43 protein-coding genes and 3 tRNA genes (1 of these 46 running past the window's edge) are annotated in these 51,472 nt (G+C 71.7%); 23 read left to right on the forward strand and 23 right to left on the reverse strand.

What is annotated here, in order from left to right:
* Positions 1-90: the 5' portion of a molybdopterin oxidoreductase family protein gene (locus ACFUPX_RS19015; RefSeq protein WP_383323328.1), read on the reverse strand. It extends 2,106 nt beyond the left edge of the window; the window shows 90 of its 2,196 coding nt (coding positions 1-90); it begins with the start codon at positions 88-90; the stop codon falls past the left edge of the window.
* 121 nt (positions 91-211) lie between these two features.
* Positions 212-823 carry a vancomycin high temperature exclusion protein gene (locus tag ACFUPX_RS19020; protein ID WP_383323440.1) on the reverse strand — a complete coding sequence of 204 codons (612 nt, stop codon included), beginning with the start codon at positions 821-823 and terminating at the stop codon, positions 212-214.
* A gap of 324 nt (positions 824-1,147) precedes the next feature.
* Between ACFUPX_RS19020 and ACFUPX_RS19025 the strand changes: the two genes are divergently transcribed.
* From ACFUPX_RS19025 to ACFUPX_RS19045, 5 genes are all read left to right on the forward strand, one after another.
* Positions 1,148-2,044, forward strand: a complete 897-nt coding sequence (locus ACFUPX_RS19025) for a sirohydrochlorin chelatase (protein ID WP_383323331.1) — start codon at positions 1,148-1,150, stop codon at positions 2,042-2,044.
* Between the two features lie 57 nt (positions 2,045-2,101).
* A complete protein-coding gene (locus ACFUPX_RS19030) occupies positions 2,102-3,442 on the forward strand; it encodes a deoxyguanosinetriphosphate triphosphohydrolase (protein ID WP_383323334.1) in 1,341 nt (446 codons plus the stop codon).
* 129 nt (positions 3,443-3,571) lie between these two features.
* Entirely contained in the window at positions 3,572-4,834 is a 1,263-nt protein-coding gene (locus ACFUPX_RS19035) for an NAD(P)/FAD-dependent oxidoreductase (protein ID WP_383323337.1), read from the forward strand.
* A 44-nt stretch (positions 4,835-4,878) separates the two neighbouring features.
* Complete coding sequence (dnaG, locus tag ACFUPX_RS19040; RefSeq protein WP_383323340.1) at positions 4,879-6,786, forward strand: DNA primase; 1,908 nt, start codon at positions 4,879-4,881, stop codon at positions 6,784-6,786.
* A gap of 118 nt (positions 6,787-6,904) precedes the next feature.
* On the forward strand, positions 6,905-8,230 hold the full coding sequence (locus ACFUPX_RS19045) for an RNA polymerase sigma factor (protein ID WP_383323343.1): 1,326 nt from the start codon (positions 6,905-6,907) through the stop codon (positions 8,228-8,230).
* A gap of 28 nt (positions 8,231-8,258) precedes the next feature.
* On the opposite strand, the gene ACFUPX_RS19050 is transcribed toward ACFUPX_RS19045, so the two are convergent.
* From ACFUPX_RS19050 to ACFUPX_RS19065, 4 genes are all read right to left on the reverse strand, one after another.
* Entirely contained in the window at positions 8,259-10,169 is a 1,911-nt protein-coding gene (locus ACFUPX_RS19050) for an ABC transporter ATP-binding protein (protein WP_383323346.1), read from the reverse strand.
* Positions 10,170-10,183: 14 nt separating this feature from the next.
* Complete coding sequence (locus ACFUPX_RS19055; protein ID WP_383323349.1) at positions 10,184-11,917, reverse strand: ABC transporter ATP-binding protein; 1,734 nt, start codon at positions 11,915-11,917, stop codon at positions 10,184-10,186.
* Between the two features lie 140 nt (positions 11,918-12,057).
* On the reverse strand, positions 12,058-13,497 hold the full coding sequence (locus ACFUPX_RS19060) for an FGGY-family carbohydrate kinase (RefSeq protein ID WP_383323352.1): 1,440 nt from the start codon (positions 13,495-13,497) through the stop codon (positions 12,058-12,060).
* A 62-nt stretch (positions 13,498-13,559) separates the two neighbouring features.
* Positions 13,560-13,862, reverse strand: a complete 303-nt coding sequence (locus ACFUPX_RS19065) for a YtxH domain-containing protein (protein WP_383323355.1) — start codon at positions 13,860-13,862, stop codon at positions 13,560-13,562.
* A 179-nt stretch (positions 13,863-14,041) separates the two neighbouring features.
* On the opposite strand from ACFUPX_RS19065, the gene ACFUPX_RS19070 reads away from it, so the two are divergent.
* The 4 genes from ACFUPX_RS19070 to ACFUPX_RS19085 all read left to right on the forward strand — a co-directional run bounded on the left by ACFUPX_RS19070 (position 14,042) and on the right by ACFUPX_RS19085 (position 14,862).
* A tRNA-Asn gene (locus ACFUPX_RS19070) sits at positions 14,042-14,114 on the forward strand.
* A gap of 5 nt (positions 14,115-14,119) precedes the next feature.
* Positions 14,120-14,192, forward strand: a tRNA-Asn gene (locus tag ACFUPX_RS19075).
* A 175-nt stretch (positions 14,193-14,367) separates the two neighbouring features.
* Positions 14,368-14,441, forward strand: a tRNA-Ile gene (locus ACFUPX_RS19080).
* A 187-nt stretch (positions 14,442-14,628) separates the two neighbouring features.
* The gene (locus ACFUPX_RS19085) at positions 14,629-14,862 is read left to right on the forward strand and encodes a hypothetical protein (protein WP_383323358.1); all 234 of its coding nucleotides are present in this window, start codon (positions 14,629-14,631) and stop codon (positions 14,860-14,862) included.
* A 7-nt stretch (positions 14,863-14,869) separates the two neighbouring features.
* On the opposite strand, the gene ACFUPX_RS19090 is transcribed toward ACFUPX_RS19085, so the two are convergent.
* The 3 genes from ACFUPX_RS19090 to ACFUPX_RS19100 form a co-directional block, all read right to left on the reverse strand.
* Entirely contained in the window at positions 14,870-16,468 is a 1,599-nt protein-coding gene (locus ACFUPX_RS19090) for a GAF domain-containing protein (protein ID WP_383323360.1), read from the reverse strand.
* A complete protein-coding gene (locus ACFUPX_RS19095) occupies positions 16,465-16,731 on the reverse strand; it encodes a hypothetical protein (RefSeq protein ID WP_383323363.1) in 267 nt (88 codons plus the stop codon). Before ACFUPX_RS19095 ends, ACFUPX_RS19090 begins: the two co-directional genes overlap by 4 nt.
* A 73-nt stretch (positions 16,732-16,804) precedes the next feature.
* Complete coding sequence (locus tag ACFUPX_RS19100) at positions 16,805-17,842, reverse strand: rod shape-determining protein (protein WP_383323366.1); 1,038 nt, start codon at positions 17,840-17,842, stop codon at positions 16,805-16,807.
* Between the two features lie 250 nt (positions 17,843-18,092).
* On the opposite strand from ACFUPX_RS19100, the gene ACFUPX_RS19105 reads away from it, so the two are divergent.
* Together ACFUPX_RS19105 and ACFUPX_RS19110 are read left to right on the forward strand one after the other, a co-directional pair.
* Positions 18,093-19,379, forward strand: coding sequence for an MFS transporter (locus ACFUPX_RS19105; RefSeq protein WP_383323442.1), 1,287 nt, complete (start codon positions 18,093-18,095; stop codon positions 19,377-19,379).
* 516 nt (positions 19,380-19,895) lie between these two features.
* Entirely contained in the window at positions 19,896-23,597 is a 3,702-nt protein-coding gene (locus ACFUPX_RS19110) for a S8 family serine peptidase (protein ID WP_383323368.1), read from the forward strand.
* Between the two features lie 326 nt (positions 23,598-23,923).
* Here the strand turns inward: ACFUPX_RS19110 and ACFUPX_RS19115 are convergent, their stop codons facing one another.
* Positions 23,924-25,636 carry a protein kinase gene (locus ACFUPX_RS19115; RefSeq protein ID WP_383323370.1) on the reverse strand — a complete coding sequence of 571 codons (1,713 nt, stop codon included), beginning with the start codon at positions 25,634-25,636 and terminating at the stop codon, positions 23,924-23,926.
* A 219-nt stretch (positions 25,637-25,855) separates the two neighbouring features.
* On the opposite strand from ACFUPX_RS19115, the gene ACFUPX_RS19120 reads away from it, so the two are divergent.
* Positions 25,856-26,176 carry a hypothetical protein gene (locus tag ACFUPX_RS19120; protein ID WP_383323373.1) on the forward strand — a complete coding sequence of 107 codons (321 nt, stop codon included), beginning with the start codon at positions 25,856-25,858 and terminating at the stop codon, positions 26,174-26,176.
* Positions 26,177-26,262: 86 nt separating this feature from the next.
* Entirely contained in the window at positions 26,263-26,997 is a 735-nt protein-coding gene (locus tag ACFUPX_RS19125) for an HAD family hydrolase (protein ID WP_383323375.1), read from the forward strand.
* On the opposite strand, the gene ACFUPX_RS19130 is transcribed toward ACFUPX_RS19125, so the two are convergent.
* Positions 26,991-27,833: an ABC transporter permease gene (locus ACFUPX_RS19130; protein ID WP_383323377.1), complete on the reverse strand. Its 843-nt coding sequence runs from the start codon at positions 27,831-27,833 to the stop codon at positions 26,991-26,993. The two genes, ACFUPX_RS19125 and ACFUPX_RS19130, sit on opposite strands and share 7 nt — an antisense overlap.
* The gene (locus ACFUPX_RS19135; RefSeq protein WP_383323380.1) at positions 27,830-28,738 is read right to left on the reverse strand and encodes an ATP-binding cassette domain-containing protein; all 909 of its coding nucleotides are present in this window, start codon (positions 28,736-28,738) and stop codon (positions 27,830-27,832) included. The genes ACFUPX_RS19130 and ACFUPX_RS19135 overlap by 4 nt, the downstream gene beginning before the upstream one ends.
* A gap of 132 nt (positions 28,739-28,870) precedes the next feature.
* Here ACFUPX_RS19135 and ACFUPX_RS19140 point away from each other — a divergent pair, with 132 nt between their 5' ends.
* From ACFUPX_RS19140 to ACFUPX_RS19155, 4 genes are all read left to right on the forward strand, one after another.
* A complete protein-coding gene (locus tag ACFUPX_RS19140; RefSeq protein WP_383323383.1) occupies positions 28,871-30,091 on the forward strand; it encodes a sensor histidine kinase in 1,221 nt (406 codons plus the stop codon).
* Complete coding sequence (locus tag ACFUPX_RS19145) at positions 30,088-30,783, forward strand: response regulator (RefSeq protein WP_383323386.1); 696 nt, start codon at positions 30,088-30,090, stop codon at positions 30,781-30,783. The genes ACFUPX_RS19140 and ACFUPX_RS19145 overlap by 4 nt, the downstream gene beginning before the upstream one ends.
* Positions 30,784-30,891: 108 nt before the next feature.
* The gene (locus tag ACFUPX_RS19150; protein ID WP_383323389.1) at positions 30,892-31,776 is read left to right on the forward strand and encodes a RimK family alpha-L-glutamate ligase; all 885 of its coding nucleotides are present in this window, start codon (positions 30,892-30,894) and stop codon (positions 31,774-31,776) included.
* A 274-nt stretch (positions 31,777-32,050) separates the two neighbouring features.
* Positions 32,051-33,259 (forward strand): Cmx/CmrA family chloramphenicol efflux MFS transporter, encoded by a 1,209-nt coding sequence (locus tag ACFUPX_RS19155; protein WP_383323444.1) that lies wholly within the window; start codon positions 32,051-32,053, stop codon positions 33,257-33,259.
* Here ACFUPX_RS19155 and ACFUPX_RS19160 read toward each other — a convergent pair.
* From ACFUPX_RS19160 to ACFUPX_RS19205, 10 genes are all read right to left on the reverse strand, one after another.
* Complete coding sequence (locus tag ACFUPX_RS19160) at positions 33,187-33,792, reverse strand: hypothetical protein (protein ID WP_383323392.1); 606 nt, start codon at positions 33,790-33,792, stop codon at positions 33,187-33,189. The genes ACFUPX_RS19155 and ACFUPX_RS19160 overlap by 73 nt on opposite strands.
* Positions 33,782-34,636, reverse strand: a complete 855-nt coding sequence (locus ACFUPX_RS19165; protein ID WP_383323395.1) for an FkbM family methyltransferase — start codon at positions 34,634-34,636, stop codon at positions 33,782-33,784. The genes ACFUPX_RS19160 and ACFUPX_RS19165 overlap by 11 nt, the downstream gene beginning before the upstream one ends.
* Positions 34,633-34,860 carry a Trm112 family protein gene (locus ACFUPX_RS19170; protein WP_383323398.1) on the reverse strand — a complete coding sequence of 76 codons (228 nt, stop codon included), beginning with the start codon at positions 34,858-34,860 and terminating at the stop codon, positions 34,633-34,635. Before ACFUPX_RS19170 ends, ACFUPX_RS19165 begins: the two co-directional genes overlap by 4 nt.
* A complete protein-coding gene (locus tag ACFUPX_RS19175; protein WP_383323447.1) occupies positions 34,860-35,765 on the reverse strand; it encodes a hypothetical protein in 906 nt (301 codons plus the stop codon). The genes ACFUPX_RS19170 and ACFUPX_RS19175 overlap by 1 nt, the downstream gene beginning before the upstream one ends.
* A 15-nt stretch (positions 35,766-35,780) precedes the next feature.
* Positions 35,781-36,515, reverse strand: a complete 735-nt coding sequence (locus tag ACFUPX_RS19180) for a class I SAM-dependent methyltransferase (protein WP_383323401.1) — start codon at positions 36,513-36,515, stop codon at positions 35,781-35,783.
* Positions 36,512-38,074 carry a condensation protein gene (locus ACFUPX_RS19185; protein WP_383323404.1) on the reverse strand — a complete coding sequence of 521 codons (1,563 nt, stop codon included), beginning with the start codon at positions 38,072-38,074 and terminating at the stop codon, positions 36,512-36,514. Before ACFUPX_RS19185 ends, ACFUPX_RS19180 begins: the two co-directional genes overlap by 4 nt.
* Positions 38,071-42,660 carry an alpha-(1->3)-arabinofuranosyltransferase family protein gene (locus tag ACFUPX_RS19190; RefSeq protein ID WP_383323407.1) on the reverse strand — a complete coding sequence of 1,530 codons (4,590 nt, stop codon included), beginning with the start codon at positions 42,658-42,660 and terminating at the stop codon, positions 38,071-38,073. The genes ACFUPX_RS19185 and ACFUPX_RS19190 overlap by 4 nt, the downstream gene beginning before the upstream one ends.
* Complete coding sequence (locus tag ACFUPX_RS19195; RefSeq protein WP_383323410.1) at positions 42,657-43,376, reverse strand: class I SAM-dependent methyltransferase; 720 nt, start codon at positions 43,374-43,376, stop codon at positions 42,657-42,659. The genes ACFUPX_RS19190 and ACFUPX_RS19195 overlap by 4 nt, the downstream gene beginning before the upstream one ends.
* A complete protein-coding gene (locus tag ACFUPX_RS19200; protein WP_383323413.1) occupies positions 43,373-44,539 on the reverse strand; it encodes a glycosyltransferase family 4 protein in 1,167 nt (388 codons plus the stop codon). Before ACFUPX_RS19200 ends, ACFUPX_RS19195 begins: the two co-directional genes overlap by 4 nt.
* 218 nt (positions 44,540-44,757) lie before the next feature.
* On the reverse strand, positions 44,758-45,792 hold the full coding sequence (locus ACFUPX_RS19205) for a DUF3068 domain-containing protein (protein ID WP_383323416.1): 1,035 nt from the start codon (positions 45,790-45,792) through the stop codon (positions 44,758-44,760).
* Between the two features lie 191 nt (positions 45,793-45,983).
* Here ACFUPX_RS19205 and ACFUPX_RS19210 point away from each other — a divergent pair, with 191 nt between their 5' ends.
* The 4 genes from ACFUPX_RS19210 (at position 45,984) to ACFUPX_RS19225 (ending at position 49,210) form a co-directional block, all read left to right on the forward strand.
* Positions 45,984-46,136, forward strand: coding sequence for a hypothetical protein (locus ACFUPX_RS19210; RefSeq protein ID WP_344521185.1), 153 nt, complete (start codon positions 45,984-45,986; stop codon positions 46,134-46,136).
* A 12-nt stretch (positions 46,137-46,148) separates the two neighbouring features.
* Positions 46,149-47,465, forward strand: coding sequence for a helix-turn-helix domain-containing protein (locus tag ACFUPX_RS19215; RefSeq protein ID WP_383323450.1), 1,317 nt, complete (start codon positions 46,149-46,151; stop codon positions 47,463-47,465).
* Between the two features lie 27 nt (positions 47,466-47,492).
* Positions 47,493-48,341, forward strand: coding sequence for an SMP-30/gluconolactonase/LRE family protein (locus ACFUPX_RS19220; RefSeq protein WP_383323419.1), 849 nt, complete (start codon positions 47,493-47,495; stop codon positions 48,339-48,341).
* Between the two features lie 155 nt (positions 48,342-48,496).
* Complete coding sequence (locus tag ACFUPX_RS19225; RefSeq protein WP_383323422.1) at positions 48,497-49,210, forward strand: hypothetical protein; 714 nt, start codon at positions 48,497-48,499, stop codon at positions 49,208-49,210.
* A gap of 30 nt (positions 49,211-49,240) precedes the next feature.
* On the opposite strand, the gene ACFUPX_RS19230 is transcribed toward ACFUPX_RS19225, so the two are convergent.
* Positions 49,241-49,690 carry a MarR family winged helix-turn-helix transcriptional regulator gene (locus ACFUPX_RS19230; RefSeq protein WP_383323424.1) on the reverse strand — a complete coding sequence of 150 codons (450 nt, stop codon included), beginning with the start codon at positions 49,688-49,690 and terminating at the stop codon, positions 49,241-49,243.
* Positions 49,691-49,817: 127 nt separating this feature from the next.
* On the opposite strand from ACFUPX_RS19230, the gene ACFUPX_RS19235 reads away from it, so the two are divergent.
* Together ACFUPX_RS19235 and ACFUPX_RS19240 are read left to right on the forward strand one after the other, a co-directional pair.
* Positions 49,818-50,864: an NADP-dependent oxidoreductase gene (locus ACFUPX_RS19235; protein WP_383323427.1), complete on the forward strand. Its 1,047-nt coding sequence runs from the start codon at positions 49,818-49,820 to the stop codon at positions 50,862-50,864.
* Positions 50,865-50,981: 117 nt separating this feature from the next.
* Entirely contained in the window at positions 50,982-51,410 is a 429-nt protein-coding gene (locus ACFUPX_RS19240; RefSeq protein WP_190081097.1) for an organic hydroperoxide resistance protein, read from the forward strand.
* Positions 51,411-51,472: the final 62 nt, after the last annotated feature.

Here is a 51,472-nt window from a genome sequence, read left to right on the forward strand (position 1 = left end):
GACCTCCACCCCGCCGGGGCCCGAGGTCAGGCCCATCCCGCATTGCAGCGCGCAGTACGGACAGTGGGTGGGTGTCGCCTCGGTGTGCATACGGTCCAGCGTCCGCCGCGCTTGTTACGCGCCCCGACACGATGGCGTTACACGCGCGGTAAGCCGACCTCAGCGAGGACCGCGCCCCGTTGTGAGCCGCTCGCGCCCGGGGCCAGGCCCGTCAGCGAGGTGCGGCCAGCGCCCGTTCTACGCCGGGCTCCCGGGACCCGAGGAAGTGCGGATCCGGCTGAAACGCCGCGTCCAGCGCCGCCTTCCCCGCGGCGAACACCTCCCGCGCGCCGCCGTAGTACCAGGTCGCGTCGTGCTTGGCGTCGACCCCGATGCCGTACGACGAGACGCCCGCCGCGCGGCAGAGCGCGACGGCCCTGCGTATGTGGAAGCCCTGGCTGATCAGCACCGCCCGGTCGACGCCGAACACCTTCTTGGCGCGCACGCAGGAGTCCCAGGTGTCGAAGCCCGCGTAATCACTGACGATCCGCCGCCCCGGCACTCCGCGCTCGGTCAGGTAGGCGCGCATGGCGTCCGGTTCGTCGTAGTCCTCGCGGCTGTTGTCCCCGGTGACGAGCACGACCTCTATCCGCCCCGCCTCGTACAACTCGGCCGCCGCGTCCAGGCGGTGCGCGAGATACGGCGAGGGCTCGCCCTCCCAGAGCCCGGCGCCGAACACGACCGCGACCCGCGTGCGCGGCACGTCGGCCGTCGTGTGCAACCGCCCCTCCGCCGTCACGAAGAGCCACGTCGCGGGCAGCAGTGCCACCACGCAGAGGGCCATGAAGGCCTGCACGGCCCGCCGCTGGCCCTGCCGCGTGCGCGGCAGCCGCAGGCCGCGCAGCCGGTCCACGCCCGCGCGAGCCAGGGTCCGGACCCTGCCCCTGACCCGCAACAGGGAAGGTCCCGCCGCCCCCGGCCCCCGCATCCACCCCGGCCGCTTCATCCCGATCCCCCGTGCCCCGATGCCGGATCCCCCCGATCCGATCACTGCGACAACGGTAAGCGACCGCACTGACAACGCCGCGGCTCCGGCCGTGAGCCAGGCCGAAAGGGCCCGTCACCGGCGCGCAACGCGACCGCAATACGGCGCGGCCATCCTCGGTCCATGACGCCGTCGAACCCACTTCGCGACGAGTCCGGCAGCACCCCTCTCGAAAGTACGGCGCAACTCATGGACCGGATCACCAGCCAGCTCGGCAGCCAGCTCACCCTCGTGTCGCTCGACGGCAGGCGCCGCGCAGCGCCGGCGCCCGCCCTCGTCGTGGTCGGCCACGGCAGCCGTGACCCCCGCGCCCTCGCCACCGTCACGGCGCTCGTCGAACGGGTCCGTGAGCTGCGCCCCGGGCTCACCGTGCGCCTGGGCCACATCGAGCTGAACGAGCCGCTGCTCACCGACACCCTCGCCGCGGCGAGCGGCTCCGCCGTCCTCGTACCGCTGCTGCTGGGCCGCGGCTACCACGTCAAGCACGACATCCCCGACGCCGCGGCCCGAGCACCGCACCTCGGCACACGGGTCGCCGCCCCGCTCGGCCCGCACCCCCTGCTCGTCGACGCGCTGCACGACCGGCTCATCGAAGCGGGCTGGCCGACCGGGCTCGGTAGGGCCGGGCGCCGCACCGCCGCAGTGGTCCTCGCCGCGGCGGGCTCCCGCGACCCGGACTCCGCCACGGACACCCGCCGCACGGCGGACCTGCTCGCCCAGCGGCTCGGCGTACCGGTGGTTCCCGCGTACGCCTCGACGACCGCCGCCTCCGCGCTCGACGTGCCCGCGGCGGTGCGTGCCCTCAGTGCCCGCGGCCGCCACCGCACCGCCGTGGCCTCGTACTTCACGGCGCCGGGCCGCTTCGCCACGCAGTGCGCCGATGCCGCCCCCTGGCTCGCCTCGGCCCCGCTCGGCGCCCACCCGGCGATGGCCCGCCTCCTCCTGCACCGCTACGACCAGGCCCGCGCGAGCGCGATGGCCGCCCCGCGGGTCACGTCGGACCGGCTCGCCTCGGTCTGACGGCGGCCCAGGGGCCCTGAAGCCTGCTTTGTCACCGCTTGCGTCTACTGTCGGTGCATGGAAGGCACAGCACCGAGCGGATACGACGACGAGGCGGCCCAGGCTGCCCAGGCGGCCGAGGCTGCCTATGACAAGGCCGCCGTCGAGCGATGGGCCACCGAGCCGGACAAACGGCCGGGGCGCACCTCCTTCCAGCGCGACCGCGCACGCGTCCTGCACTCCTCCGCGCTGCGCCGCCTCGCAGGGAAGACCCAGGTCGTCACCCCGGGCACGCGCAGCAACGAGGCCTGGGACGCCAGCGCGCGCACCCGCCTGACGCACTCCCTGGAGTGCGCCCAGGTCGGCCGCGAGCTCGGCGCCGCCCTCGGCTGCGACCCGGACCTGGTGGAGACCGCCTGCCTCTCCCACGACATGGGCCACCCGCCCTTCGGGCACAACGGCGAGCAGGCGCTGAACGAAGTCGCCGAGAGCTGCGGCGGTTTCGAGGGCAACGCGCAGTCGCTGCGCCTGCTCACCCGCATCGAGCCCAAGCGCTTCGTACGCAGCGAGGAGACGGGCGACATGGTCAGCGTGGGGCTGAACCTGACCCGCGCCGCCCTGGACGCCGCCACCAAGTACCCCTGGCCGCGCGGCTCCCACCCCACCGACCCGCAGTCCCCCAAGTTCGGGGTCTACGAGGACGACCGGCCGGTCTTCGACTGGGTCCGCAAGGAGGCCCCGGGCCGCAGCACCTGCTTCGAGGCCCAGGTCATGGACTGGTCGGACGACGTCGCGTACTCGGTGCACGACATCGAGGACGGCCTGCACGCCGGGCACCTCGACCCGAACCTGCTGCACGCCGAGCCCGAGCGCCAGGACATCTTCGCCGTCGCCATCGGCCGGTACGTCCCCGCGGACACCGACCCCGAAGAGCTCTCCGAAGCCCTCGACCGCCTCCTGGAGCAGGAGTGGTGGCCGCACGGGTACGACGGTTCGGCGATCGCCCAGGGCCGCCTGAAGGACGCCACGAGCCAGCTCATCGGCCACTTCTGCCTCGCCGCGGAGAGCGCCACCCGCGCGCGGTACGGCAGGGGCCCGCTCACGCGGTACGCCGCCGAGCTCGTCGTCCCGCGCGAGGCCCGCCACGAGTGCGCGGTCCTCAAGGCCGTCGCCGACCGCTACGTGATGCAGCGCCCCGCCCAGGAGCGGCTCCGCGCCGACCAGCGGATCGTCGTCGCCGAGCTGGCCCAGGCCCTCACGGCACGCGCTCCCGAAGGGCTCGACCCGCAGTTCCGCGCGCTCTACGACACGGCGTCCGACGACCGGGCCGCGCTGCGCGTGGTCGTCGACCAGATCGCGTCGCTGACGGACGCCGCCGCCCGCTCCCTGCACGCGCGGCTGACGGCAAGACACCTCTGACATATGCGGAATGAGCCGATCGACCACGGGGCGTGACGAAAACTGGCCGGATCGGGCCGCAACCCCTTCCCCCATCACGCTCCGTGCGGGACGCTCCCCCCTGACGGCAAGGCTTTGAGGAGGCATCAAGTGGTCGACGCGGATCAGACGTTCGTCATTGTCGGAGGAGGTCTCGCGGGCGCGAAAGCGGCCGAGACACTCCGGGCCGAGGGTTTCACCGGCCGGGTGATCCTCATCGGTGACGAACGCGATCACCCGTACGAGCGCCCACCCCTGTCGAAGGGATATCTCCTGGGCAAGGAGGAGCGCGACAGCGTCTTCGTGCACGAACCCGCCTGGTACGCGCAGTCGGACGTGGAACTGCACCTCGGCCAGACCGTCGTCTCCATCGACCGCGCCACCAAGACCGTCCACCTGGGCGACCGCGCCGTCATCCACTACGACAAGCTCCTCCTGGCCACCGGCGCCGAGCCGCGCCGCCTCGACGTCCCCGGCACCGGCCTGGTCGGCGTGCACCACCTGCGCCGCCTCGCGCACGCCGACCGGCTGCGCCAGGTCCTCGCCGGTCTCGGCCGCGACAACGGCCACCTGGTGATCGCCGGAGCGGGCTGGATCGGCCTGGAGGTCGCCGCCGCCGCGCGGACGTACGGCGCCGAGGTCACCGTCGTCGAGCCCCAGGCCACCCCGCTGCACGCGGTCCTCGGCCCCGAGATCGGCCAGATGTTCACCGACCTGCACGCCGAGCACGGCGTGCGCTTCCACTTCGGCGCCACGCTCACCGAGATCACCGGCCAGGACGGCCTCGTCCTCGCCGCCCGCACGGACGACGGCGAGGAGCACCCGGCGCACGACGTGCTCGCCGCGATCGGCGCCGCCCCGCGCATCGCGCTCGCCGAGGCGGCGGGGCTGGAAATCGCCGACCGCGCGCACGGCGGCGGTGTCGTGGTCGACGCCTCCCTGCGGACCTCGGACCCGGACATCTTCGCCGCGGGCGACGTGGCCGCTGTCGAGCACCCGCTCTTCGACACGAGGCTGCGCGTGGAGCACTGGGCGAACGCCCTGAACGGCGGCCCGGCCGCGGCCCGCGCGATGCTCGGCAAGGACGTCACCTACGACCGGGTGCCCTACTTCTTCTCGGATCAGTACGACGTGGGCCTGGAGTACTCGGGATGGGCGCCCCCGGGGTCGTACGACCAGGTGGTGGTCCGAGGTGACGCGGGCAAGCGGGAGTTCGTCGCCTTCTGGCTCAGCGAGGGACGCGTACTCGCCGGGATGAACGTGAATGTGTGGGACGTCACGGACACCATCCAGAAGCTGATCCGCACGGGCGCACGACCGCCCGCCGAGTCCCTCTCGGACCCGTCCGTCCCCCTGGAGTCGCTGCTCGGGTGACGGGGCCCGACGGGAGTGTCGGAGCAGGGCCGTAGTATTCCAACGTGGCTGGCAGGATCAATGACGAGGACGTGAAGGCGGTTCGGGACGCGGTCCCGATCGACGCCGTGGTCTCCGACTACCTCCAGCTGCGGAACGCGGGCGGTGGCAACCTCAAGGGCCTGTGCCCCTTCCACGACGAGAAGTCACCGTCCTTCCAGGTCAGCCCGAGCAAGGGTCTCTTCCACTGCTTCGGCTGCCAGGAAGGCGGCGACACGATCGCCTTCGTGATGAAGATCGACCACCTCACCTTCTCGGAAGTGGTCGAGCGCCTCGCCGCCCAGGCGGGCATCACGCTGCGGTACGAGGAGGGCGGATACAACCCCTCGAACCAGCGCGGGGAGCGCATCCGCCTCGTCGAGGCCCACAAGATCGCCACGCAGTTCTACATCGACCAGCTGGAGAGCCCCGAAGCCGAGATCGGCCGGAAGTTCCTGGCCGAGCGCGGCTTCGACCAGGCGGCCGCCGCGCACTTCGGCGTCGGCTACAGCCCGGCGGGCTGGGACCACCTCACCCGGTATCTGCGCGGCAAGGGCTTCAGCGACAAGGAGCTCACCCTCTCCGGCATCTCCCAGGAGGGCCGCCGCGGCCCCATCGACCGCTTCCGCGGCCGGCTGATGTGGCCGATCCGCGACATCAGCGGCGAGGTCGTCGGCTTCGGCGCGCGCAAGCTGCGCGACGACGACAACGGCCCGAAGTACCTGAACACCCCCGAGACGCCGATCTACAAGAAGGGCCAGGTGCTCTACGGAGTCGACCTGGCCAAGAAGGAGATCGCCAAGACCTCCCGCGCGGTCGTCGTCGAGGGGTACACGGACGTCATGGCCTGCCACCTCGCCGGTGTCACCACGGCCATCGCGACCTGCGGCACCGCCTTCGGCGGCGACCACATCAAGATCCTGCGCCGCCTCCTGATGGACAACGGCTCGGCGCGGGTGATCTTCACCTTCGACGGTGACGCGGCAGGCCAGAAGGCCGCCCTGCGCGCCTTCGAGGACGACCAGAAGTTCGCCGCCGAGACGTACATCGCCATCGCGCCCGACGGCATGGACCCCTGCGAGCTGCGCCTGGCCAAGGGGGACACGGCGGTCGCCGACCTCGTCCAACCCCGCACGCCGCTCTTCGAGTTCGCGCTGCGCCAGATCGTCGGACGGTACGACCTGGAGACCCCCGCGGGCCGCGCCGCCGCCCTGGACGAGGCGGCGCCGGTCGTGGCCCGCATCAAGAACAGCGGCGCGCAGCACGAGGTGGCCGTCCAGCTCGCCGGGATGCTCGGCATCATGGACACCCAGTTCGTCGTCAAGCGCGTCGCCCAGCTGGCGCGCTGGGCCCGCGACCGGGGCGGCAGGGGCCCGGCCCCGCAGCAGCAGCGCACCCACCAGGGCCAGCAGTACGCGGCCACGGCCCCGTCCGGTCCCTCGGGCCCCGCGCTCACCCTGCGCAGCCCCGCCCACCGCACCGAGCGCGAGCTCCTCAAGCTGGCCCTCCAGCGCCCGGAGCTGGTCTCCCCGGCCTTCGACGCGTACGGAGTGGACGAGTTCACCGCCCCGCCGTACGCGGCGGTGCGCCGGTGCGTCGAGGAGGCCGGCGGCGCCGAGGCGGGCATCTCCGACTCGCAGACCTACCTGGCCCGCGTCCTGGACGCGGCGCCGGACGACACGGTCCGCGCCATGGTCACCGAGCTGGCCGTCGAGGCGATCCTGCGCAGAACGGTCGACGAGATCTATGCGGGCGACCAGCTCGTCCAGGTCCGGCTGCGCGCCGTGGACCGCCGCATCCGCGACGTCCAGGGCAGCCTTGCCCGCCTGAGCGCCCAGGGCGACGCCGCGCAACTGGCGGTCGTGCAGAACGAGTTGTGGGTCCTCCAGCAGTACGGCAGGGCGCTGCGCGAGCGCGGCGCCGCCGCCCTCTGAGGTTCACGTAGCGCCCCGCTGGTTACCCGTCGGGTAACCGAGCGGTTACGCACCGGTCTCAGAAAGTCACCGCACGCCCCTCGTGGCGGCCGTGTGTCGTACCCCACACTGGGTTGCGGTGCCTGAGTCCTCGGAGCGCGGCCGGTCCGCAGACAGCGGATGCGGATCCGGTACACCCGCGATTCCACACATCGTGTTCGGGACGGACAGCGGCGAGGCCGTCGAAGCCGATCCCGCTGTACCGCTGCCGCACGCCTCAGCAGCGATCATCATGGAGGTCGCCCCCGTGCAGACCCAGACCCTCACCCAGACCGAGACCGGCGTCGCCGCGGAAGTGGAAGTGGAGGCGGCACAAGCGGACGTCATCGCCGCCGTCCCGCCCCAGAACCGCGCCGCACGGCACCCGGAGGCGGGTCCCGAAAGCCCTGAAGCACCAGCGGCACCCGAGCCTCCGGACGCACCGGAGGCGCTCGAACCGGACAGCGGAGAGCTGCCCGCGCCGCCCGCCCCCCGAGGCCGCGCCGACACCGGCGGCCCCTCGTCCGACCTGTTCCGTCAGTATCTGCGCGAGATAGGCCGGATCCCCCTGCTCACGGCGGCCGAGGAAGTGGAGCTCGCGCGCGGCGTCGAGGCCGGTCTCTTCGCCGAGGAGAAGCTGCGCCTCGCCGTCGACCTGGACTCGCAACTCGCCCTGGACCTGGACAAGTTGGTCGTCACCGGCCGGATGGCCAAGCGCCGCCTGATCGAGGCCAACCTCCGCCTGGTCGTCTCCGTGGCCAAGCGCTACGTGGGGCGCGGACTGACCATGCTCGACCTCGTCCAGGAGGGGAATTTGGGCCTGATCAGGGCGGTCGAGAAGTTCGACTACGCGCGGGGCTACAAGTTCTCCACGTACGCGACCTGGTGGATCCGCCAGGCGATGTCGCGGGCCCTTGCCGACCAGGCCCGCACCATCCGTGTCCCGGTGCACGTCGTGGAGCTGATCAACCGCGTCGTCCGCGTCCAGCGCCGCATGCTCCAGGAGCGGGGCTACGAACCGACGCCCGAAGAGGTCGGCGCCCATCTGGACCTGCCGCACGAGCGCGTCAGCGAAGTCCTGCGCCTGGCCCAGGAACCGGTGTCGCTGCACGCGCCCGTGGGCGAGGAGGACGACGTCGCGCTCGGCGACCTCATCGAGGACGGCGACGCGACGAGCCCCGTGGAATCGGCGGCCTTCCTGCTCCTGCGCGAGCACCTGGAAGCGGTGCTCTCCACGCTCGGCGAGCGCGAACGCAAGGTGGTCCAGCTGCGCTACGGCCTCGCGGACGGCAGGCCCCGCACCCTGGAGGAGATCGGCCGGATCTTCGGCGTGACACGCGAACGCATCCGCCAGATCGAGTCCAAGACCCTCAACAAGCTGCGGGACCACGCCTTCGCGGACCAACTGCGCGGCTATCTGGACTAGTCGGCCAGTCGGCCAGTCGGCCAGTCGGCTAGTCGACCTCGGCCACGGCCTGGGCGAACTGGGCCTTGTACAGCCGCTCGTACGCCCCTCCGGCGGCCAACAGCGCGTCGTGCGTGCCCTGTTCGACGATCGACCCATCCTCCATCACCAAAATCGTGTCCGCGTCCCGGATCGTGGAGAGCCGGTGGGCGATGACGAACGAGGTCCGCCCGTGGGCGAGCCGCGCCATCGCCTTCTGGATCAGCACCTCCGTACGGGTGTCGACCGAACTCGTCGCCTCGTCGAGGACCAGGATCACCGGGTCGGACAGGAACGCCCGCGCGATCGTGATCAGCTGCTTCTCGCCCGCGCTCACCCCCGTGCCCTCGTCGTCGATCACCGTGTCGTAGCCGTCGGGCAGCGTGCGGCAGAAGCGGTCGGCGTGGGCCGCCCGCGCCGCCTCCTCGATCTCCTCGCGGGTGACGTCCTTGGCCGCTCCGTACGCGATGTTCTGCGCGATGGTGCCGCCGAACAGCCAGGTGTCCTGGAGGACCATGCCGATGCCGGCCCGCAGTTCGTCGCGCGACATCTTCGCGATGTCGACCCCGTCGAGCGTGATCCGCCCGCCGGTGACCTCGTAGAACCGCATCAGAAGGTTGACCAGCGTGGTCTTGCCCGCGCCGGTCGGACCGACGATCGCCACCGTGTGGCCGGGATCCACCTTCAGGGACAGGTTCTCGATGAGCGGCTTGTCCTTCTCGTAGCGGAAGGACACCTCCTGCATCTCGACCCGGCCGCGCAGCTGGTCGGGGCGCTCGCCCGGGACCGGGTCGGCCTCCTGCTCGTCCGCGTCGAGCAGCTCGAAGACCCGCTCGGCCGACGCGACACCGGACTGCACCAGGTTCGCCATCGAGGCGACCTGCGTGAGCGGCATCGAGAACTGCCGCGAGTACTGGATGAAGGCCTGCACGTCACCGATCGAAAGCGCGCCGGAGGCCACCCGCAGGCCACCCACCACGGCCACGAGCACGTAGTTGAGGTTCGACATGAAGTACATCAGCGGCTGCATGGCCCCGCTGTTGAACTGTGCCTTGAACCCGGCCTCGTACAGCGCGTCGTTCTGCTCGGCGAAGGCCTTCGCCGACTCCTCCTGGCGGCCGAAGACCTTCACCAGGTTGTGCCCGGTGTACATCTCCTCGATGTGCGCGTTCAGCTTGCCGGTGGTCTTCCACTGCTGCACGAACTGCGGCTGCGACCGCTTGCCGACCTTCGTCGCGACGAAGAACGACAGCGGCACGGTGACCAGGGCCACCAGGGCGAGCAGCGGCGAGACGTAGAACATCATCACGAGTACGCCGACGATGGTGAGAGCTGAGTTCACCAGCTGACCCATGGTCTGCTGGAGGGTCTGGCCGATGTTGTCGAGGTCGTTCGTCGCCCGGCTGAGGACCTCGCCGCGCTGCCGCTTGTCGAAGTACGACAGCGGGAGCCGCGACAGCTTCTCCTGCACGTCGCCGCGCATCTTGAAGACGGTCCTGTTGATGGCGCGGTTCGAGAGCCGCGTCGAGATCATCATCAGCAGGCCCGCGATCAGGAACGTGACCAGGGCCAGCAGCAGCACCTCTCCCACGGCCCCGAAGTCGATGCCCTCGCCCGGCGTGAAGTCCACCCCGGAGAGCATGTCGGCCATGCCGCCGTCGCCCTTGTCGCGCAGGGCTTCGATGGCCTGGTCCTTGGTGGCGCCGGCCGGCATGTCACGCCCGACTATGCCCGCGAAGAGCAGGTCGGTGGCCTTGCCGAGGATCTTGGGGCCGAGCACGGTGAGCGCCACGCTGAGCACTCCGGCGCCGAGCATCCCGTACATCGTGGAGCGTTCCGGCTTGAACTGTGCGAGGAGCCGTCTGCCGGAACCCTTGAAATCCATGGACTTGGAGTCCGGACCCATCATCGGTCCACCCATGCCACCAGGGGGCATTACGCGGCCTCCGCTTCCGTCAGCTGGGAGAGCACGATCTCCCGGTAGGTCTCATTGCCGGCCATGAGCTCACGGTGGCTGCCCGTCCCCACGACCCGTCCCTCGTCGAGGACGATGATCCGGTCGGCGTCCCTGATCGTCGACACGCGCTGGGCGACGATCACGACGGTCGCCCCCGCGGTCTCACGGCCGAGCGCGGCCCGCAGGGCGGCGTCGGTCGCGTAGTCCAGGGCCGAGAAGGAGTCGTCGAAGAGATAGATCTCGGGGCGCTGCACCAGCGTCCGCGCGATCGCGAGCCGCTGGCGCTGACCGCCGGAGACATTCGTGCCGCCCTGCGAGATGGGCGCGTCAAGGCCCTCCTCCAGGCTCTCGACGAAGCCCTTGGCCTGGGCGACCTCCAGGGCCTGCCAGAGGTCCGCGTCCGTCGCGTCGGGGTTTCCGTAGCGGAGGTTGGTGGCGACCGTACCGGCGAAGAGGTACGGCTTCTGCGGCACCAGGCCCACGGTCCTGGCGAGCAGCGCCGGCTCGATCGTGTGCACGGGCACGCCGTCCACCAGGACCTCGCCCTCGGTGCTGTCGATGAGCCGCGGCACCAGGCTGAGCAGCGTCGACTTGCCGCTGCCGGTCGACCCGATCACGGCGGTCGTCTCGCCGGGCCGCGCGATGAGGTCGACCGCCTTGATGACGGGCTCCTCGGCGCCGGGGTAGCGGAAGCCCGCGTCGCGGATCTCCAGGTGGCCGTGGCGGCGCAGCTCGGTCACGGGGGAGGCCGGGGGCACCACGCTGCTCTCGGTGTCCAGGACCTCCTCGATGCGCTCGGCGCAGACCTCGGCGCGCGGCACCATCATGAACATGAAGGTGGCCATCATCACGGACATCACGATCTGCATCAGATACGCGAGGAACGCGGTGAGCGCCCCGATCTGCATGCCGCCGCTGTCGATGCGGTGCGCGCCGAACCACACCACGGCGATCGACGAGATGTTCACGACGGTCATGACGATCGGGAACATCAGCGCGAGCAGCTTGCCGGTGCCCAGCGACACCTCGGTCAGCTCGGCGTTGGCCCGCCGGAAGCGGTCCTTCTCGTACTCGTCGCGGACGAAGGCGCGGATGACGCGGTTGCCGGTGATCTGCTCGCGCAGCACGCGGTTCACGGTGTCCAGGCGCACCTGCATGGTGCGAAAGAGCGGCCGAAGACGCCGCACGATCAGGCTCACGCAGATCGCCAGGACGGGCACGACCGCGATCAGGACGCTCGAGAGCGGTACGTCGAGGCCGAGGGCCATGATGATGCCGCCGACGCACATGATCGGCGCCGACACCATCAGCGTGAACGTCATCAGGACCAGCATCTGCACCTGCTGGACGTCGTTCGTGGTCCGGGTGATCAGGGACGGCGCGCCGAACTGCCCCAGCTCACGGGCGGAGAACGACTGCACGCGGTCGAAGACGGCGGCCCGGATGTCGCGGCCGAGCGCGGACGCGGTGCGGGCGCCGTAGTAGACGGCCCCCACGTTGCAGACCATCTGGGCGACGGTGACGGCGATCATGACGCCGCCGAACGAGAGGATGTAGCCCGTGTCGCCCTTCACGACACCCTCGTCGATGATGTCGGCGTTGAGCGTGGGCAGGTAGAGCGAGGCGCAGGTCTGCAGGAACTGCAGCAGCACCAGCAAGGCGATGGGTTTCTTGTACGGAGCCAGATGGGCCCGCAGGAGTCGTATGAGCACGGGGTCTCTCGTGAGGCGTGGGCGGGGTGGTGGCCGGGTCGAACCCATACTCCGATACCGCACCCGGGCGTGTGCAACCAATTAAGCCATGACTCGATAAAAGAATTGCCCGAGTCAATAACTGGGTGCGCGCCCCGGCTCTAGAAGCCGCTCACCTCGAACGCCCCGGGATGCGCCTGCTCCCGCACGGTCCGGTACTGCTGCCGCACCGCCTGCCCCACGGCCTGCTCCTCACCCGGCTCGAAGACCTGCGCGGACGCCCCCTGCCAGTACGGCAGTTGACCGTTCAGCGCCCAGGCCGCCTGCCGCGCCGCACCGATCGCCGCGTAGTCCGCGGGCTGCGGCACCACGACCTGCGTACCGAACAGCATCGGCGCCGCCGCCTGCACGGCGGGCAGCTCCGCCGCCGCCCCGAGCAGGAAGACCCTGCGTACCTCCACACCACGGCCCCGCAGCACGTCGAGCGCGTCGCCGAGCCCGCAGAGCATGCCCTCGAAGGCCGCCCGCGCCAGATGCTCGGGCCGCATCGACTCGCGCCGAAGCCCGGTCAGGGTGCCCGCCGCGTGCGGCAGATTGGGCGTCTTCTCGCCCTCCAGATACGGCAGGAGTACGAGCCCGTGCGCACCCGGCGTCGACTTCATGGCCAGATCGGAGAGCGCGTCGAGGTCGGACACCCCGAGCATCTCGGCGGCGCCGCGCAACACGCGCACCGCGTTGAGCGTGTGCACCACCGGCAGATGCATCCCGGTGGCGTCCGCGAGCGAGGTGATCGTCCCGCTCGGGTCGACGAGCGCCTCGTGGTGCACGGCCATCACGGAGCCCGAAGCCCCCAACGAGACGACCGCGTCGCCCTGCTGGACCCCGAGCCCGAACGCCGCCGCCATCGTCTCGCCGGTCCCCGCGGAGATCAGCAGCCCCTCGGGCGTCGTCCCCGCGGCCTCGGCGGGGCCGATGACCTCGGGCAGCATCGCCTGGTGCCCGAGCGCGAGATCGACGAGATCGGGGCGGTACGAACCCGTCGCCGCCGACCAGTAACCGGTGCCGGAGGCGCCGCCGCGGTCCGTCGTGCGCCGCGCGGGACGGCCCAGGAGCTGCCACACCAGCCAGTCGTGGGCCTGCATGAGGGAGGCGACGCGCTGCGCCGCATCCGGCTCGCTCTTCGCCAGCCAGCGCAGCTTCGTCACGGGGTGCGCGGCCTGCGGGACGCAGCCCACGGCCTGCGCCCAGGCCTCGCGGCTGCCGAGCCCGTCGATCAGGTCGGCGGCGGCGACCTGCGCCCGCCGGTCGTTGCCGACGAGCGCGGGCCGCACGGTGTTGCCGTGCTGGTCCAGGGCGACGAGCGCGTTCTGCTGCGCGGAGACGCCGATGGCCTGCACGCCTTCGAGCAGCCCGCCGCCTGCCGCCTCGCCGAGCGAGAGCAGCCAGGCCTGCGGATCCACGTCCGACGGACGGCCGCCTCCATCGGGGCCCTCCGTCGGATGCGGGGCATAGCCCTGCTTCAGTACGGCGCCCGTGTCCGCGTCACAGACCACGATGCGCGTGAAATCGGGCGAACTGTCCAACCCTGCGACTATCCCCATGCCGGGAATTCTGCCGCACCGCGCGACGTATCCCGTACCTCAGCTCCCAGGAGCGTCCCGGGCTACGTATTACTGGTGCCCCAGTCGTCCTCTCCGCTGCCCTGCCCGCGCACGCGCAGCGACCGCACCCGGTCGGTCACCGACTCGGGGACCCGGTCCCCGACCTTCTCGGACACCGAGTGGAAGGCTTTGCCCGCCACGTCGCGTCCCTGCTGTGTCGCGGACTCCACGGTGTTGCGCACGGCCGGGTTCTGCGCGAACTCACGGGCGGACTTCTTGAGCTTCTCGTAGCGCTCGCGTCCGGCCCGGGTACCGAGCACGTACCCCAGGGCCAGTCCCGCCACGAATGTGAGCCGGTAGCGCATGTCTGCCACCCTTCCCTTGCGTCGGCGTCGAGCGTCTGTCGCTCGTCTGCTGCTCTGCGTCGGCGGTGAGGGGATACCGATTGGCGGAGCACCCCCCTGCTTGCGCTAATGTATGTGTCGCAGCGACCGCCCGCCGCCTGGAGAGTTCCCAGCTAGGTGCGTTCGATGCAACGAGACGATCCCCTGTAGCTCAATTGGCAGAGCAGCCGGCTGTTAACCGGCAGGTTACTGGTTCGAGTCCAGTCGGGGGAGCTCGGTCTCCTGTAGCTCAATTGGCAGAGCAGCCGGCTGTTAACCGGCAGGTTACTGGTTCGAGTCCAGTCGGGAGAGCTGTGAGAAGGACCCTTGAGATTGCCCTCAAGGGTCCTTTTTCGTGCCCGGTGGAACCATGCGGGCAGCACTGCGGTCCTCATGGTCGAGCGATGCCGACCATCCGAAGCAGGAGATCGTATGAGCGGCTATGCTGCGGCAGACGGCGCGCACAAATGTGCGCGACGCGCCGTTAGGGGCGGTAGCTCAGCCGGTTAGAGCAGCGGACTCATAATCCGTCGGCCGTGGGTTCGAGTCCCACCCGCCCCACCGAAGCGCTGGGGCGCAGGAACGATTCCACCTGCGTCAACAGCGCAAACCTCGTCGCCCTCCTCTTTGTGGCGACATGCGAGCTTCAGCCCCGCGATCCGGGGCAGCAGGGCCTCATGAAGATATTGATCGTCCTCGTGGTCGTCGGCCTAGCCGCAGCTTGGTACATGCAGTCACGGAAGCGCCGTTGAACGCGCGCGCCGGAGGCACGGAAGCGGCGCCCGTCGTCGTGCATCCGCCGTCCGGCACCGGTGGCCGCAGAGTGACGGTCCGCGGGCAGATCCTCGGTCTCGCGCACGCCGACGCCGACGTGGTCGAGTTCCTGCGCCAGGCCGGGCTTCCGGACGCCGACGGGCTCCTGGACGATCCGGAGTGGGTCAAGTGGCGCGGCGGGCAGGCCCACGAGTACGAGGCGGCCTGAGGCCTCTCTAGAGAGGGGCCTGCCACGTGGTGGTCGTGCCCGCCCCGACGCCATCCGTCGTGCCGTCGTCGTACACCGTCAGCCGCACGCCCTTCCGGCCGTCCGGCAGCGTCGCCCGCGCGTCCACCGCCACCTCGATGCGGGTGACGTCGGGACGCCGTGACGCGGTGGCCAGGGCGCGGCGCAGGGCGGCCAGGAGGTGGCCCGCCGCCGGGTCCGTGATGCGGGTGTCGACGGCGCCGGTGAAGTGCACGGAGGGCTGCACGCCGACCACGGCGGCCGCGCCCGCCGTCTCGCGGAGCACCTTGCCCCGGAACGTGGTCGGGGCGTCCGCGGGCGGCTGCTGGAGCGCGAAGATCGCCGTACGGACTTCCTGGATGGTCGACTCCAGCTCGTCCACGGCCTGGTCCAGGGTGGATTCGACCTGCGGCGAGCGGTCCCTGCGCCGGGTCGACTCCAGCATCATGCCGGTGGCGAAGAGCCGCTGGACGACGAGGTCGTGCAGATCGCGGGCGATGCGGTCGCGGTCCTCGAACACCGCGAGGCGCTGCCGGCTCTGCTGGGCGTCCGCGAGGACCAGGGCGAGCGCGGCCTGCGAGGCGAACTGGGTGGCGAGCAGCCGCTCCACGGACGTGTAGGCGCGCTCACCTCTGCGGCGGGGCAGCGCGAGCGTCCCGATGAGCCGCCCGCCCGCCTGGAGCGGCAGCATCAGGCTCGGCCCGAAGTTGGACCGCACGTGGGTGGTCATCCGGGGATCGCTCGCCGAGTCCTCGATGAACACCGGCTCACCCCCGAGCAGTTGCGTGAGCACCGCGCTGCCGGGCTCGATGGTGGTGCCGATGAGTTCGTTCTGGAGGCCGTGGGGGTGGGCCGGGTCCTGGCTGGGCGGCTCGGCGGCGTCCTGTGCCGTCGCCGCCGCGACGATCCGCATGCCGCCCTGGCCGGTGGGCTGCAGGATCACTCCCGCCGAGGCGTTGGCGAGGATGCGGGCCTGCTCGGCGACCGTCATCAGCGCGTCCGCAGCCGGTTCGCCGGTGAGCAGGGCCGTGGTGACCGCTGCCGCCCCGTCGATCCACCGCTCGCGCTGCCTGGCCGCCTCGTACAGACGGGCGTTGCCGATCGCGATGCCCGCCTGGCTCGCGAGCACCCGGAGCAGTTGCAGGTCCTCGTCGGTGAAGCGGCCCTCGCGCTTCTCGGTGAGGTAGAGATTGCCGAACGCCTCGTCGTGCACGTGCACCGGAACGCCCAGGAAGCTGTGCATCTCCGGGTGCCCCGGCGGGACGCCGCACGAGCGCGGGTCCGCCGTCAGGTCGTCCAGGAGGAGGGGCTTCGGCTCGCGGATCAGGGTGCCCAGGAGCCCCGAGTGGCCGTCGGGCAGTGCGCCGATGCGATCCCGCTCGGCCTGCGTCAGGCCCACCGTGAACAGGTCGGTCAGCTTGCCGTGCCCGGGGTCGATGACACCGAGCGCGCCATAGCGGGCGCCGGTCAGCTCGGCCGCGCTCTCCACGATGTGCTGGAGCGTGGCGTGCAGTTCGAGGTCCGTGCCGACGCCGAGCACCGCGTCCAGGAGGGGGACGAGGGGCAGGGGCAGGTCGTCGCCGTTCACCGCGCGGCGCCCGCCTCGGTCCCGGCGGCGCCGCCGCCCCGCGCCTTCTTGACCAGGCTCAGCAACGAGACCACCATCCACGCACCCTCCAGAAGCAGAAAACCCCACTGCCGTTCGTAGAGAGCATCGCCCGCCGTGAGCCCCGAACCGACGAAGTTCAGCCAGAGATAGGCCCAGGTTCCCGTGCCGAGCCTGCCCGCCTGGGCGAGGATGAAGGCGAGCAGGATCAGCGCGGAGCCGATCAGCTGCACGGTCATCGACATACGGGCACACTTCCGCGGGGTGGGGCCGGGATCAGTGGGGGAGGGCCGGGGGCAGCGGGGGAGCGTGCCGGGATCAGCCGGACAGCGGGTCGAGCACCAGGGGCTGGATCTTGCCCTCCAGCATCGCCCCGAGCCCGAGGATGGCGCACACGTCGGGCCGCTCGGCGATCGCCACCGGCATCCCCGTCGCGTCCCGCAGCATCTGGTCGAGCCCCGGAAGCAGCGCGCTGCCGCCGACCATCATGATCCCGCGATCGGCCAGGTCGGCCACCAGGTCCGGCGGGCAGTCCCGCAGGACCTTGCCGATGCCGTCGAGCACGGCGGTGAGTGGAGTGTGGATCGCGTCGCGGACGGCGGCGGTGTCGACGTGCACCGAGCGGGCGAGCCCGGTGGCGACGTCGCGGCCGTGGATCTCGGTCGACTCGGGGCCGTGCGGCGTCAGGCCGTTGCCGCGCAGGGCCAGCTGAAGGGGGCGTACCGACTGACTGGGCAGCATCAGCTCGTGGTGGTGGCGCAGGTGCTGGACGATCGCGTGGTCGATGGCCTCGCCGCCGACCGGGATCCGCTGGGCGGTGACGATCGACCCGAGGGACAACACCGCGACCTGTGTGGTCGCCGCCCCGCACACCAGGATCATGGTCGCTTCCGGCCGCTCCACGGGAAGCCCGCAGCCGACCGCGGCCGCGATCAGCGTGTCCACCAGCTCGACCCTGCGCGCCCCGAGGCCGACCATCGTCTCGACGGCGGCGCGCTGGGCGAGCGGATCCGCGTCGTGCGGCGTGCAGGCGGCGGCGCGCAGGCGCGGCTTGCGGCGCAGGGTGCGGCGGAGCTTCTCGCCCAGGAGGTGGCGCAGCATGCGCTGGGCCATCTCGATGTCGACGACGGTGCCGCCGGAGACCGGCCGTACGACCCGGATGTATCCCGGCGTACGTCCCGTCATCTGCTCGGCGAACTGGCCGACCGCGATGAGCGCGCCCGTCCGTGTGTTCACGGCGGCGGCGCTGGGTTCGTCGACGACGAGGCCCGCACCTTTCACGAACACCCGGGTCCTCGCGGCCCCCAGGTCGACGGCGATGTGGCAGCGGCGCAACTGCTCCAGACTGACGGTCATGGCAGATCCTCCCGAGAGCGCAGACCGTACGGACCGTCGGACGACGGTCCTGTCTCGCATCGTGCGGTGGCCGCGGACGGCGCGCGCGCTGGGCTGAGCCGGGCGGGGTGCCGCCGCACGGGTGGTCTTGATCGCGTCGCGGACGGCGCAGTTAGCATCCCGTGTGACGCATACGCCCCCGGAAGAAGACGAAGCCGACGGCCCCCGGATATCCGAAGCCGCCATCGACCCCCCGCTGCCCCCGCTACCAGTGGAGCCCCAGCAGCCCGTCACGAAAAGGCGGATACTCGCCGATCTGACGCCTTTGCGTACGTCGGTGGACTACCGGCGCCTCTGGGTCGGCAACACGATCTCCTGGACCGGCCAGGCGATGACCGCCCTCGCGGTCTCCCTCCAGGTCTACGACATCACGCACTCCAGCTTCTCGGTCGGCCTCGTCGGGCTCTTCTCGCTGGTTCCGCTGATCGTCTTCGGTCTGTACGGGGGCGCGATCGCGGACACGGTGGACCGGCGGAAGCTGGGCCTCTACTCCGCGCTCGGCTCGTGCGCGCTCTCGCTCACGCTGGCGGCGGTGGCGTTCGCGGGCTACCACCACGTGTGGTTCCTGTACTCCGTGGTCGCGCTGCAGGCGGTCTGCGGGGCGCTGAACGCACCGGCGCGCTCCTCGATGATCCCGCGGCTCCTGCCGCCGGAGCAGTTGCCCGCGGCCAACGCGCTGTCGTCGATCACGACCACCGGGGGCATGATGCTCGGCCCCATGCTGGGCGGGCTCGTCGTCGGCCTGTGGGGCTATCAGGCGGCGTACACGGTGGACGCGCTGGCCTTCAGCGCGGCGCTGTACGCGATGTGGCGGCTGCCGGCGATGCGGCCCGCGGGAGCGGAAGAGGGAGTGGAAGGGGGAGCGGAGGAGGGCGTGCGCAGGAAGCGGGCCTCGGTCCTGGACGGGCTGCGGTTCCTGGCCACGCGGCCCAACCTGCGGATGACCTTCTTCACCGACATGTGCGCGATGGTGCTCGCGCATCCCAGGGCGCTGTTCCCCGCGGTGGCGGTGGTGTGGTTCGGGGGCGACGCGAAGGCGGTGGGCCTGCTGGTGGCGGCTCCCGCGGTGGGGGCGCTGCTGGGCAGCGTGTTCTCCGGCTGGCTGGGGCGGATCCGGCGGCACGGGCTCGCGATCCTGCTCGCGGTGGCCGGGTGGGGCACGGCGATCGCCGTCTTCGGTCTGACGCGGAATCTGTGGCTGGGGCTTTTCTTCCTCGCGGTGGCGGGCTGTGCGGACACCATCTCGATGGTGTTCCGGAGCACGATGCTTCAGGCGGCCGTGCCGGACGAGATGCGGGGGCGGTTGCAGGGGGTCTTCATCGTGGTGGTGGCGGGCGGGCCACGCCTCGGGGACTTCGTCGCGGGGTCGGTGGGGGATGTGGCGTCGCCCGGGGTGGCGATCGTGGGGGGTGGGGTCGCGTGTGTCGTGGCCGTGGGGCTGTTGGCTCTCAAGTGGCGGCGGTTTGCTCGGTATGACGCGAGGGTGCCGATGGCGTGAGGGGGGGTGGTGCCGGGCCGGGGGTTTGAGGTGGGCGGCTTGGCGCGGCGCGGCGCGGCTTGGTGTGCGGGTCGGGCGGGTCGTCTGTGGGGCGGGGCCGCGCCGGTATGTCCGTCCTCGCTATCGTCCGGTGGCCGCGGGGCTGCTTCGGCTCCGGAGTGCCGGAAACCGTGCTCCGGGCAGACATACCGGCACGTCCCCTCAGGTGCGTTCCCGGCTGCGGGTGTGCGGTGCTGGTCCGTTTTGGGGGCGGTGCGGCACGCTCCCTCGGGTGCGTTTCCGGCTGTGGGTGTGTGGTGCTGGTCCGTCTTGGGGCGGTGCGGCACGCTCTCTCGTGAGCGCTGCCGACTGCGGGTGGGGCGTGACACCCCCCCGCCGCCCGGGCGGCCCTGGCGGGAAGGTGCCCTGGCGGCTTTCCGCCAGGGTTCGTCAACGTCCTGGTAACACAAGCCCCCCGAGACTCTTCGCAGCACCCGGGAAACACCCCCGCCCGGGTCCGACGAAGAGAGGGCACCCATGACCCGATCACCCGCGTGGCGAAGAGCGAGGCTGCTGCCGGCCGTCGGCCTCGCGTTCGTGCTGCTACCGGCAGGGCAGAGCGCGACCGCCGCCCCCGTGGACGCGCCGCAGGGGCGGGCCACCCCCGCCGCTCGCGCCGCCCACACGGTCACCCTGGTGACCGGCGACAAGGTCACCGTCACGGAACTCGGCGGCGGCAAGAAGACGGTCACCGTCGACCGGCCCGTGGGGGCCACCGGAGCCGTCCGGAGCGAGATCGCCGGTGACCGCATCACCGTCGTACCGGACGAGGCGCGGCCCTATCTGAGCGCGGGCACCCTCGACGAGCGGCTCTTCGACGTGTCGGAGCTGATACGTCAGGGGCTCGGGGAAGAGGGGCGTGAGCTGCCGCTCATCGTCACGTACGAGAAGGGTGCGCGGCGGGGCGCGGGGGCGGCGGCTCCCCGTGGTTCCGACACGGTGCGCGCGCTGCCGAGTGTGGGTGGTGTGGCGGTCAAGGCGGTTGAGCCGGGCACGTTCTGGCGGGATGTCACGGGCGCTGCCAAGAGGGGTTCCGGTGGGGGTCTTGCCGATGGCATCGGCAAGGTCTGGCTCGACGGTCGTGTCGAGGCCGACATGGCGCAGAGCAACGAGCAGATCGGCACCCCCGAGGCCTGGGAGGCCGGGCTCACCGGCAAGGGCGTGAAGGTCGCCGTCCTCGACACGGGTGTCGACGCGTCGCACCCCGGTCTCAAGGACCGGGTGGACGCCACCAAGAGCTTCATCCCGGGCGAGGAAGTCGCCGACCGCAACGGTCACGGCACCCATGTGACCTCGACCGTCGGCGGCAGCGGCGCCGAGTCCGAGGGCGACAAGGAGAAGGGTGTGGCGCCGGGCGCCGCTCTCTCCGTCGGCAAGGTGCTCAGCGACGAGGGCTCCGGCAGCGAGTCGCAGATCATCGCCGGAATGGAGTGGGCGGCCAAGGACGTCGGCGCCAAGGTCGTCTCGATGAGCCTCGGTTCGCAGGAGGCGAGCGACGGCACCGATCCGATGGCCGCCGCCGTCAACACCCTCTCCAAGGACACCGGCGCCCTCTTCGTCATCGCCGCGGGCAACACCGGCGCCCCCTCGTCGATCGGCTCGCCCGGCGCCGCCGACTCCGCGCTGACCATCGGTGCGGTCGACTCCGACGACAAGGCCGCGTACTTCACCAGCCAGGGGCCGCGGTACGGGGACAACGCCCTCAAGCCCGACCTGTCCGCGCCGGGCGTCGACATCCTCGCCGCCCGCTCGCAACTCATCGGCGGTGAGGGCTACTACACCGAGATGAGCGGTACGTCGATGGCGACCCCGCACGTCGCGGGCGTGGCCGCCCTGCTCGCCGAGAAGCACCCGGACTGGAGCGGCGCACGTCTCAAGGACGCGCTGATGTCGTCCTCCGCACAACTGGACTCGTCCGTTTATGAGTTGGGTGCTGGGCGGGTCAGTGTTCCGGGCGCGATCGACGCACAGGTCACCGCGAGCGGTAGTGCCGATCTTGGCTACTACTCCTGGCCCTACGGGGAGAACAAGCCCGTCACGAAGGCTATTACTTACACCAACTCCGGTGACCAGCCTGTTGAGTTGGTGCTCGCCGTCGAGGGCGCCGCGGAGGGGGTGGCGGTCCTCGCCGACAAGACGCTGACGGTTCCCGCGCACGGCACCGCTTCGACCACGGTGACCGGTGACGGTGCGAAGGCGCCCGTCGGCAACACCAGTGGCCGCGTCGTCGCGAGCGCCGCCGGGAAGCCGGTCGCGCACACCGCGTTCGGGCTGGTCAAGGAGGAGGAGCGGTACACGCTCACCGTCCGCGTCAAGGACCGTGACGGAGCGGCTGCCGGAGCCGGTCTGGTGCTCCAGCGGCTCGCTGGGCAGGTCGATCCCGTGCAGGCGGAGGTCGGCGACTCCGGCACCCTTGAGCTGCGCCTGAAGCCGGGAACGTACGCCCTCTCCTCGTTCCTCGACGTACGCGGCAGCAAGGGCAAGGACTCCCTCGGCCTCGGCTTCCTCGCCGCGCCCGAGGTCGTCCTCGACCGGGACCGTGAAGTCACCCTGGACGGACGCACGTTGTATGAGGTCGGGGTGGACGTCGGTAGGCGGACGGAGACCCGCCAGCTCCTGATGGAGTACGACCGCAAGGCGAACGGCGCCGAACTGATGGGCGCGGTCCAGGTGCCGGTCAAGTACGACAGCATCTTCGCGGCACCCACCGCCAAGGTGGCCGAAGGCAGCTTCGAGTACCGCACCGTCTGGCGCCTGGGCAAGCCGACCCTGGACGTGAAGGGTTTGAGCCAGGTGGTCGCCCAGCCCGGCGGCACGGTGACCGACGGCCGCCGCAAGCTGCGGATCGTGGATGTGGGCGGCGGTACGGCAGCCGAGTACGCGGGCAAGGACGTCAAGGGCAAGGCCGTCATCGTGCGGCGGTCCGCCGACTCCGGTGCGACGCCCGCCGAGATCGGCCAGGCCGCCCAAGACGCGGGCGTGAAGGCCCTGTTCGTGACGGACGACGCACCGGGCAAGCTCAACGCCTGGTTCGGTACGGACGACAACGCGGACCGGCCGCTGCCGATCGGCACGGTCAACGCGGCGGACGGCGCGCGGCTGATCGCGGCGGCGAAGGCGGGGAAGCGGGTGGAGACCACCGCGACGTCCCGCACGCCGTACGTCTACGACGTGTCCGAGGGCCACAAGGGAGCGGTGCCCCGCGATCTGACGTACGAGCCGTCGAAGCGTGAACTCGCCGTCCTGGACACGAAGTTCCACGCGGTGAAGCCGGTGGCGGGCGGCGAGTTCCGCTACTCGCTCACGGACACCTTCGCCGTCGGGATCGGCTTCCAGGAGAAGATCGACTACCCGGTCGAGCGGACGGACTACGCGTCCACGGGCGCCGGGCAGCTGTGGCACGAGTCGGTGTCGGTGGGACCCGGCGCCCTGGAGGAACGCAGCGGCCTGGTCGGCTACCGGGGCGGCAAGCGCGGCGAGCTGAACTGGTTCAAGCCCGTGTGGCACCCGTGGCTGGGCACGGGCCTTGGCTGGGGGCAGCAGCGGTCGGGCAACTCGCTGCAGTTCAACGTCCCCGGGTGGGGCGACTCCGGTCCTGATCACACCGGGTTCGGCGACGTGTGGAACGACGACTCGATGACGCAGACGAGCGAGGTGTACGCGGACGGGGAGCTGGTCGACCGGCGCAAGAGCTCGGGGGTCTACGTCTGGGACGCGGATCCCGCCGAGCGGACGTACAAGGTCGTGACGGACACGACGCTGGACGCGGGGCGGTGGCGGCTCGCGACGAAGGGCCACTCGGAGTGGACCTTCAAGTCGAAGGAGACCCCGGCCGACCGGGAGACGTTCCTTCCCCTGCTGAACCTCGGGTTCGACGTGGACACGGACCTCGCGGGGGACGTGCGGGGCGGACGGACCGTGGACGTCGGGATCTTCTCCGAGTACGTGAAGGGGGCGCCGGACGTCGGGGCCATCGGCGGGGGTGAGCTGGAGGTGTCGTACGACGACGGGAAGAGCTGGCGGAGCGTCGGCCTGGACCGGGACGGCGGCAAGGCCGCCTGGAGCGGGAAGTTGAAGGTTCCCGGCTCTGCGGAGTTCATCTCGCTGCGGGCTTCGGCGAAGGATGACCGGGGCGGTTCCGTCACGCAGGAGATCCTGCGGGCGGTGGGGGTGCGGTAGCCCTGACGCGGCGACGCCGCCTCCCCTGGGACGGGGGAGGCGGCGTCGCTGTGAGTACCTCTGGGTGACGTCAGACCAGCCAGCCGAGGAAGTGGGCGATACCGGCGACGACGTCAGTGATGATGTTCATGGTGGTGCTTCTCCTTGTGGGACTTGCTCAGGATGTGCAACTTCCGGCCCTCGTATGGGACATGGACCGGGAACGCGGCAACTACGGTCTGCAGCCCGTTGCTTGCGTTCCGTAATCATCGTCAATCACATGCGTCACATGCAATCCCTGGCGTGACGATCACCTGTTCCAGGGAACAACTGCTCCCCTGTTCGTATCAGCCCGCCCGGGAGAACGAGCGGTGCGCCTCGACGAAGTGACGCTCGCCCTTCGACGCCTGACCGGCGGGCGCCGAGACCCACAGGTCGTACATCTTGCCGCCCTCGTCCCAGCTCAGGTCGAAGGTGCGGCGCGGACCGCCGTCACCCGATCCGCCGTTCCAGGTGAACTCCCAGACGGCGGCGGGGTGGCCGTTGTGCGTGGTCTCGCGGACCGAGCCATCGCGGTAGCCGGGGTAGTCCGACGGGCCGTCCTTGTGTGCCTGGCGCATCACCGCGAGCGGCCCTTCCGGGTCCAGGGGCTGGGGGTGGACGCCGATGCGGAACGCGTCGTCCGCCGAGTTGTAGAAGACGCGGGGCGGTTTTGACGAGCGGGCGAAGCCGGTGGGCGCCACCATCGTGAAGCCGGTCGGGTCGGAGACCGTGCGGTAGCCCGTGGGGGCCGGGTCGTCGGCGGATTCGTCCGGGTCGTCGGGGGCGCCCGTGCCGGCGGGGGTGGCGTTGCCGGGGCCCTCGGGTGACGGCTTGGGGGCGGCGGGGCCCTTCTTGCCGGTCTTCTTGGGGTTCTTCGGCTTGTCGGCGCTCTTGGACGGCTTCTTGCTCGGCTCCTTGGTCTCCTGCTTCTCGCGCACCTCGTTCGCGGCGCCGCCGCTGCCCGACGCCCGCGACCCCGTGTCGGAGTCGCCGCGCGTCATGAGCCAGGTGCCGGTGCCGCCCGCCGCGAGGGCGGCCACCAGGGCGCCGGCCAGGAGCGCCGTACGGATACGGGGGCGTGCGGGCGGTGCGGGGGCGGCGCCGAGCACGATCGCGTCGTCGGCGGGCGGCGGTGTCGCGGGCTCGGGGGCCGCGAACCGGGGGGTCACCGGTGTGCGCGGGACGGTGGGCAGGCGCTCCTCCACCAGGAAGCCGCGCAGGGCCTGTTCGGCCTCGTCGGCGCCGAGCCGCCGCTCGGGGTCCCGCTCGAGGAGGCCGCGCAGGACGGGGGTCAGCGGGCCCGCCGATTCCGGGATCGTGATCTCGTCCATCACGACGGCGTGCAGCACGCCGGCCACCGAGTCGCGACGGAACGGCGACTCGCCCTCGACGGCGGCACAGAGCAGCACCCCGAGCGACCAGAGATCGGACTCCGGGCCCGTGCGCTTGCCCGCCATGCGCTCCGGGGCGGTGTACTCGGGGGAGCCGACGAAGGCGCCCGTCTCCGTGAGCGTCGTCTGCCCCGCGACCTGCGCGATCCCGAAGTCGGAGAGCACCACGCGCTCCGTCCCCGCCTCCAGGAGCACGTTCGCGGGCTTGAGGTCACGGTGCAGCACCCCGGCGGTGTGCGCGGCGCGCAGCGCGGCGATCAGGGCGAGGCCGACGCGGGCCGCCTCGGCGGGCGGGACCGGGCCCTCCAGGGCCATCCGGTCGGCGAGCGAGCGGCCGTCGATCAGCTCCATCACGAGCCAGGGCTGCTCGGCGTGCTGGACGACGTCGTGCAGGACCAGGATGCCGGGGTGCTTCACCTGCGCGACCGAGCGCGCCTCGCGCAGCGTGCGTTCGCGCCGCCCGGCCGCGTCGGCGGCCGACTGCCCCGCGTCGACGTGCAGCTCCTTCACCGCGACGGCGCGGCCCAGCAGATCGTCCTCCGCCCGCCAGACCGTGCCCATGCCGCCGCGCCCGAGCGGTGTCGTGATGCGGTAGCGCCCCGCTATGAGATCCCCGTGACTTGCCATGGCCGCATCATACGAACTCACGTTGCATAAGGCGTAGTTGGGCCGTTTGGTGACCGTGGTGCGCGAGTGGCGTGCCCGAGCCGTGAAGGGAAGTGAACGGCGCACATGCTGGCGGCAGATGCCTCCGCGCGCCGGATACGTGGAGTGCCTGATCCGCTACTTTAGGTGACTTCAGTGGATCGCGTCGGGAGTGGTCCGCACGGTGGAGGGGACATCAGCATGATGCGAAACGTGATGCGCAAGGTGATGCGGCGGCGCATGACCGTGACCGTGGGGGCGCTCGTGGCCGCCATGACCCTGACGGTCGCGGTGTCGGGCTCGGCGTACGCGGCGCAGGGCACGCTGATCGTCAACGGCGCGCAGTACGACGACCCGAGCGGCTGCTTCGGCATCGACCGGTTCCCGTCCTCGGTGACCAACGACACCGACGCGATCGCGGAGGTGCACTCGGGCCCCGCCTGCAGCGGCCAGGTCGAGTGGCTGGTCTACCCGGGCGAGACGTACCACACGGAGACGGCCCAGAGCGTCTTCATCCTCTGAGCCGCTCCCTCCCTGCCAGGAGGCGGGCGCCGCGCACGTCATGGATCTTCATCGCGGTTTTACGCGACGGCCGATAGGGAGAGCCCATGCCGACTTCCCAGCTCCCGCCCGCCTCCGGCCCCGAGGGCCCGATCCGCACCGTCGCCCCCGCCCCGGTGACACCCCCCAAGGCGGTGCTCTTCGACTTCTCCGGGACGCTGTTCCAGATCCAGCCGTACGAGGACCGCATCCGCGCCGCGCTGCCCGGAGCGGTGGACGAGCACGAGATGGACGCCATCCTCATCTCCCTGGAGGCCGGCCTCTCGGACCCGGCCGTGATCGCGGCCCAGCGCGCACGCGACGTCTCGTCCAAGGCCCACCGCCACGCGTTCACCACGTGGTACGCGTCGGCTCCGGCGCTCGCCCCCTTCGCCGACGCCCTGTACGAGCAACTCCGATCCCCCGAACACTGGTTGCCGTACGCGGACACCGAGCGCACGCTGGCCGCGCTCGACGCGCGCGGCATCGCGCTCGGGGTGGTCAGCGACGTCGGCTGGGACCTGCGCCCGACGTTCGCCCGGCACGGCCTCGACCGCTGGTTCGGCAGCTGGGTCCACTCGTACGAACACGACACGGAGAAACCCGACCCACGGCTCTTCGCCCACGCGTGCGCGGAACTCGGCGTGGCCCCCGCCGACACCTTGATGGTCGGCGACCACCCCGCCAAGGACGGCGGGGCCGCGACCGCGGGGCTGCGGTCCTATGTGCTGCCGGGCGGCGCGTCGCCGGGGGCGGTGCGGGGGCTGCGGGCGGTGCTCCGGCTGGTCGAGGGGCCTCACTGATCGCGGCGCTGGACCGCCGTCACCGTGATGGCCGCCGCCGCAAGGGCCCACGCCGCATAGACCGTCCAGGCACCGGTGGCCGTCCACGGGAAGAGGTCCGGGGGGCCGCCCGGCTGGGCGAGGCGGTCCCAGGCGTTGAGGGGAAGGGCGTGGGAGAGGACCGCCGTCCAGTGGCGGTCGTCGGTGAGGACGGCGGGGAGCAGGATGAGGACGCCGAAGGCGGCGGCCATGGTGGTCGCCCCGTGCCGCACGAGCGTGCCCAGCGCCATGCCCGCCAGTGCGCAGACCGGGGCGAGGAGCGCCGACGCCACGACCGCGCGCAGTGCGCCCGGGTGGGTGATACCGACGCCCGCGTCGCGGCCGGACAGGATCGCCTGGGTGAGGACGAAGGAGCCCGCGCTGACCGCCGCGCCGAACGCCGTCGTCACAGCGGCGATCACCGTCACCTTGGCGGCCATCACCGAGCGGCGGTCCGGGACCGCCGCGAACGTCGTACGGATCAGGCCCGTGGCGTACTCGCCGACGACCGGCAGCGCGCCGACGGCCCCGAGGACGAGCATGTGGACCAGGGCGCCGTTCGAGGTGAAGGCGTGCAGGATCGGGATGCCGTCCCCGATGAAGTCCGCCCGGTCGGAGCCGTTGCGCTGCGACCAGTAGCGGTAGGTGTCGTAGGCGGTGCCTCCGTTGAACGCGAGGACCGTGAGCGCGCCGAGCACGAAGACCCAGGCCGTGGAGCGCAGCGACCAGAGTTTGATCCACTCGGCGGCGACCAGGTCGCGGAAGCGGGCGCGGGGCCCCGTGGCCGCCGCGAGGGGGAGTGTCGTCAGCGAGGTCATCGGAGTTCTCCTGCCAGGTATTCGACGCTGTCGGCGGTCAGTTCCATGAACGCCTCCTCCAGGGAGGCGGTGCGGGACGTCAGCTCGTGCAGCAAGACCCTTTGGTCCAGCGCGAGTTCGCCGATGCGGGCGGCGGGCAGGCCGGTGACGGTGAGCGTGTCGCCGTCGCCCTCCACCGAAGCTCCTTCGGCGTCGAGCGCGACCGTCAGCCTCGGGGCGTCCGGCGTCCGTACGGTCACGCTCTGCCGGGTGCCCCGCGCCGCGAAGTCCGTCAGGCTCTCCGCCGCGATCAGCTCGCCGCGGCCGATGACGACGAGCTGATCGACCGTGTTCTCCATCTCCGACATGAGGTGGCTCGACACGAAGACCGTGCGGCCATCGGCGGCCAGGCGGCGGAAGAGCCCGCGTACCCACTTCACGCCTTCCGGGTCGAGGCCGTTGAGCGGCTCGTCGAAGAGCAGGACCGGCGGATCGCCGAGCAGCGCCGTGGCGATCCCGAGGCGCTGCCGCATGCCCAGCGAGAAGCCGCCGATGCGCCGCCGTCCTGCGCCCGCGAGCCCCACCTCGCGCAGCACCTCGTCGACCCGGGAGCGCGGGATGCGGTTGGCGCGGGCCAGCGCCGCCAGGTGGGCCACCGCCGTGCGGCCGCCGTGCACGTCGCCCGCGTCGAGCAGCGCGCCCACGTGGCGCAGGCCGCGCGGCCGGTCGCGGAAGGGGCGGCCGTCGATGGTGACCGATCCGCGGGTGGCGTCGTGCAGGCCGAGCAGCAGCCGCAGCGTGGTGCTCTTGCCCGCGCCGTTCGGGCCGAGGAACCCCGTGACGTGTCCGGGGCGCACGGTGAAACTCAGGTCCCTGACGGCGGTCTTGCCGCCGTACCTCTTGGTCAGTTCGTTGACTTCGATCACCCGGACCACGGTGCCGGGGCGCGCACCCCGCTGTCGTCGGGCCCACGACGACATTCGCGCGGGCGGATGTCGACCGTGGGTGTACAGCCACGGTCCGATGACCTTGCGGGCCGGTGTCGTTACGATCGGTACATGCCCGCCACCCCGCGTCTTCCCCTGCTCAAGCGCATACCGCCGGGCGTCTGGACTGCAGTGACGTGGTGCGCGGTGACGGTCCACCCCCTCGTCGAGTACGTCCTGATGCCGCCGGGCCCCGGAGCGTCCTACTCCTATCCGCGGCACGGCATGGACGCCTACGGGCCCCGGCTCCTCCTGCTGCTCGGCGCCGCCCTGGCCCTCGCGGGCTGCGTCGTACTGAGCCGTCGGCCGCTGACCGCCATGGCCCTGCTCGTCGCGGGCACGGGTGCCTCGATGGCGGCGTGGCACCAGACGGAGACGGTGCCCGCGGCCTGCCTGCCGGTCACGGTCGCCCTCGGCTTCATCGCGGCCCGCGACTCCCGGCGGACCTCGCTGATCGCGGGCGCCCTGCCCTTCGGGGCGCTGTCCGCCCTCTGGGCGCTACGGGAGTTGGTCGGCTTCGGGCGGGACGACGGGACCGCGGCGGAGCCGTACGTCGCGCTGATCGGCGTCGTCGCCTGGCTCATCGGCAACTCCGTGCACCAGGCCCGTGTGTACGCGCGGAACCTGCGCTCCCAGGCTGCCGAGCAGGCGTCCGTCCAGGCCGTCACCACCGAACGGCTGCGCATCGCGCGGGAGTTGCACGACATGGTCGCGCACAGTGTCGGCGTCATCGCCCTTCAGGCGGGCGCCGCACGCCGGGTCATCGACACCCAACCCGACGGAGCACGCGAGGCGTTGACGGCCATCGAGGTCACCGGCAGGGAGACGCTGTCCGGCCTGCGCCGGATGCTCGGGGCCTTGCGCGAGACGGAACCGGGAGAGGGCGCGGCGGCCCTGGACCCCGAGCCCGGTCTTGCTTCCGTCGACCGCCTCGCCGAGACGACGACCGCCGCCGGAGTCCGGGTCGACGTGCGGTGGCTCGGCGAACTCCGGCCGTTGCCACCGGAGATCGACGTGTCCGCGTACCGCATCATCCAGGAGGGGCTCACCAATGTCGTACGTCATGCGAGCACCGCGTCGTGCAGCGTGTCCGTCGACTGCCGTGCCGAGGAGCTCACCATCGAGGTGACCGATGGCGGGCGGGGCCGCGGCGACACTCCGGCCACCGGATACGGCCTGCTCGGCATGCGCGAACGCGTGGGGCTGCTGCACGGCCGGTTCTCCGCCGGGCCACGCCCCGAGGGCGGCTTCCGGGTCGCCGCCCGGCTGCCCCTGCCGGCGGTGGTCCGATGAGCGGGCAGAGCCGACCGGCGGCGGCCCCGGCGCCCTTCCGCGTCGTACTCGTCGACGACCAGCCCCTCGTCCGCGCCGCCCTGCGCATGGTCATCACCGAGGCCCCCGACATCGAGGTCGCGGGCGAGGCGAGCACGGGGGCCGAGGCCGTCCGGCTGGCCGAGGAACTCCGGCCCGACGTCGTGGTGATGGACATCCGGATGCCCGGCATGGACGGCATCGAGGCCACCCGTCTGATCACCGAAGGGCCCAGCAGAGGCACGCACGTCATCGTCCTGACCACCTTCGACGAGGACGACTACGTCTACGGCGCGCTGCGCGTCGGCGCGGCCGGCTTCCTGGTCAAGGACATGGCGCTCGACGACATCCTCGCCGCGATCCGCGTGGTCGCCGCGGGGGACGGCCTGATCGCCCCGAGCGTCACCCGCCGGCTCATCAAAGAGTTCGCCGCCCGCCCGCAGTCCAACTCCCCTGCGCGGAAAGAGATCACGGGCATCACCGATCGCGAACGCGAGGTCCTGACCCTGGTCGGTGGCGGGCTCTCCAACACCGAGATCGCCGCCGAGCTCTCCCTCAGCGTCGCCACCGCCAAGACCTATCTGACCCGCCTGCTCGCCAAGCTGGACGCGCGTGACCGCGTCCAGCTGGTGATCATCGCGTACGAGGCCGGTCTTGTGGGGGTGCGCCGCTGAAAACCGCCGGGCTTCGTGCGGGTCCGCTGACCTGGGCAAGGGTCTTGTCGGGAGCACGTCGACAAGTTGTTAGCCTGCGGGGCGGATCATCGAACCCTGGAGGCCTCCGTGTCACCCGACCGCCCCACGATCGCCCTGGTCACCAGCAGGCCTCAGCTGGAGACCGGCCTCGACCGTGATCTCCCCGAGCTGGCACGCTCGCTCGGTGCGGCGGGCGCGGAAGTCGCCACCGTTTCCTGGGACGACCCGCGCGTCGACTGGGAAGGCTTCGACCTCGTCGTCATCCGGTCCGCCTGGGACTACAGCGAGCGCGTCACCGAGTTCGTGGCCTGGGCGGGGCGGGTCGCGCGGCTCACCGTGCTCGCCAATCCGGCGTCCGTGGTGCGGTGGAACACCGACAAGCGGTACCTGGAGGAGCTGGCGGCGGCGGGGATACCGGTCGTGCCGACCGTCTACCTGGCGCCCGGTGAAGCGGTGGAGATCCCGGACGACGGCGAGTTCGTCGTCAAGCCCACGTCCGGTGCGGGCGCGCGCTACGCCGCCCGGTACGAGAAGGGCGCGTACGAAGCCGCCGTACGGCACATCGAGCGGATGCACGGCGAAGGGCTCACCGCGATGGTCCAGCCCTACATGCCGCACATCGACGAGACCGGCGAACGCGCCCTCGTCTACGTAGGCGGGCGTTTCCTGCACGCCATACGGAAGGGCGCGGTGCTCACGCCGGGCACGGCGTACGACGACGAGAAGATGCCGCATCCCGATCTGCGCCCCTGGCAGCCGACCGCCGCCGAACTCGACCTCGCCGAGCGGGCGTTGGCCGCGGTCCCGGGATCGCCCGAGCTGCTGTACGCGCGCGTGGACCTCGTCGACGGCGCGGAGGGCGGGGCGCCCTGCGTCATGGAGCTCGAACTCGTCGAGCCGAACCTCTTTCTCGACCTGCACCGGGCCTCGCTGGCGGCCGTGACCGAGGAGATCCTCACCGCCGCGAGTTAATCGGGTGGACGTGGTGCGTGGGGCCTGATTAGCCTGCCGCCATGTCCAGTCCCGAGTCCGACAGACTCTAGCCACCGGCCGGCACGCCCGGTGGCCCTCTCGCACGTCACCGGATCCATCGCCGAAGCGGTTCACCGCCGCTGTGCGGACTGACATCCCCTCTCTCTTCTTGGCGCGGCAGCTGCGTGGCCCCCTGTCCCAGGGCGGCATCCGTGGCCGGCCGCCGCCTTGTCGATCCATGACGTAGGTGCGGAGTTCCTTCATGCCACTCGCTGTGCCCTTCGCTCTCCCCATGCTCGGACTTGCCGTCTTCGCGCAAGGCACGTCCGAGTTCATGCTCTCGGGTCTCGGCCCCGACATCGCCGCCGAGCTGCACGTGTCCCTGTCCACCGCGGGCGCCCTGACCTCCGCCTTCGCCGTGGGGATGATCGTCGGGGCGCCGGTGATGGCCGTCCTCAGCCGTCGCTGGCCACGCAGGAACGCGCTGCTCGGCTTTCTGATCACCTTTCTGCTCGTCCATGTCGTCGGCGCGCTGACCAGCAGCTTCGCCGTGCTGCTCATGACCCGCGTCGTCGCAGCGCTCGCCAACGCCGGGTTCCTCGCGGTGGCCCTGGTCGCCGCCGTCGGCATGGTCGAGCCGGACGCCAAGGGGCGGGCCACCTCGGTACTGCTCGGCGGCGTCACCCTCGCCTGCGTCGCGGGCGTACCCGGCGGCGCCCTCCTCGGGCAGTTCTGGGGATGGCGCTCCGCCTTCTGGGCGGTGGCCCTGCTGTCCGTGCCCGCCGTCCTCGCCATCCTGCGGTCGGTGCCCGCCGGCGCGCCCCCGCGTACGGAGGCGGGCGTCCGCGGGGAGCTGCGGTCGCTGCGTGCGCCGCGGCTCCGGGTGACCCTCCTCCTGGGGGCGCTGGTGAACGGCGCGACCTTCTGTACGTTCACCTACCTCTCGCCGGTGATCACCGACGTCACCGGTTTCGCCGATGGCTGGGTGCCTGCGCTGCTCGCGCTCTTCGGCGTGGGATCGTTCGCCGGGGTGACGGTCGCGGGGCGGTTCGCCGACGCGCGGCCCGTTCCGTTCCTCCTCACCGGCGCGGTGGCGCTGCTCGCCGGATGGGTGCTGTTCGCGCTGACCGCGGGGAATCCCGTGGCGGCCGTCGCGCTCGTACTCGTCCAGGGCGCGTTGTCCTTCGGCGTCGGCTCCGCGCTGATCACCCAGGCGCTGTACGCGGCCACCGGCGCCCCCACGCTCGCGGGCGGCTTGGCCACGGCCGCGCTGAACGTGGGCGCCGCGATCGGTCCGGCGGGCGGCGGCATCGCGCTCTCGGCAGGGCTCGGCCACCGCTCGCCGCTGTGGGTCAGCGCGCTGCTGGTGGCGCTCGCTCTGGGGGTGGGGGCCGTGGCGCTGCGCCGCGCTCAGCCGCCGTCCGGGAGCGAAAGCCGCTGGAGCAGCCCCCACGTGAACTCCGCGACGCACCGCCGCGGCTGACCCGCCCCGTCCGGTGCGGTGAAGGCGAGCCGCCAGCGGGTGGGCGCCGTGCCCTCCATGGGGCGGGCCGGGGCGAAAGCGCGGGCGGCCTCGTCCACCGTGCACGACCAGGGAGTGAGGTCCTCCAGGGTGTGGAGCGCGGGCCCAGGGGCGCCCGGCGTGCGGATCAGCCATTCGTTCCACACCGCGCCGTTCGGTGCCCGCAGGACCTCGAAGCGCAGGTCCGGCCAGAGCGGCACCGGCCACAGCAGGGCCTCGCACTCCAGGTCGCCGATCTGCCGGGACACGGTGGCCTCGGGGGCGCCCAGCACCGAGCGGTAGCGGGAGACCGCGCCGCGCGAGCGGGAGGAGCGGCTCATCGCCTGCCAGCGGCGGTTGGCCTCGCGCATGTCCGCGATGGAGACGCCGAGCTCGTGCCGGGCCGTCTCCACCAGGTCCGGATTGTGGTCGGCCATGCGGCGCAACAGGACCAGCTGGAAGTCGAGAGGCGTGAACGGGCCGGAGGGCCCCGGGGCGGAGGAGCTAGCGGACATGGGCTCCATGGTCGCGCACCACGGCGGCTCCCGGGCGGCGCCCGCCGGGAAGGAAGAGGACCGAGTTGACGTACCGGGGGCGGCGCGGCGTGAGCACCCTGCGCAGCAGCCCCTGCGACACCACGTACGACGTGTCGTTCTGGTGCGCCTCCAGGTCGAAACCGGCCAGCGGCAGCCAGGTGTGGTGGGGCAGGACCCAGCCCTGGTAGCCGTGGTGCCGGGTGAGCAGCTCGATGATCGGCTCGATCGGCTGGATGCGGGACTCCAGCTCGATGAAGAGCGCGGGCCGGTCGCGGGTGAGCAGATCGTGGGCGCCGTGCAGCACCGGGAGTTCGTTGCCGTCCACGTCGATCTTGATGAAGTCGACGTCGCGCAGGCCGAGCCCGTCCAGGGTCAGGCAGGGCACCTCGACGGCCTTGGCGTGGATGTCCCTGCGGATGAGCGAGGAGACCCCGCGGTCCCCGCGGTCGCCCTGCGGCAGCCAGAGCCTGGCCGTGCCGGGGCGGTCGGTGGCCGCGGCCTGGATCACCCGGACGTTGCCGGGCGTCGAGGACTCGAGGAGCCTGGCCAGATGCGGTACGGGCTCCACGGTCACCACACGGCGCGCACGCGAGGCGAGGCGGCGCGACCAGGGGCCGTACCAGCCGCCGACGTCCACGGCCGTGCCGCAGCCGCTGGGGCAGAGGTCGCCGAGGCGGGCGAGCTCCGGTTCGAAGCGGGGGTAGACGAGGCGGGCCAGGGCGCCGATGAGCCGGGCGGGGAGGTGCGGGGCCAGGCGGGCGGCCACGGTCTTGTGGGAGGCGGGCTCAGGGGCGGGGCTGTCGGGCTGCTCGGGCCCCGTCACGGGGAGATCCGCTTCAGGAGCTGCTCGTGCTCGTCCTCCGATATCTGCTCCCCCGAGGAGGGCAGCAGCTGCGGTATGCCGTCGATGATCGGGTAGCGGCGGCGCAGGCGCGGGTTGTAGAGGACCTCCTGCGGTACGAGGGGTTCGGCGGGCTCCAGGAGATGCAGCGGCCCCTTGTCCAGTGGGCAGGCCAGGATCTTCAGGAGGGGGTCTTCGGGGTTCATCAGCTCGTCAACTCCTTGGTCGGGGGCGTTGGTTGAGGCGGCGGTTCGTCATGCTTGGGCATGGCGAGGAGCACGGACACCGCGAGCGCCGTGCCCGCGATCCGCAGGGCGAGCCGCACCGGCTCGTCGGGCAGCGGTTCGCCGAACGCCAGGGTCCCGAGTACCGCGGTGAAGAGCGCGGTAACCGTCGTACACACGGGGACGATGAGCGAGGCCCGGCAGCGCTGGAGCGCCGCCTGGGACATGACCAGGCCGAACGCGCCGGTGAACAGCAGGAGATACGGGTACGGGGAGGCCAGCAGATGGAGCAGCGCGGAGCCGAGGCCCTGCGTGGTCAGATAGCTGGACACGCCCTTGATGGCGAGCGAGCTCACTCCGTAGAGGAGCCCGACGGCGACCCCGTACTCGACCCCGGTCGTCGGCATCCTGTGCCGGTGCTTGGCCCGCCGCTCGGCCGATCCGTAGAGCAGGACCCCCGCCGCGAGCGAGGGCAGACAGACCGTGAGGACGAGCGGCACGGGCGCGCTGCGGCTCACGGTGTCCGCTTCCTCGCTCAGCGAGAGGACGACCATGAGCAGCGCGAGCAGAATGGCCCCGACCGCGTACCGCTCGCGCCCCGAGGTCCGCTCCCCGAGCAGCACGGAGGAGAGCAGCAGCAGGAGCACGAGCCCGGAGACGAAGATGCCCTGCGCGGCGGCGATCGGCAGCGTCCGGTAGACGGCGAGCTGCGCCCCGAACCCGGCGGCCAGCGCGAGCGATCCGCCGATCCACAGCGGGCTGGAGATCACCTGCCGCAGCAGCCGTGCGGGGCTGCGCACGCTGACGGACGGCATCGCGGTGAGGGCACGTTTCTCCAGGACGAACCCGGTGCTGTAGAGGACGTTCGCAAGGAGGGCCGCGGCCACACCCCACCACATGGCCTACGCCCTTCGGGCGTGCAGCAGCAGGATCGACGAGGCGCTCGGCACGGCGCAGGCGAGCCGGTCAAGGGCGCGCAGCGGACGCGGTACGCCGTGGAAGGGCGCCCCGGCGACCCGCACCACGTCGAAGCCGGACGCGGCGACGAACTCCCGCAGCGCGCGGGCGGTGTAGAGCCGCAGATGCCCCACGACTTCGCTGCCCGGCCTTCCGTGGATGCCGCGCAGGCTGACCTCGGAGAAGACGGGCTGCACCCCCGCGAGCAGGAGCCCGCGGTTGTACCAGGCGGCGAGGTTGGGCGTGGACAGCATGAGATGCCCTCCCGGCCTGAGGACTCTGCGCAGCTCGTCGAGCGCGCTGTCGGGGTCGACGAGATGCTCGATGACCTCGCTGAACAGGACGGCGTCGGCCGACCCGTCGGCGAACGGGAGCCCGCCGTCGGTGAGTTCACCGCGTACGACGTACGGCAGATGCGCGTGGGCCCGCTTGAGCGCGTCCTGGGACCAGTCGACGCCGACGACGCGATGACCCGCGAGGAGCGGTGCCGCGGCGGCTGCCGCGGTGCCGTCGCCGCAGCCGATGTCCAGGACGACGGAGGTGCGGGCGGTGGCGGGGCCGATGGCGTCGGCGAGCATCCGGGCCTGGCGCAGGCTGCGGGCGTCGCCGGACGCGACGGGGACGGAGGGGTCCTCGTAGAAGTCCCGCAGGTCGCGGGGGGCGGTGCTGGTGCCGGTCATCGCGTGGTTCCCTCCTGCGTGTGCTCGGTGGCGTGGAGGTAGTGCACGAAGAGGTCGCGCAGATGGGCTCCGTCGCCGCTGCTGAGCAGGGTCTTCGACCAGCGCAGGGCGACGTGCAGACGGCCCGCGGTGGACGCCGTGGTCACGGTCAGGCCGCGGGGCAGGCGCGCGGGCGCGGAGAACCACACGGCGTACGCGCGTCCGGCGTCGCCGAAGTCCAGGGAGTACGGGACGCGCCCGATGTTGCTCAGCAGTGTGGTGGAGGTCCAGGGCGCGGCGGCTCTGCGCAGGCCGCGGGTGAGGGCGGCCCTGAGGGTGACGGGCAGGACGGGCGAGGTCAGGAGGGCGGCGCCACGGCCGAGTTGGGGCCGGGAGAGGGCCTTGAGGGCGCGGGTGCGGTCGGCGGTGCGGCGCAACAGGGCGCCGATGTCCTCGGGCCCCCAGTCCTTCGAGGTCAACTCGGCTGCGGTGAACGGCACTTCGACGAGCCGGGTACCGTTCCCGATCGGCATGTCCATGCTGCGGGGCCGGTCGTCGACGGGCATGGTGATCCGGAAGGGCTTCGGCCGGGCCCCGTGCTCCCGGTTCCAGTGCGCGATCATCAGCGCGGTCGCCACCATGAGCTGATCGTTCACGGTGAACGGCGCCCCCTTGGGCCGCCGGGGCACGGGCAACTCGGTGACGAGCATGCCGTTGCCGGGAGAGGGCTCGGGCGTACCGCGCGAGACGCGGGCGGGCGGCGCCCAGCCGGAGGGCGCGTCACCGATGTCCTCCGCGCTCTCGGGCACGGAGGACGAGGGCGTACGCAGCGGGGGCGCGGCGGGGGAGTTGTCCTGCCCGCCGTAGAGCTCGGCGGCGGTGGCGAGGACGCGGAGGCAGGCGGGGCCGTCGAGGGCGGTGTGGTTGATGGTGAGGAAGAGGACGCTGCTGCCGGTGGGGCGCCCTGAACCGCTGGGGGTGGGAGATTCGGCTGGGGCTGCTTCGGTGCCCGCGGCGGCGGCTGCGCCGTCAAAGGCGCCTTCGCCCGGCTCGGCGTCCGGCTGTCCGCTCCCAGCGGCGACGACGTCTCCTGAGGCGGGAACGCCTTGCGAGGTCGCGGGGCCCGTCCCGGAGCCGTTGCCCCCGCCGGAGGCGAGGTGGTCGCCGTCCTCGTCGGAGGCGATCACCTCCAGGCGGATCGGCGGCGAGGCCGACAGGGGCGGGGCCTGGGAGAGGGAGCGGGTGCGGGCCTTCTTCAGGGCGTCCCGTTCCTGGGCGGGGAACGTCACCACCTCCACGTCCGGCTCCGCCGTCAGCTCCCATTCGTAGCGGCGGCGGTACCAAGGCCCCCGCGCCTCCCGCATCAGGATCCGCGGGTGGCGGCGCAGGGCCTCGTCGAACGCGGCCTTCAGGCGGGCCGGGTCCGGGGTGCCGGGCAGGTGGACCTCGATGTGGACCGTCTCCGGCTCCTCCTCCTGGAGGCAGTGCCGGGAGACCTCGTCGACGACGGGGAACGGCACGCGCACCGGTGGGCGTTCGGGTCCGTCCGCGTGACGTGCCGGCTGGTCGAGTGCGGTCATCGTTGCGTGTCCTCCCCGGCGGCGGACGGCGCCGCGGCTCCCGCGAGCCCGCCCGTGGTCCTTGCCCTGCGCCGCCTGAAGCGCGTGGTCCGCGTGCTGCCCGGCGGCGCCGGTTCCGGCTGGGCGGAAGCGGGACCCCTGGCGGAGATGGTCGAGCTGGTGGCCTGCGGCGCACCACCGGCCGCCTGCTCTCCGCTCGCCTCGGCCCGAGGCGCGCCACCACCCTCGTGGCCGCCGCCGTCCTCCGCTCCCGGCCCGCTCTCCCCGCGCTTACGCCGCGGCAGCGGAGTGGTGCCCAGGTCCCGGTCGGGGCCCGGCTGCTGTGGTGCGCCGCTGCCGCTTGCCGGGGGAGGTCCCACCGGCGGAGCAGCGGGTGGAGGCTGGTGCGGTGGCGGCCCCCATGGAGCAGCCTCGCCGCCTCCACCGGTGGCGCCCCCGGAGGCCGCGGGTGCCTCGGCAGCAGCGCCCCGTACGCTCACCAGCGCCGCGAACAGCGCGATGAGGGCCAGGAGTTGAGCCGCGGGGCTGAACGCGCCCGCGTCCGACGTCGTCGGCTCGCCCGCTCCGACCGCCGCCACGATCCCCGCCCCTGCCATCGCCGCGAAGGCGAGCGGGACGAGCAGCGTGTGACGGCGCCACGCGAGGAGGGCCAGCGCCGGTACGAGCAGCGCGAACCAGCCCGCGATCACGGCGGCCACCAGCGTCAGCGCCACCGTGCCCAGGATCAGGCCGGGCGCGGGCGGTGCCACGTCGGGGCCGTCCGGGTTCGGCTCGCGGCGCCGGATCAGGACCAGGGCGATCAGGGCGAGGACGGCGACACCGCCGCCGATCAGGCCGATCTCGTAGATCCGAGACGGCTCGTAACTCAGCTTGACCGTGCCGCCCTCACCCTTGGGGACCAGGAAGCCCTGCTGCCAGCCGTCGAGGCGTACGGACGAGAGCTCCTTGCCGTTGAGCGTCGCCTTCCAGCCGTCATTGATGTTCTCGTACGTCGAGAGGTAGGAGGCCGAGCCCGCGCCCACCGCCACCTCGCGGCGGTCGCCGAGCCAGTCCTTGATGTTCAGGGACCGCGACTCGGTGTCGATCGCGCCCGGCGTCCCCTGCGTCAGCGAGACGTCCATGAGGGCGAGCGGGCCCGCGTCCCCGGCCTCGACGGTGTGCTCGCCGGAGCCGAGGGAGACCGTCGTCTTCTCCGTGCCGCGCGAGCAGAGCGTCACCTTGATGGGGCGCCGCTCGGTCAGATCCCGTACCGAACCCTTCGCGCTCGTCGCGTACAGCTTGCCGTCGACGGCGAGCTCCGGGCCTTCTCCGCAGGCGAGTTCGAAGGTCGCGGAGGCCTTGGGCTGCTTGGTCCGGTACTGGTCGAGCGCCGGGACGTAGACCTCGGTGAGACCCACCGGCAGCTGCAACTGGTCGTCGGCCACCGGGTTGTGGACCGTCAGCGGCGCGGTCTCGGTGACCGTGATGGTCAGCTCGTCCGTGGTGATCGGCGGGAACCGGACGTTGCCGTTCTCGTCGACGCCCGCGATCGCCGCGCCGTCCGGCGAGCTGATCTCGACCTTCTCGGGGCGCGTCGAGAGCCCGCCCGCGGCGGGAAGGACGATCTCGCCGATCGGCTGCTTGCCCTTCCACTTCAGATGGACCACCGGACTGTCACCGGCGATCCAGGCCGTCGTCAGATCGCCGTCGGTGAGGTTGCGCGGCGAGAGGCTGCCGCCGAGCTTCGACGTGGAGTCGGCACTCGCGACGATCTGGTCCTTCTGCTCCGGAGCCACCTTGTAGAGCAGCTCGTCCAGGCCGGAGCCCGGCACGGCGATCGCGCTCGCGCTCACCTCGTAGTCGGCCTCGGCCGGGGACGTGAAGCGGCGGTGCAGCCCCGACTCCGTGTTCACCGGCGACAGCGCGCTCGGGTCCGACGAACGGTGCATCGAGTACGTCGTCGCGTCGGCGCCCTCGGCGGGCGTCCGGGCGGAAGAGCCGGTGTCCGTGGGCAGTTGGAGGAGCTTGGTCACGCGCACGCCCGGAACGGTGATCTCCGAGAACCCGGCGCCCGTCAGACCCTCCTGGCCGATCTGCGCGTCCAGGATGGTGACCTTGAGCCAACTGGAGTCACCGGCGGCCGCCTTGATGCTCTGCCGCATGCCGTTGGGCTGCAGCGTACTGGTGCGGCTGCCCTGCTCCGTCTCCACCCGCACCCGGGTGGGCGCGGCCCGCACGCCCTCCTGCGGCAGCGGGATGACCTTGATCGAGGAGGGGATGGACTCCTTGGACCGGAACTCCGCCTTGATCCAGGCGCCCTTCGGCTTTCCGGGGCTGCCTTCGGCCCACGAGGTGGCCGGGTTGCCGTCGAAGGCGTTCACGGGGTCGTACTGCGGCAGATGGAAGAGCCAGTTGCCGTAGCTGGACGCCGTCACGGACTTCGCGCCGCGCAGCACCGCCGTCGTCTGGTGCTCGATGCCGTCGGTGGGCAGGATCTGGTGCGGCTTCTTGCCGGGTTCCTGGAGGGCCCCGCTCGCGTTGCGCTCGCCGGCCGTGTACGTGTACGAGGTGTTGGAGCTGACCAGGCCGAAGCGCGTGTCCGCGCGGCGCAGGCCGTCACCGACCGCCTGGAGGCCGGGAGTTCCGACGCCCGGGTGGTTGTCGCCCGTCAGGACGGAGGGGCGGTCGCGCATCGCGGGGTCGGCGGAGAGCTGGAGCAGCGACTCGGGGCCGCCGCTCACCACGGCCGTGTTGGAGACCGGCTTGATCCCGGCCTGCCCCGGCCGCTTCGCGCCGGAACCCGGTGCGTAGATCTCCACCGCGCGCTCGCGCGGGTAGAGGCCCTCGACCTGGAGGGGCGTGTCGTTCGGGATCGTCCCGCCGGTTTCCGTCGGACCGAAGCCCTTGACCCGGTCGAAGCCCGACTCCTCCAGGGTCCGCTTCACGGTCGCGGTCGGTATGTTCCCGACCTGGTCGGGGTCGAGGTCGTTGCGTACGACGACGTAGTACAGGCCCGCGCGCGTCAAGTAGTCGCTCAGACCCGGCACTTCACCGCCCGTGGCGAGTGCCTGTTCCACCGCGTCCATCGCGCGCCGGTTGCCGGGTGTGCCGAACGGGACGTAGTCCCGCTGGGCCCAGCGCGAATCGGCGAGCACGTCGAGGGGCTGGTCGATGGGCGAGCCCCAGGTGTAGATGCCGTGCGCGGTGGCGGGCACCACGAGGGCACGCGAGTCGGGGGAGTACTTCTTCAGCCAGTCGCCCGTCGACTCCCAGTAGTTGGGCAGCTTCTGGAAGGAACCCGGCTGGAGGATCGAGCCGTTCAGGTAGGGGAGCGCGAGCCCAGGAAGGACCAGCACGGCGGCGATCAGCGGCGCGAACTTGCGCCCCCGCACCGGCCGCGCCCCGCGCGACTGCGCGGCCACGCCGACGAGGTGCATCAGGCCGAAGACCAGCGCGAGCGCGAGGCCCGTCTGGAACTTGTAGATGTTGCGGAAGGGGACGAGCCCGCCGTTCAGCCACGACTGCACCGTCTCGTGGAAGGGCGCACCGAACGCGCCGCCGTACCCGGCGAGCGTGACGAGCACGACCGAGAGCACGGTCAGGACGAGCCAGCGCCGCTCGGGCAGATCACGCCGCGCGAGCCCGGCGAGGCCGAGGGCGGCGGCGAACGCCGAGCAGACCACGGCGACCACGGACGTCGCGACCGACCACCCGGCGGGCAGCCACGCCTCGCCGAAGTGCAGGTAGGCGACCCAGTTGCCGGCGCCGCGCAGCGTCTCCGTGGCCGACATCGTGCCGGTCGTGGTGGCCGAATTCTCCACGTAGGGGAGGAAGTTCTCGCCGTAGATGCCGAGCATCAACAGCGGCACCACCCACCAGGCGGTGGCGAGGATGACGCCGGGCACCCACCAGGTGATCAGCTTCCGCTTGCGCGGGCCGTTCGGCCGCGAGAGGAGATACAGGCCCACCGGGAGGAGGGACGCCAGCGTCGCCGCCGCGTTCACGCCGCCCATGAAGGGGATGAGGAGCGCGGACCGCAGGGCGGCCGACCGCGCGCTGATGCGGTCGTTCGTCAGCGGGAGCAGCACCCACGGCAGCAGCGCGCCGGGCAGCGCGGCGGCCGACGTCGAGCCGACGACGATCGTGAAGGTCGGCCACAGGGCGTACGCCACCGCGCCGAGCAGCCGGCTCGCACTGCTGCCGATCCGCAGCCGCTCGGCCAGCCGAAGGACACCCCAGAACGCGGTGGCCACGATCAGCGACATCCAGAGCCGCTCCGCGAACCACACCGGCAGCTGGACGAGCTTGGCCAGACCGTAGAACGGCAGCATCGGCCACGTATAGCCGACGTACTGGTCCTGGATCCCGCCGAACCCGCCCCGGTCGTGCCACAGCTGGCCCAGGTCGGAGAGGAACTGCCAGGGGTCGACGGCGACCCCCAGCTTGGTGTCGAACGTCATCCGCCCCGGTTTCACCGCGAGGAAGAGGACGAACACCACGGCCCAGAAGCCCAGCAGCCAGCGCTTGGAGCGCGGGCCTCTGCCGGGTTCGGGGGCGTCGGCCGTGGGCCGGACTGCCGCCGGGGGTGGGGCCTGGACCGTGGTCATGGACACCGCCTGAGGATGAGAAGGAGATTCCAGGTGGCGAACTCGCGTACACCCGGCACTTTGGTGATGCCACCGGCCAGGAACGGCCAGTAGCGGGACCGTGCGGACACGACGGACACGTCTTCCCTCGCCCGCACTTGGCGCAGGGTCGGGCCGACGTGGTGAGCGAAGAGGTTCTCGCCGAGCGTGTGTTTGGCTGCCTTGCCGGTACGTCGTTCATAGCGGGCCCGCGCGCGGGCGCCGCCCAGGTAGTGCCAGGGGGCCCACTCGTGGCCGCCCCACGGCGAGTACCAGTTGGTGAAGGAGACATAGATCAGGCCGCCCGGCCTGGTCACCCGCACCATCTCGCTGAGGAAGGTCTGCGGATCGTCCACGTGTTCGAGGACGTTGGAGGAGAAGGTGACGTCGGCGACGCCGTCCGCCAGGGGGAGCAGATACCCGTCGGCGACGACCGAGCCCTCCGGCGGTTTGGCACCCAGCTCGGCCGGGTCCGGCTCGAAGAGGAAACTCTGCGCGCCGCGCCGCCGGAACTCCTCGGTGAAGTAACCGCCGCCGCCGCCGACATCGACGACGACGCGGTCCCTGACCGGTCCATAGGCCTCGACCTGGTCGGCGGCGTCACGGGCGAGCAGGGTGTAACACCGCTCGGGCTCTTGCTGCTCGCGCAGGAAGGCCCGGAAGAGGGTGAAGGAACGGCGCAGGGAAGGGTCCTTCACACGGACCCCTGGGTTGTCTGGTGCGTGACGATCGCCTCTGTGGCCACCGCTTGGAACTCGCGTACGGAATTGGCCCACCGGTAGCCGGTGGCCCGCTCACCGGCCGCCTTGCCGAAGGCCCTGCGGCGCTCGGCGCTCAGCGCCAGGGTGCACCAGGCGGCGGCGAAGGAACTCTCGCCCCGGGCGAGCAGCCCCGTCACGCCGTCCTCGATGGAGTCGCGTACACCCGGTACGTCGAAGCCGATCGCCGGGGTCGAGCGGGTCGCCGCCTCGGTGATGACCAGGCCCCAGCCCTCCACGGCGGAGGGGTGAAGGAGCATCCACGCCTCGCAGAGCAGCCGGTGTTTCTCCGCCTCGGAGACATGGCCCCTGAACTCCACGCCAGGACCGGCGAGTTGTTGCAGCCGCTCCCGCTCGGGACCGTCGCCCACGATCACCAGACGGCCTCCGGTGACGGGTCGCACGCGCTCCCAGAGGCGAAGGAGCAGATCGATGCGCTTGTACTCGACGAGCCGTCCCATCGCCAGGAACAGCGGCTCGTCCGAGCGGGGGTGGAGCGGTCCCGGCTCCTCGACCCCGTTGTGGACTATGCGTATGCGCTCACGCTCGACGCCTATCGCGCGCAGCGCGGTGGCCGTCGACGGCGAGACGGCCACCAGGAGATTGCCGCGCTGGGCGCCGGAGAGCGACCAGTGTTCGAGTCTTCGGCCGAGCCGGGCCGCGGGGGCCAGCGCGCCCTGGAAACGCATCCCCCACAGATCGGTGTGGACGTGGTTGACCAGGCACAGCGTGGGGCCGCGGTGCCACAGCGGCGCCAGGTACGGCATGCCGTTGCTGACCTCGACCAGCAGATCGCAGTCCCCGACCTGCCGGGTGAAGGCGGAACGCGAGCGCAGATAGTGCCCGAGGTCTCCGCCGGCCGACACGACGCGGTAGTCGCGGAAGGCGGCCGGTCCCCCGCACAGGAGGGTGACCTCGTGGCCGAGCTTGCTCAGTCCGTCGGCCAGTCGGTCGACGAGCAGTTCGGATCCGCCCGCGGCCGGGTTGCCGAGGTCGCGCCGGGCGAGAAAAACGATCCGGCTCGGCTGCGGGGGAGGTGCCGGTGGCCGATGCGCGACCCGCGGGGTTGCGGCGCGCAGCGGGGAAGGCACGTGCTGGGGCATGCGTGCTCCAACTCGTCAGGGTGCGGAACCGTGAGGGTGCTATGAGGGTCGCTAGCGGGTGCACCGTTCGGGGGTCGCTTGCAAAGGCGCTGTGCTCGGACTGTGCGGGGGCGGTGCGGGGACTGTGTTCGGGGTGGGGTCGTTAGTTTTCGCCGCCCTGTTCCACGCGGCTACTCACCGAAGTGACAACTTTCGGTGTTTCAACAGCTGACGTCTCATCACATCGTGGTGGGTTGCAGGGCGGTTGGGGACGTATCGCTATTCGGACCGTTCGGCTCCGCGGCGGAACCGGTCCCTCCGGGCCCATTTGCCCCATTGGTCGACCGGCGTCCCCGTACGACGAGAACGCCTCCCGCGATCGTGAGCAGCGCGCCCAGCGCACCCGCCCCCACCGGCAGTGTTCCGCCCACGAGCTTCAGCCGGCTGCTGTCGTCGTCGGCAAGCCCGACCTGAGTCTTCTGCGTCTTGGGCGTGAACGCGATGCGCTCGCTGTCCAGCAGCACCAGCGCGTCCTTGTCCGTGCCCGGCGCGCGCAGCGTCTTGCGGGGGCCGATGGCCGCGTAGATGATCCGGCCGGTGCGCTTGTCGGCGACCAGCTCGACGCCGTGGTTGGAGTACCACTCCTCGGCCAGCACGTTGCTGCGCTTGGGCTGGCCCACCAGCCGGCCGGGCACCAGACGGGTCCCGGTCTTGGCGGGCTTCACCTTGGCGGTGAAGCGGTAGCCCTCGTAGCCCTGGATCTTCTTCGTGCCGCGGAAGGTCAGCGGGACGGTCGCGCCCAGGGTGTTGTCCCACCACGTGTAGGAGCGTTTCTGCACGTCGAAGGGGAACTTGAGGTAGGCCTCACCCTCGAAGTACGGCTTCTCGTCGCAGCAGTGCACGGGCTTGTTCGTCTTGCGGTCGGTGACCCAGCGCTCCGTCGTCCACTGGAGCGAATCGTGCGGGTCGGAGGCTGGAAGCGACGAGTCCGGATCGACCGACGTGGAGACGTCCCAGACGGCGTGATCGCTGTTGCTGTCCTCGACGTCGCCGCGCACCTGGCGGGTGATCGTGAGGTTCTGGTCGTGCACCGTCTTGATCTTCTCGGTGTCGAAATAACTGCCTTTGCCCTTGAACACCGTGATGGTGTCGATGTCGACGGGCGTGCGTTTCGCGCGTGGCTCGACGTACCACGCGAGCATCGGGGCCAGGACGAGCAGAAAGACGCCGAATCCGAGCAGGATCAGCGAGAGGGGCGAGGCTGTGCGGCGCATCCGGCACTCCTGGTGGCGGGTGAGAAGTGTTACCGAGCCGTATGGGGCCGGAACGCTAGGCGGACCCTTGACGAAGTGTCAATGCATTGATGAGACTGTGCACTTGCCGGGCGGGGCCGGTAATGGACGATGCGGACGACATCCGCACGACCTGGGTGGGGACGACCTCCAGCAGAGAGGCTGACCCTGACATGCACCGATTGCTCGCCGCCGGTCTGACCGTCGTAGCCGCCGCGGCACTTGCCGTGGCCGCCGCGTTCGGCGTCGTCGCGCTCCTGAACGCGACACCGGATCAGCCCAACACGCCGCTCGTGCACTACGAGACTGCCCCTCGGGGACAGTGAGTGGCCGTGCCCGTGACCGAGAGCCAGGGGTCACTGTCCGTTCGCTCGGCCTGGCGCGACGTACCGCCCGTGCAGGTGCGGCAGTTCGCCGCGCTCGCCCTGGACGAAGTGCCCGCCCTGGCCCAGGACATCCTGCGCGAGATCCGCGTCGAGTACCCCGGCCTGCCGGTCGTCCTCGACGACTCGGGCGAGCCCATGGCGCTCATCGGCATACGCCGCGCCCTGGAGGGCTTCGTCCAGCAGATCGCCGCCGCCGAGGGTGGGCGGCCCTGCTATCCGCTGGAGGTCTTCCAGGAGTTCGGCAGGGGCGAGGGCCTGCACGGCCGCAGCCTCGACTCGCTCCAGGCGATCTACCGCCTCGGGGTACGGCTCGCCTGGCGGCGCCTGGCCGAGATCGGCCAGCAGATAGAGATCCCGCCACCCGCCATGTACGAACTCGCCGAGTCGGGCTTCGAGTACCTGGACGGCCTCGTCGACCAGTCCGTCCGCGGATACGCCGAGGCCGCCGCCCGGCAGGCCGGTGAACGTCTGCGGCTGCAAAGGAAGTTGATGGAGCTGCTGCTCTCCGAGCGGCGCGGGGAATCCGGAGCCGTCGGAACACCGGCCGATTCCGGCCCCGGTTCCGGGAGCGCCTCCGGTACGCACTCCGGGTCCCGGCAGTCCGGCGCCCGCAGCGCGCTCGACGAACGGGCCGCCCGCGTCGGCTGGCAGCTGCCCGAGCGCGTCGCCGTCGGCGTACTGCTCCGCCCCGCGAGGGAAGCCGTGGCGCCCGCCGTGGGCCAGGGCGTCCTGCTCGACATGGAGACCGAACAGCCCCGCATGGTCGTCCCCGACCCGGAGGCCGCCGGCCGCCCCGAGCTCCTGCGGCGCGCCATGGCCGGCTGGTCCGGCGCGATCGGCCCGCCCGTGCCCCTCGCCGACGCCGCGAAGTCGCTGCGCTGGGCGGAGGCCGCCGTCCGGCTCATGGAACGCGGGCTGCTGCCCTCCGGCGAGGTCCTGCACTGCACGGAGCACACCGAAGCCCTGGTCCTGCTCCAACCCGAGGAGCTCATCGAGAACTTGGCCCGCCGCTGCCTCGCCCCGCTCGCGCACTGCGGGCCCGCGCACGGCCGCCGTCTCGCCGAGACCCTGCTCGCCTGGCTGGAGACGCGGGGCGGCGCACCGGAGGTCGCGGCCCGCCTCGGGGTGCATCCGCAGACGGTGCGCTACCGCCTGCGCCAGATCAGGGAGCTGTGGGGCGACGAGGTCGACGACCCGGACCGCCGCTTCGAGCTGGAACTCGTGCTCAGGGCGCGGCGGTTGCGGGGAGAGCTGGGACGGGTGGGCTGAGCGGGGGCGTGCGGGTAGCCTGCCGCAATGGACATAGCGGTACGCGCGCAGGCAGCACTCGGCGAGGGCCCCACCTGGGACCACGCCGCCCAGCGGCTCATATGGGTCGACATCCTGAGCTCACGCGTCCACACGTACGACCCCTCGACCGGGCGCCGCTCGGTCCTGGCCACCGAGCAGCACGTCGGCGCCGCGAAGCCGCGCGCGGGCGGCGGCCTGGTGGTCAACCTCCGGGACGGCGTGGGCCTCTACGACTCCGTGGCCGAGGGCGGCGCCTTCCGCTGGCTGCACCACGAGGTCGTACCGGGCCGCCGGGGCAACGACGCGGCGGTCGCCCCCGACGGCGCGCTCTGGGCGGGCACGATGGCCTACGACGAGACACCGGGCGCCGCCGATCTCCTGCGCGTCACCGGCGACGGCACCGCGACCGAGGTCTTCGGCGACGTTTCCGTCAGCAACGGCATCGGGTGGAGCCCGGACGGCCGCTCCATGTACTACATCGACACCTTGACGCGCCGCATCGACATACTGGACGTGCGGGACGGCCAACTCCCCGCCTCCCGGCGCCCCTTCGTCACCGTCGAGGCCGAGGCGGGATACCCCGACGGCCTCACCGTCGACGCCGACGGCTGCGTCTGGGTCGCCCTGTGGGACGGCGCCGCCGTCCGCCGCTACACCCCCTCCGGCACCCTGGACCGGGTGATCGGGCTCCCGGTGGCCCGCCCGACCGCGTGCGCGTTCGGCGGGGCGGGGCTGCGCGACCTCTACATCACTTCGGCTCGTACGGGACTTGAGGCGCCGCATCCCCTGTCCGGTTCCGTGCTCGTGGTGCCGGACGCCGGGCAGGGCGTGGCACAGGCGGCGTTCGCCGGATAGGGCCGCCCGCGCCCCTCACGCCGCCCGCGGCCGGTGCGGAACAGGCGGTTTGCCCCATAGGGGAAGCCGACACGGCTGGAACATTCGATTCCGCACACAACCTTCACGGCAGCGGCTTCCTCTGTTACCCGCGTCTCACTTAGCCTCCATGCCTCATGGACTACTGCCACCCGTGCCACAGGCACCTCAACGGCGCCCTGGCCTGCCCGGGGTGCGGAACCCCGGCCGAAGCCTGCCGTGAGTACGCGGAGGCGGTCGCCGCGCAGGACGAGCCGACGGGTGCCGAGCGTGCGTACGACGACGTGGCGCCGCGTGGCAGGGGCCGCCGCCGGGAGCGTGGCCGCCGGGCGCACCGGCGCAGGCGCCGCAAGGTTCTGCTGATCACCGCCGGTCTCGCGCTCGCGGCCGGTGGCCTGAGCCTGGCCGAGCTCGGCATCGAGGGCCCCTCGGACGAACCGGCGGCGGCGTCGTCGCCGGACGGCGGAGCGGGCGGTTCCGCCTCAGGGAAGCCGACGGACCCGGAGAGCGGCGCGGCGGCGGACGCCGATGCCGCCGCGGCCACCTCGGCCGAGGCGTCGGCGTCCGCGTCCGCGAAGGACAAGGCTGCCGAGGACGCGAAGAAGAAGGCGAAGAAGGCCAAGGAGTCCAAGGACGCCGACACGGCGGACGAGGCCGGTGCGGAGCCCGGTTCCACGGCCCCGGTCACGACCTCCGCGCCGGACACCCCGGGCAGTCCCGATGCCCCCGGCACCCCTGACACCCCCGGGACCGCGGACCCCACGCCTCCGCCGAGCACCCAGCAGCCGGATCCGACGCCCGAGCCCGAACCCTCGGAGACGTGCGACCGCTTCCTGTGGTGGTGCAGGTAGCGGGTCGCCCCCCAGGAGGGGGCAGGGGCGTCAGTCCGCGTCCTCGCCGACCATCCTCCGCAGCAGGCCGCGCAGCGAGAGCCGCTCCTCGCGGGAGAGCTCTGCCAGCGGCTCCCTGGCGAAGTCCAGCGACTCGCGCAGGCTGCGGGCGACCGCCAGGCCCTCGTCCGTCGGCGCCGCGAGCTTCACGCGGCGGTCGGCCGGGTCGGGCCTGCGCTCGACGAGGCCGCGCGCCTCGAGCCGGTCGATGATCCCCGTGATGTTCGACGGCTCACACTTCAGCTTCTTGGCTATGCGCCGCATGGGCAGGGGCTCAAGGGACAGGAGTCCAAGGACGCGCGCCTGAGCCCCGGTGAGGGCGTGCTTGCCCGCCGCGGCGTCGTACTCCTCGTAGTAACGCGCGACGACCGTGCCGATGAGCTCGACGACTTCGAGCGTCAGCGGATCGGTGCGCGGGGATCGGGAGCTGGTGGTGGCCATGCGCTCCAGGCTACCCCGATACTTGACATCATGAAATATGTAGGAGCATGGTTGTTTCACAACCTGAAGCATTTTCGATACGTCAGCCTGCCGGAAGCGGCAGCCTGAGCAGGAGGAGGACGCCAGCATGTCCGTCAGCCCCGAAGCCCCCGGGTCCGAGCAGCTCCCCGCCGTCAGCCGCGAATGGCACCTCGTGCGCCGCCCGAACGGCTGGCCGGTGCCGGACGACTTCGCACTGCGCGAGGCCCCGGTCGCCGCCCCGGCCGACGGTCAGGTCCTGGTCCGCAACCTGCACTTCTCCGTGGACCCGTACATGCGCGGCCGGATGAACGACGTGAAGTCGTACACCCCGCCGTTCCAGCTCGACCAGCCCATGCAGGGCGGCGCGGTCGGCGAGATCATCGCGTCGAACGCCGAGGGCTTCGCGGTGGGCGACCACGTCCTGCACTTCGCCGGCTGGCGCGAGTACGCCACCGTCCCGGCCAAGCACGCCGTCAAGGTGGACGCGCAGGCCGCGCCGCTGTCGGCGTACCTCGGCGTGCTCGGCATGCCGGGCCTGACCGCCTACGCGGGCCTCTTCGAGGTCGCCTCCTTCAAGGAGGGTGACGCGGTGTTCGTCTCCGGCGCCGCGGGCGCCGTCGGCTCCCAGGTCGGCCAGCTGGCCAAGCTCAAGGGCGCCTCGCGCGTCATCGGCTCGGCGGGCTCGGACGAGAAGGTCAAGAAGCTCGTCGAGGAGTACGGCTTCGACGCCGCGTTCAACTACAAGGACCCGCGCCCGGTCGTGGAGCAGCTGAAGGAGGCGGCCCCCGACGGCATCGACGTCTACTTCGACAACGTCGGCGGCGAGCACCTCGAAGCCGCCATCAGCCGTCTGAACGTACATGGCCGCGCCACCATCTGCGGCATGATCGCGGCCTACAACGACACCGAGCCGACGCCCGGCCCGCGCAACATGGCCATGATCATCGGCAAGCGCCTGCGTCTGCAGGGTGTGCTCGTCGGGGACCACGAGGCGCTGCAGCCGCAGTTCGTCTCCGAGGTCGGCGCGTGGATCCGCTCCGGTGAGCTCAAGTACGACGAGACCTTCGTCGAGGGCGTGGAGAACGGCGTGGAGGCCTTCCTGGGCATGCTGCGCGGCGAGAACACCGGCAAGATGGTCGTTTCCCTGGTCTGAGTCGCGGGCACGCGAGGGGCATCGCCGGATCTCATTTTCCGGCATCCGATAAAGTGATTCCACATTGTCGCGACTGTGGGCGCGCATCGCGGAACATCTCAGGAGGAACCGGCACTTATGTCCATCCAGCAGATCGACGTCAAGTACACCGCCGTCGCCACCGCCGAGAACGGCCGTGACGGCCGCGTCGCCACCGATGACGGCAAGCTCGACGTCGTCGTCAACCCGCCGAAGGAGATGGGCGGCAGCGGCGCGGGCACCAACCCCGAGCAGCTCTTCGCGGCCGGCTACAGCGCCTGCTTCCAGGGTGCGCTCGGCGTGGTGGCCCGCAAGGAGAACGCCGACATCTCCGGCTCGACCGTGACCGCCAAGGTCGGCATCGGCTCGACCGAGGCCGGCGGCTTCGGCCTGGAGGTCGCGATCGTCGCCTCCATCCCGAACGTGGACGCGGCCACCGCGCAGTCCCTGATCGAGAAGGCGCACCAGGTGTGCCCGTACTCGAACGCCACGCGCGGCAACATCAAGGTGGAGCTCGCGGTCGCCTGATCATCGGGTTCCGCGCGTCTCGCGCACGCGGCGGAGGGCCGCACCCCGGACAGGGGTGCGGC

This window comes from Streptomyces sp. NPDC057302 (genome assembly GCF_042667685.1).
Classification (GTDB): domain Bacteria; phylum Actinomycetota; class Actinomycetes; order Streptomycetales; family Streptomycetaceae; genus Streptomyces.

Coding starts and splice junctions, on each gene's coding strand:
- ACFUPX_RS19190 (WP_383323407.1), bottom strand. CDS start 42,660: ATGACCACGGTCCAGGCCCCACCCCCGGCGGCAGTCCGGCCCACGGCC.
- ACFUPX_RS19235 (WP_383323427.1), top strand. CDS start 49,818: ATGTCCGTCAGCCCCGAAGCCCCCGGGTCCGAGCAGCTCCCCGCCGTC.
- ACFUPX_RS19125 (WP_383323375.1), top strand. CDS start 26,263: ATGCCGACTTCCCAGCTCCCGCCCGCCTCCGGCCCCGAGGGCCCGATC.
- ACFUPX_RS19145 (WP_383323386.1), top strand. CDS start 30,088: ATGAGCGGGCAGAGCCGACCGGCGGCGGCCCCGGCGCCCTTCCGCGTC.
- ACFUPX_RS19020 (WP_383323440.1), bottom strand. CDS start 823: ATGGCCCTCTGCGTGGTGGCACTGCTGCCCGCGACGTGGCTCTTCGTG.
- ACFUPX_RS19200 (WP_383323413.1), bottom strand. CDS start 44,539: ATGCCCCAGCACGTGCCTTCCCCGCTGCGCGCCGCAACCCCGCGGGTC.
- ACFUPX_RS19180 (WP_383323401.1), bottom strand. CDS start 36,515: ATGACCGGCACCAGCACCGCCCCCCGCGACCTGCGGGACTTCTACGAG.
- ACFUPX_RS19050 (WP_383323346.1), bottom strand. CDS start 10,169: ATGGGTGGACCGATGATGGGTCCGGACTCCAAGTCCATGGATTTCAAG.
- ACFUPX_RS19185 (WP_383323404.1), bottom strand. CDS start 38,074: ATGACCGCACTCGACCAGCCGGCACGTCACGCGGACGGACCCGAACGC.
- ACFUPX_RS19225 (WP_383323422.1), top strand. CDS start 48,497: ATGGACTACTGCCACCCGTGCCACAGGCACCTCAACGGCGCCCTGGCC.
- ACFUPX_RS19170 (WP_383323398.1), bottom strand. CDS start 34,860: ATGAACCCCGAAGACCCCCTCCTGAAGATCCTGGCCTGCCCACTGGAC.
- ACFUPX_RS19240 (WP_190081097.1), top strand. CDS start 50,982: ATGTCCATCCAGCAGATCGACGTCAAGTACACCGCCGTCGCCACCGCC.
- ACFUPX_RS19060 (WP_383323352.1), bottom strand. CDS start 13,497: ATGGGGATAGTCGCAGGGTTGGACAGTTCGCCCGATTTCACGCGCATC.
- ACFUPX_RS19140 (WP_383323383.1), top strand. CDS start 28,871: ATGCCCGCCACCCCGCGTCTTCCCCTGCTCAAGCGCATACCGCCGGGC.
- ACFUPX_RS19110 (WP_383323368.1), top strand. CDS start 19,896: ATGACCCGATCACCCGCGTGGCGAAGAGCGAGGCTGCTGCCGGCCGTC.
- ACFUPX_RS19025 (WP_383323331.1), top strand. CDS start 1,148: ATGACGCCGTCGAACCCACTTCGCGACGAGTCCGGCAGCACCCCTCTC.
- ACFUPX_RS19100 (WP_383323366.1), bottom strand. CDS start 17,842: ATGACCGTCAGTCTGGAGCAGTTGCGCCGCTGCCACATCGCCGTCGAC.
- ACFUPX_RS19030 (WP_383323334.1), top strand. CDS start 2,102: ATGGAAGGCACAGCACCGAGCGGATACGACGACGAGGCGGCCCAGGCT.
- ACFUPX_RS19095 (WP_383323363.1), bottom strand. CDS start 16,731: ATGTCGATGACCGTGCAGCTGATCGGCTCCGCGCTGATCCTGCTCGCC.
- ACFUPX_RS19120 (WP_383323373.1), top strand. CDS start 25,856: ATGATGCGAAACGTGATGCGCAAGGTGATGCGGCGGCGCATGACCGTG.
- ACFUPX_RS19210 (WP_344521185.1), top strand. CDS start 45,984: ATGCACCGATTGCTCGCCGCCGGTCTGACCGTCGTAGCCGCCGCGGCA.
- ACFUPX_RS19205 (WP_383323416.1), bottom strand. CDS start 45,792: ATGCGCCGCACAGCCTCGCCCCTCTCGCTGATCCTGCTCGGATTCGGC.
- ACFUPX_RS19230 (WP_383323424.1), bottom strand. CDS start 49,690: ATGGCCACCACCAGCTCCCGATCCCCGCGCACCGATCCGCTGACGCTC.
- ACFUPX_RS19220 (WP_383323419.1), top strand. CDS start 47,493: ATGGACATAGCGGTACGCGCGCAGGCAGCACTCGGCGAGGGCCCCACC.
- ACFUPX_RS19160 (WP_383323392.1), bottom strand. CDS start 33,792: ATGTCCGCTAGCTCCTCCGCCCCGGGGCCCTCCGGCCCGTTCACGCCT.
- ACFUPX_RS19065 (WP_383323355.1), bottom strand. CDS start 13,862: ATGCGCTACCGGCTCACATTCGTGGCGGGACTGGCCCTGGGGTACGTG.
- ACFUPX_RS19130 (WP_383323377.1), bottom strand. CDS start 27,833: ATGACCTCGCTGACGACACTCCCCCTCGCGGCGGCCACGGGGCCCCGC.
- ACFUPX_RS19115 (WP_383323370.1), bottom strand. CDS start 25,636: ATGGCAAGTCACGGGGATCTCATAGCGGGGCGCTACCGCATCACGACA.